The sequence below is a fragment of the Psychrobacillus sp. BL-248-WT-3 genome (assembly GCF_012843435.1).
Taxonomy (GTDB): Bacteria; Bacillota; Bacilli; order Bacillales_A; family Planococcaceae; genus Psychrobacillus.
In genome coordinates, this window is sequence record NZ_JABAFC010000011.1 from 1 (window position 1) to 57,671 (window position 57,671).

48 protein-coding genes, 1 other RNA gene and 1 pseudogene (1 of these 50 running past the window's edge) are annotated in these 57,671 nt (G+C 37.2%); 13 read left to right on the top strand and 37 right to left on the bottom strand.

Annotated elements, in window-relative coordinates; translation table 11 throughout:
- Positions 1–208: 208 nt before the first annotated feature.
- On the bottom strand, positions 209–1,690 hold the full coding sequence (gene gltD, locus HF876_RS07880; protein ID WP_169359521.1) for a glutamate synthase small subunit: 1,482 nt from the start codon (positions 1,688–1,690) through the stop codon (positions 209–211).
- A gap of 70 nt (positions 1,691–1,760) precedes the next feature.
- Positions 1,761–6,290, bottom strand: a complete 4,530-nt coding sequence (gene gltB, locus HF876_RS07885; RefSeq protein WP_169359522.1) for a glutamate synthase large subunit — start codon at positions 6,288–6,290, stop codon at positions 1,761–1,763.
- 120 nt (positions 6,291–6,410) lie between these two features.
- On the opposite strand from gltB, the gene gltC reads away from it, so the two are divergent.
- Together gltC and lepB are read left to right on the top strand one after the other, a co-directional pair.
- A complete protein-coding gene (gltC, locus tag HF876_RS07890) occupies positions 6,411–7,313 on the top strand; it encodes a glutamate biosynthesis transcriptional regulator GltC (protein ID WP_169359523.1) in 903 nt (300 codons plus the stop codon).
- A 76-nt stretch (positions 7,314–7,389) separates the two neighbouring features.
- Positions 7,390–7,956: a signal peptidase I gene (lepB, locus tag HF876_RS07895; protein ID WP_169359524.1), complete on the top strand. Its 567-nt coding sequence runs from the start codon at positions 7,390–7,392 to the stop codon at positions 7,954–7,956.
- Between the two features lie 401 nt (positions 7,957–8,357).
- Here lepB and HF876_RS07900 read toward each other — a convergent pair whose 3' ends face one another.
- Positions 8,358–9,146 carry a DeoR/GlpR family DNA-binding transcription regulator gene (locus HF876_RS07900; protein WP_169359525.1) on the bottom strand — a complete coding sequence of 263 codons (789 nt, stop codon included), beginning with the start codon at positions 9,144–9,146 and terminating at the stop codon, positions 8,358–8,360.
- 195 nt (positions 9,147–9,341) lie between these two features.
- Here HF876_RS07900 and ilvA point away from each other — a divergent pair, with 195 nt between their 5' ends.
- From ilvA to ytzI, 3 genes are all read left to right on the top strand, one after another.
- Positions 9,342–10,604, top strand: a complete 1,263-nt coding sequence (ilvA, locus tag HF876_RS07905; protein ID WP_169359526.1) for a threonine ammonia-lyase IlvA — start codon at positions 9,342–9,344, stop codon at positions 10,602–10,604.
- A gap of 163 nt (positions 10,605–10,767) precedes the next feature.
- Entirely contained in the window at positions 10,768–12,258 is a 1,491-nt protein-coding gene (locus HF876_RS07910) for a catalase (protein WP_169359527.1), read from the top strand.
- A gap of 155 nt (positions 12,259–12,413) precedes the next feature.
- The gene (ytzI, locus tag HF876_RS07915) at positions 12,414–12,566 is read left to right on the top strand and encodes a YtzI protein (protein WP_169359528.1); all 153 of its coding nucleotides are present in this window, start codon (positions 12,414–12,416) and stop codon (positions 12,564–12,566) included.
- A 22-nt stretch (positions 12,567–12,588) separates the two neighbouring features.
- Here ytzI and rlmN read toward each other — a convergent pair whose 3' ends face one another.
- Positions 12,589–13,659 carry a dual-specificity RNA methyltransferase RlmN gene (gene rlmN / locus HF876_RS07920; RefSeq protein WP_169359529.1) on the bottom strand — a complete coding sequence of 357 codons (1,071 nt, stop codon included), beginning with the start codon at positions 13,657–13,659 and terminating at the stop codon, positions 12,589–12,591.
- A 246-nt stretch (positions 13,660–13,905) separates the two neighbouring features.
- Here rlmN and HF876_RS07925 point away from each other — a divergent pair, with 246 nt between their 5' ends.
- Positions 13,906–14,247, top strand: a complete 342-nt coding sequence (locus HF876_RS07925; RefSeq protein ID WP_169359530.1) for a hypothetical protein — start codon at positions 13,906–13,908, stop codon at positions 14,245–14,247.
- A 370-nt stretch (positions 14,248–14,617) separates the two neighbouring features.
- Here HF876_RS07925 and HF876_RS19250 read toward each other — a convergent pair whose 3' ends face one another.
- Both HF876_RS19250 and HF876_RS07935 read right to left on the bottom strand, forming a co-directional pair.
- Positions 14,618–15,433 carry a rhodanese-like domain-containing protein gene (locus HF876_RS19250; RefSeq protein ID WP_169359531.1) on the bottom strand — a complete coding sequence of 272 codons (816 nt, stop codon included), beginning with the start codon at positions 15,431–15,433 and terminating at the stop codon, positions 14,618–14,620.
- The gene (locus HF876_RS07935; protein ID WP_169359532.1) at positions 15,433–19,041 is read right to left on the bottom strand and encodes a dynamin family protein; all 3,609 of its coding nucleotides are present in this window, start codon (positions 19,039–19,041) and stop codon (positions 15,433–15,435) included. The genes HF876_RS19250 and HF876_RS07935 overlap by 1 nt, the downstream gene beginning before the upstream one ends.
- 334 nt (positions 19,042–19,375) lie before the next feature.
- Between HF876_RS07935 and HF876_RS07940 the strand changes: the two genes are divergently transcribed.
- The 4 genes from HF876_RS07940 to HF876_RS07955 all read left to right on the top strand — a co-directional run bounded on the left by HF876_RS07940 (position 19,376) and on the right by HF876_RS07955 (position 22,641).
- Positions 19,376–19,834 carry a chemotaxis protein CheX gene (locus HF876_RS07940; protein WP_169359533.1) on the top strand — a complete coding sequence of 153 codons (459 nt, stop codon included), beginning with the start codon at positions 19,376–19,378 and terminating at the stop codon, positions 19,832–19,834.
- A 518-nt stretch (positions 19,835–20,352) separates the two neighbouring features.
- Positions 20,353–20,475 (top strand): cytochrome c oxidase subunit 2A, encoded by a 123-nt coding sequence (locus HF876_RS07945; protein WP_169359534.1) that lies wholly within the window; start codon positions 20,353–20,355, stop codon positions 20,473–20,475.
- Between the two features lie 20 nt (positions 20,476–20,495).
- Entirely contained in the window at positions 20,496–20,972 is a 477-nt protein-coding gene (locus tag HF876_RS07950) for a cupredoxin domain-containing protein (protein ID WP_169359535.1), read from the top strand.
- A gap of 1 nt (position 20,973) precedes the next feature.
- Positions 20,974–22,641, top strand: coding sequence for a b(o/a)3-type cytochrome-c oxidase subunit 1 (locus HF876_RS07955; RefSeq protein WP_169359536.1), 1,668 nt, complete (start codon positions 20,974–20,976; stop codon positions 22,639–22,641).
- A gap of 261 nt (positions 22,642–22,902) precedes the next feature.
- Here the strand turns inward: HF876_RS07955 and HF876_RS07960 are convergent, their stop codons facing one another.
- From HF876_RS07960 to HF876_RS08010, 11 genes are all read right to left on the bottom strand, one after another.
- Positions 22,903–23,643 (bottom strand): CsxC family protein, encoded by a 741-nt coding sequence (locus HF876_RS07960; protein WP_169359537.1) that lies wholly within the window; start codon positions 23,641–23,643, stop codon positions 22,903–22,905.
- 413 nt (positions 23,644–24,056) lie between these two features.
- Positions 24,057–25,928, bottom strand: coding sequence for a DUF7852 domain-containing protein (locus tag HF876_RS07965; RefSeq protein ID WP_169359538.1), 1,872 nt, complete (start codon positions 25,926–25,928; stop codon positions 24,057–24,059).
- Positions 25,929–26,111: 183 nt separating this feature from the next.
- Positions 26,112–28,013: an ATP-dependent DNA helicase gene (locus tag HF876_RS07970; protein WP_169359539.1), complete on the bottom strand. Its 1,902-nt coding sequence runs from the start codon at positions 28,011–28,013 to the stop codon at positions 26,112–26,114.
- 57 nt (positions 28,014–28,070) lie between these two features.
- Complete coding sequence (locus HF876_RS07975) at positions 28,071–29,198, bottom strand: THUMP domain-containing class I SAM-dependent RNA methyltransferase (protein WP_169359540.1); 1,128 nt, start codon at positions 29,196–29,198, stop codon at positions 28,071–28,073.
- Positions 29,198–30,922 (bottom strand): putative bifunctional diguanylate cyclase/phosphodiesterase, encoded by a 1,725-nt coding sequence (locus HF876_RS07980; RefSeq protein ID WP_346764050.1) that lies wholly within the window; start codon positions 30,920–30,922, stop codon positions 29,198–29,200. The genes HF876_RS07975 and HF876_RS07980 overlap by 1 nt, the downstream gene beginning before the upstream one ends.
- Before the next feature lie 219 nt (positions 30,923–31,141).
- Positions 31,142–31,525: RNase P RNA component class B (gene rnpB, locus HF876_RS07985), an RNA gene on the bottom strand.
- A gap of 65 nt (positions 31,526–31,590) precedes the next feature.
- The gene (gene gpsB / locus HF876_RS07990) at positions 31,591–31,887 is read right to left on the bottom strand and encodes a cell division regulator GpsB (protein ID WP_169359541.1); all 297 of its coding nucleotides are present in this window, start codon (positions 31,885–31,887) and stop codon (positions 31,591–31,593) included.
- A gap of 79 nt (positions 31,888–31,966) precedes the next feature.
- Positions 31,967–33,241 (bottom strand): ribonuclease H-like domain-containing protein, encoded by a 1,275-nt coding sequence (locus HF876_RS07995; RefSeq protein WP_169359542.1) that lies wholly within the window; start codon positions 33,239–33,241, stop codon positions 31,967–31,969.
- Entirely contained in the window at positions 33,231–35,510 is a 2,280-nt protein-coding gene (locus tag HF876_RS08000) for a DEAD/DEAH box helicase (RefSeq protein ID WP_169359543.1), read from the bottom strand. Before HF876_RS08000 ends, HF876_RS07995 begins: the two co-directional genes overlap by 11 nt.
- A gap of 1 nt (position 35,511) precedes the next feature.
- Positions 35,512–35,871 (bottom strand): YppE family protein, encoded by a 360-nt coding sequence (locus HF876_RS08005; protein ID WP_240949699.1) that lies wholly within the window; start codon positions 35,869–35,871, stop codon positions 35,512–35,514.
- Positions 35,872–35,946: 75 nt separating this feature from the next.
- Positions 35,947–36,102 (bottom strand): hypothetical protein, encoded by a 156-nt coding sequence (locus HF876_RS08010; protein WP_169359545.1) that lies wholly within the window; start codon positions 36,100–36,102, stop codon positions 35,947–35,949.
- 583 nt (positions 36,103–36,685) lie between these two features.
- Between HF876_RS08010 and recU the strand changes: the two genes are divergently transcribed.
- Both recU and HF876_RS08020 read left to right on the top strand, forming a co-directional pair.
- Entirely contained in the window at positions 36,686–37,285 is a 600-nt protein-coding gene (gene recU / locus HF876_RS08015) for a Holliday junction resolvase RecU (protein WP_169359546.1), read from the top strand.
- Positions 37,286–37,306: 21 nt separating this feature from the next.
- Positions 37,307–39,961 (top strand): PBP1A family penicillin-binding protein, encoded by a 2,655-nt coding sequence (locus HF876_RS08020; protein ID WP_169359547.1) that lies wholly within the window; start codon positions 37,307–37,309, stop codon positions 39,959–39,961.
- 281 nt (positions 39,962–40,242) lie between these two features.
- Here the strand turns inward: HF876_RS08020 and HF876_RS18870 are convergent.
- The 17 genes and pseudogenes from HF876_RS18870 to HF876_RS08100 form a co-directional block, all read right to left on the bottom strand.
- Positions 40,243–40,475: pseudogene (locus HF876_RS18870) on the bottom strand (IS5/IS1182 family transposase); the annotation flags it as partial.
- 375 nt (positions 40,476–40,850) lie between these two features.
- On the bottom strand, positions 40,851–41,159 hold the full coding sequence (locus tag HF876_RS08025) for a YpoC family protein (RefSeq protein ID WP_169359548.1): 309 nt from the start codon (positions 41,157–41,159) through the stop codon (positions 40,851–40,853).
- Positions 41,146–41,802: an endonuclease III gene (gene nth, locus HF876_RS08030; RefSeq protein WP_169359601.1), complete on the bottom strand. Its 657-nt coding sequence runs from the start codon at positions 41,800–41,802 to the stop codon at positions 41,146–41,148. Before nth ends, HF876_RS08025 begins: the two co-directional genes overlap by 14 nt.
- Before the next feature lie 9 nt (positions 41,803–41,811).
- On the bottom strand, positions 41,812–42,522 hold the full coding sequence (locus HF876_RS08035) for a DnaD domain-containing protein (RefSeq protein ID WP_169359549.1): 711 nt from the start codon (positions 42,520–42,522) through the stop codon (positions 41,812–41,814).
- 72 nt (positions 42,523–42,594) lie between these two features.
- Entirely contained in the window at positions 42,595–43,890 is a 1,296-nt protein-coding gene (asnS, locus tag HF876_RS08040; protein WP_169359550.1) for an asparagine--tRNA ligase, read from the bottom strand.
- 28 nt (positions 43,891–43,918) lie between these two features.
- The gene (locus tag HF876_RS08045) at positions 43,919–44,407 is read right to left on the bottom strand and encodes a cell wall elongation regulator TseB-like domain-containing protein (protein WP_169359551.1); all 489 of its coding nucleotides are present in this window, start codon (positions 44,405–44,407) and stop codon (positions 43,919–43,921) included.
- 2 nt (positions 44,408–44,409) lie between these two features.
- On the bottom strand, positions 44,410–44,580 hold the full coding sequence (locus HF876_RS08050) for a YpmA family protein (RefSeq protein WP_144536843.1): 171 nt from the start codon (positions 44,578–44,580) through the stop codon (positions 44,410–44,412).
- A gap of 28 nt (positions 44,581–44,608) precedes the next feature.
- Entirely contained in the window at positions 44,609–47,362 is a 2,754-nt protein-coding gene (dinG, locus tag HF876_RS08055) for an ATP-dependent DNA helicase DinG (protein ID WP_169359552.1), read from the bottom strand.
- Positions 47,363–47,685: 323 nt separating this feature from the next.
- Positions 47,686–48,069 (bottom strand): aspartate 1-decarboxylase, encoded by a 384-nt coding sequence (panD, locus tag HF876_RS08060; RefSeq protein ID WP_169359553.1) that lies wholly within the window; start codon positions 48,067–48,069, stop codon positions 47,686–47,688.
- A 2-nt stretch (positions 48,070–48,071) separates the two neighbouring features.
- A complete protein-coding gene (gene panC / locus HF876_RS08065; protein WP_169359554.1) occupies positions 48,072–48,920 on the bottom strand; it encodes a pantoate--beta-alanine ligase in 849 nt (282 codons plus the stop codon).
- Positions 48,898–49,758: a 3-methyl-2-oxobutanoate hydroxymethyltransferase gene (gene panB / locus HF876_RS08070; RefSeq protein WP_169359555.1), complete on the bottom strand. Its 861-nt coding sequence runs from the start codon at positions 49,756–49,758 to the stop codon at positions 48,898–48,900. Before panB ends, panC begins: the two co-directional genes overlap by 23 nt.
- Before the next feature lie 264 nt (positions 49,759–50,022).
- The gene (locus HF876_RS08075) at positions 50,023–51,009 is read right to left on the bottom strand and encodes a biotin--[acetyl-CoA-carboxylase] ligase (protein ID WP_169359556.1); all 987 of its coding nucleotides are present in this window, start codon (positions 51,007–51,009) and stop codon (positions 50,023–50,025) included.
- Positions 50,993–52,174, bottom strand: a complete 1,182-nt coding sequence (locus tag HF876_RS08080) for a CCA tRNA nucleotidyltransferase (RefSeq protein WP_169359557.1) — start codon at positions 52,172–52,174, stop codon at positions 50,993–50,995. Before HF876_RS08080 ends, HF876_RS08075 begins: the two co-directional genes overlap by 17 nt.
- Positions 52,175–53,305, bottom strand: coding sequence for an N-acetyl-alpha-D-glucosaminyl L-malate synthase BshA (bshA, locus tag HF876_RS08085; RefSeq protein WP_169359558.1), 1,131 nt, complete (start codon positions 53,303–53,305; stop codon positions 52,175–52,177).
- An 18-nt stretch (positions 53,306–53,323) separates the two neighbouring features.
- On the bottom strand, positions 53,324–53,731 hold the full coding sequence (gene mgsA, locus HF876_RS08090) for a methylglyoxal synthase (RefSeq protein ID WP_169359559.1): 408 nt from the start codon (positions 53,729–53,731) through the stop codon (positions 53,324–53,326).
- Positions 53,732–53,743: 12 nt separating this feature from the next.
- Positions 53,744–54,520, bottom strand: coding sequence for a 4-hydroxy-tetrahydrodipicolinate reductase (gene dapB / locus HF876_RS08095; RefSeq protein WP_169359560.1), 777 nt, complete (start codon positions 54,518–54,520; stop codon positions 53,744–53,746).
- A 2-nt stretch (positions 54,521–54,522) separates the two neighbouring features.
- Positions 54,523–54,855 (bottom strand): nucleotide pyrophosphohydrolase, encoded by a 333-nt coding sequence (locus HF876_RS08100; RefSeq protein WP_169359561.1) that lies wholly within the window; start codon positions 54,853–54,855, stop codon positions 54,523–54,525.
- 102 nt (positions 54,856–54,957) lie between these two features.
- Between HF876_RS08100 and HF876_RS08105 the strand changes: the two genes are divergently transcribed.
- Positions 54,958–55,827 (top strand): YitT family protein, encoded by an 870-nt coding sequence (locus tag HF876_RS08105; RefSeq protein ID WP_169359562.1) that lies wholly within the window; start codon positions 54,958–54,960, stop codon positions 55,825–55,827.
- A gap of 563 nt (positions 55,828–56,390) precedes the next feature.
- Here HF876_RS08105 and HF876_RS19140 read toward each other — a convergent pair.
- The 3 genes from HF876_RS19140 to lhaT form a co-directional block, all read right to left on the bottom strand.
- Entirely contained in the window at positions 56,391–56,519 is a 129-nt protein-coding gene (locus tag HF876_RS19140) for a hypothetical protein (protein WP_277347094.1), read from the bottom strand.
- A gap of 91 nt (positions 56,520–56,610) precedes the next feature.
- Positions 56,611–57,285 carry a zinc metallopeptidase gene (locus tag HF876_RS08110; protein ID WP_169359602.1) on the bottom strand — a complete coding sequence of 225 codons (675 nt, stop codon included), beginning with the start codon at positions 57,283–57,285 and terminating at the stop codon, positions 56,611–56,613.
- Positions 57,286–57,347: 62 nt separating this feature from the next.
- Positions 57,348–57,671, bottom strand: the 3' portion of a protein-coding gene (gene lhaT, locus HF876_RS08115; protein ID WP_169359563.1) for a lipoprotein heptaprenylglyceryl N-acetyltransferase LhaT. Its footprint extends 264 nt past the window's final position; the window shows 324 of its 588 coding nt (coding positions 265–588); the start codon falls outside the window, past its right edge — the gene reads right to left on this strand; its stop codon occupies positions 57,348–57,350.

A 57,671-nucleotide genomic window follows, 5' to 3' on the forward strand; every position in this document is an offset into this window, starting at 1 on the left:
AGTGTTCATTTGGAAAGTATCACTTAAGTAATTTCCAATTCATTTCTTTTTTTCGCTTGACATATTACCACTGGGCTCTTCTATCTCTTACTTTTTATTATGCCATCAGTTGACAGAAAATAAAAGAAAAACTTTAGTATGCTAATACGATAGCACAATAGAATAAAGAAAAAACGAGAGATCTATCAAGTAGTCTCTCGCCCAATAATTAGTTTACAAACGATTTATTTATAACGAAATCATTTACTCTTTTAGCAACCTCTTGCCCTTCTTTAATCGCCCAGACAATCAAGCTTTGACCCTTCCTAGCGTCTCCTGCTGCAAATACACCTTTCACATTCGTTGTATAATCTTTAGCCGAGGCAACGATACGTTTGTTTAACACCTTTACACCAAACTGGTCCGCCAAAGGAGTTTCTGGACCTTCAAAGCCTATCGCAACAAAAACAAATTGTGCAGGCCATACTTTCTCAGATCCTGGAACTTCTTTAAAAAAGTAGAAACCATCTTCCCCTAATATTTTTTCCATTTGAACGGTATGAAGCTCTTTCAGCTTGCCATCTTTATCTTTGATCATCTTTTTTGTTTGAATTAAGTACTCCCGTGGATCCTTGCCGTATTTTGCATTGGCTTCCTCATATGCATATTCCAATTTATAAATATTTGGGTCTGTAGGCCATTGGTTATCCGCTGCTCGCACTGCAGGTAGCTGTGGATGCTTACCGAATTGTACGACACTTCTACAATTTTGACGTATAGCTGTTGCCACACAGTCTGCTCCAGTGTCACCACCACCAATCACAATGACGTCCTTCCCCTTTGTATTAATAAACTGACCGTCTGCGAAGTTTGAATCTAATAAACTTTTGGTTGTGGAAGTCAAATAGTCCATCGCCATATAAACTCCATCTGCATCACTTCCATCCATGTGGAGGGCGCGCTGTTTCTGTGCACCAATACATAAGATAATTGCGTCGTATTGAAGCTTTAGCTCATCTGCAGTGATATCCTTACCGACCTCTGTGTTTAATACGAAGTCGATACCCTCCTGCTGAAGCAGGTGAACTCTTCTCTCAACTATTTCTTTTTCCAGCTTCATATTTGGAATGCCATACATGAGGAGACCTCCTGCACGATCAGCTCTTTCATACACAGTAACCGAGTGCCCTGCTTGATTTAAATTATCTGCACTTGCCAAACCTGCTGGACCGGAACCAATAATAGCTATTTTTTTACCAGTTCGAACAGAAGGAATTCGAGGTGTAATCCATCCATTTTCAAACCCTTTGTCTATAATTGTTCTTTCTATATTCTTGATAGAAACTGCTGGATCTGTAATAGCTAACGTACACGATCCCTCACAAGGGGCTGGACAAACACGTCCAGTAAACTCCGGAAAGTTATTAGTCATTAATAATCTCTCTAAAGCTTCCTGCCACTTCCCTCGATAAACTAAATCGTTCCATTCTGGTATTAGGTTATTAATTGGGCACCCGGCTGTCGCACCTCTTATCTCAATACCCATATGGCAAAATGGAGTTCCGCAATCCATGCATCTTGCACCTTGTTTACGAAGAGATTCATCCGAAAGTTTGGATGCATATTCCTCCCAGTTTTTTATACGCTTAAGAGGAGCTACTTCCTTGGCTTTTTCTCGTTTATATTCTATAAACCCAGTTGGTTTACCCATATTGAAACTCCTCCTTTCCTTAAATGGCTCTTATTTTTCTCCACAGAAGCAAATGTTTTATAGACTAATATCACTTCAGAAGCGTAGGTTTCTTTTCTACTTTTTTTGTAGATGTTGATAAGAATGCCTTCATCGCTGCCTCGTCTGTCGTCAGTCCTTCATTTTTAAATGTTGCAATTCTTTCTAGCATCTTTTTATAGTCGTTAGGTACAACCTTTACGAATTTGTGAACTGTATCTTCCCATTTGTCCAAGATATTCATAGCCTTTGTGCTTCTTGTATAATAATAATGATCCATGATTAGCTGCCTTACACTATGAATCTCTTCTTTAGACTGAAGGTTTTCAAAACCAATCATTTCCATATTACATTTAAACTTGAATCCTTCTATATCATCCACTAGCACGTAGGCAATACCACCAGACATACCAGCTCCAAAGTTTTTGCCTACGTCACCTAGAATAACTGCTCTACCACCTGTCATGTATTCACAGCCATGATCTCCGATTCCTTCAACGACAACATCAGCTCCACTATTTCTCACTGCAAAACGTTCTCCAGCACGACCGTTAATGAATACGGAACCATTAGTTGCTCCGTACAATGCAACGTTACCAGCTATAACATTTTGTTCTGCTGTTCCCGATAACGGAGAAGTAACTACAAGCTTCCCGCCTGAAATTCCTTTACCAAAATAGTCATTTACATCCCCGTTCACAAACATTGTCATTCCTTGTGGGATATATGCTCCAAAGCTTTGACCTGCCGCACCTTTAAAGCGTAGAGTAATCGAGTCATCAGGTAAGCCGCTTGCTCCGTATTTCTTAGAGATTTCACTCCCTATAATAGTACCTACAACCCGATCAGTATTAGCAATAGTGTAGTTTAAATCTACCTTCGTTTTATGAATGATAGCTTTTTCTACTTGTGGCAGTAACTCTCTGATATCAAATGACTTTTCAAGCTGATGGTCTTGAGCTTGTTTGCAAGTACGGTCCCCACTCACTTGATAAAGCAATACAGATAGATCTAATTGCTGCGCTTTCCAATGAGCCTTCGCTCGCTCGCTAACTTCTAATAGATCCGTTCTACCAACCAATTCATCTACAGTTCGAATACCAAGTAAAGCCATATACTCTCTTACTTCCTCTGCTACAAACTTCATGAAGTTTACAACATAGTCCGCAGACCCACTAAACTTATCTCGTAGCTCTGGATTTTGTGTTGCTATTCCAACTGGACAAGTATCCATATGGCAAGCACGCATCATGACACATCCAAGTACGATTAAAGGGGCAGTCGCAAAACCAAATTCCTCTGCTCCTAACAAGGCAGCCATAACGACATCCTTACCAGTCATGAGTTTGCCATCTGTTTCAAGTACTACTTTGTTTCGCAGCCCATTTAGCATTAATGTTTGATGAGCTTCCGCAAGGCCTAACTCCCAAGGTAGTCCTGTATGCTTAATACTTGTTTTCGGAGACGCTCCCGTTCCACCATCGTACCCACTTACTACAATTACATCCGCTGCACCTTTAGCAACACCCGCAGCAATTGTTCCTACGCCAGATTTTGCAACTAGCTTGACACTAATCCTAGCTGAGCGATTTGCATTTTTTAAGTCATGAATGAGTTGGGCCATATCCTCGATGGAATAGATATCATGATGGGGAGGTGGAGATATTAAACCTACCCCTGTCGTCGAGCCTCTGACATCTGCTACCCATGGGTATACTTTATTGCCTGGAAGCTGACCGCCTTCACCTGGCTTTGCTCCTTGAGCCATTTTAATCTGAAGCTCATCGGCTTCAACCAAGTAGTGGCTGTTTACTCCAAAACGGCCGGAAGCAATTTGTTTAATAGAGCTGCGACGATTATCTCCATTGGTATCTAACACATATCGATTCGGATTTTCTCCGCCCTCTCCACTGTTACTTTTCCCTCCAAGACGATTCATCGCGATCGCTAGCGTTTCATGAGCTTCTTGGCTTAATGAACCAAATGACATCGCACCTGTCTTAAATCTCTTTACAATGGAATCCACTGATTCTACTTCATCTAGTGGAATCTTTTTCGACCCTTTTTTAAAAGTAAGAAGATTTCTTAAAAAGCCGATTCTCTCTTCATTTGCCATTTCTGCATACTGACGATAAAGTCCATAGTCTCCTCGTCGCGTTGCCCATTGAAGGGTATGAATTGTTTTAGGATTAAACGCATGGTGCTCTCCTGTACTTCTCCATTGGAAATCACTGCCCGAATCTAAAGCATCGACAGTAGATTCTACTGCTAAAAGATGTCTTCGAATCGCTTCTTCGCGAATCGTTTCCAGGCCGATTCCACCAAGCTGAGAAATTGTGCCTGTGAAATAGTTTTCAATGACATCATGGCCAATACCTATCGCTTCAAATATTTGTGCTCCACGATAGCTTTGTACTGTGGATATTCCCATTTTAGACATTACCTTAACGACGCCTTCTGCTACACCTTTGCTATACTTAGCAACTGCATCGTCATAGGTACTTTCTAAATGGCCATCATGGATTGCCTCCGCTATAGTTGCATATGCAAGATAAGGATTAATCGCGTCCACCCCATATCCGATGAGAGCAGCAAACTGATGGACCTCTCTTGCTTCCCCGGATTCAACGATTATACTCACCTTCGTACGGTTTCCTGTTCGGAGCAAGTGCTGATGCAGGTTACTGGCTGCCAACAGAACAGGTATAGTCGGTTGTGACACATTTAATGATCTATCTGACAAAATGATAAGCGATACGTTCTTATCTATTAGCTCATCTGCTTCTTTAGAGATCCTCTCTAAATCTTTTTCCAAATCTTCAAACATATTAATATATATAGTGCCACTTCGGAAACTTTCATCCTTCAAATCCTTTATGGATTGAAGCTGTCCATTCGTTAAAACAGGTGTTTCCAAATAGATTCGACGAGCATTGAGCTCTCCAGGGTTAAGTAAGTCACCTTCTGCACCAAGCAACGTCATCGTCGAGGTAACAATATGTTCCCGGATAGAATCGATTGGTGGATTAGTTACTTGCGCAAATAACTGTTTAAAATAATTGAAAAGAGATTGCGGTCTATCGGATAGAACAGCTAACGGAGTATCGTTCCCCATTGAACCAATAGGGTCTTTTCCTTCTATAGCAATTGGCAGAATGTATTTGTGTATATCCTCATACGTATAACCAAATGCCTTTTGACGGAACAATAGGTCCTCTACATTTTCCTGTATATCTTCCTCAGCTATTACCTTGTATTGATGATCATTTAACCACTGCTGATATGGTTGTGCTCTTGCCATCTCAGATTTAATTTCCTCGTCTGAAATAATTCTTTGTTGCTCCAAATCAATTAACAGCATTCTTCCTGGGCTTAAACGTTCCTTATAAAGAATATTTTCTTCCTCAATATCAACTACTCCAACCTCGGAAGAAAAAATAATATAGTCATCTTTTGTGACATAATAACGTGCCGGCCGTAAACCATTGCGGTCTAAAATAGCCCCAATTTGCTTTCCATTTGTAAATGAAATAGCTGTTGGACCATCCCACGGTTCCATTAAAGAGCTGTGGTAAGCATAAAATGCTTTTTTCTCTTGTGAAATGTGTGGATTCTCTGTCCACGGCTCTGGGATAAGCATCATCGCCGTATGCGCTGGAGACCTGCCAGCTAAAACAAAAAATTCAAATGCATTATCGAGCATAGATGAATCACTTCCATTAGGATCAATGACAGGAAGTAGCTTTTCTAAATCATCACCAAAGGCATCCGAAACGAATTGTTGCTCACGGGCCTTCATCCAGTTGACATTACCTCGAAGCGTATTTATCTCCCCGTTATGAACGATGTAGCGATTTGGATGAGCACGCTCCCAGCTAGGGAATGTGTTTGTACTATAACGAGAATGTACTAAAGAAAATGCAGAAGTAAAAAGTTCATCTTGTAAATCTACATAAAACTCGTCTACTTCTTTAGGAGTTAACATTCCTTTAAAAACGATTGTCTGACTAGAAAGACTTGGACAGTAGAATTTTTTTGCTTCCTGCTGGGCCCAATGCTCCACTAGTTTTCTGATGACATAGAGCTTACGCTCGAACGCTAGCGAGTCTTGAAAGTCTTTAGCCTTGATGAATACTTGTCGCACTACAGGTGCAGTTTCACTAGCGGATTCACTTAACTTACTCTTATCAGTAGGAACTGTCCTCCAACCGATTAGCTCTTGCCCTTCAGAAATAATCGTCTCATTTATTTTTAGTTCTATCGCCTGTCTTTCCTCATCATCCTGAGTAAAAAACAACATTCCTACTCCATATTGTCCTTTTTCTGGAAGGTCCCATTGACTGCAAACAACCCGAAAAAAAACATCAGGTATTTGCACCATGAGTCCTGCTCCATCTCCAGTTTGGCCATCACTGCCTTTTCCTGCACGATGGTCTAACCGGCATAACATTTCTAAGCCTTTTTTTACTATATCGTGTGTTGGTAAGCCTTTTATATTAGCATATAAACCTATCCCACAGGCGTCATGCTCTAATTCAGGATTATACATGCCCTGCGCTCCAGGTAATTGGTGAAATGTCATGCAATCGACCTCCATTTTCCAAAAAAGTGTGTTAGGAACATTGTATGTTTTCAAAATAATATAAACAATATATAATTTGGATATAAACAATCTACTTTTGAGATAGGTTAGGAGAAAACTATGGAAATCAGGCAATTAAGGTACTTTAAAGAAGTAGCCGAAAGAGAACATATTTCGGATGCAGCTATTCATTTACACGTCGCACAGTCTGCAGTTAGTAGACAAATCGCTAATCTAGAAAGTGAACTGGGTGTGGAATTATTCGAACGTATTGGGCGAAATGTAAAATTAACGCCAATAGGTAAGATTTTTTTAGAGCATTGCCTGTCTGCACTACAAGCAATCGATTTTGCCAAAAAACAAATTGATGAGTATCTAGATCCAGAAAAAGGAACTATTAAAATCGGTTTCCCAACTAGTTTGGCTGGCCATTTACTCCCCACGGTTATTTCTGCCTTTAAAAAGGAGCATCCTAACGTAGCATTTCAATTGAGACAAGGCTCTTATAATCATTTAATCGAGGCAGTCAAAAAACGAGATATTAATATCGCTTTTTTAGGTCCACTTCCTCCAAAGGATAATACTATTAATACCACCATTTTGTTTTCGGAAAACTTTTCTGTACTAGTACCTACGAACCATCGTTTTGCAAAAAGAGAAAATATTCCCTTAATTGACATGAGAGAAGAAGACTTTGTTCTATTTCCAAAAGGATATATATTGCATAAACTTGTTTATGATGCTTGTCATTCCGTAGGGTTTACGCCTAAAAGTTCATCTGTTGGAGAAGATATGGTTGCCATAAAAGGTCTAGTTGCTGCCGGTGTAGGAATCACGATACTACCAGACAGTACTTTCTATGACTCTATCCCTAGATTTACAACTAAGGTTCCTCTCATATCTCCACCACTCCAAAGGACAGTAGGTATGATTAGTCCGGTGACGAGGGATTTGTCTCCATCAGAAAAGGTATTCCACGACTTTACCATACAGTTCTTCAAGCTATTGAATCAATATCAGTAAGGCCATTTAATAGGCCATTATTGCTATATTGTGGTAAAATAAATGGAAGAGAATGTAGAAATGTGAGGTAGGAAATTTGAAAACAAAGAATGAAAAAAACGAATTGCGGGAATGGGTCGGAGCAATTGGAGTTGCTGTTTTGCTTGCCTTTGGAATACGCTTCTTTTTGTTTATACCTATAGAAGTGGAAGGTGCTTCTATGCTTCCTACCTTTGAAAATGGAGATAAGGTGATGGTCAATAAAATCGGTCCTAAATTTAATGACTACGAGCGATTTGATATTATTGTTTTTAAGGTTAATAAGGAAACTAATTACATCAAGCGAGTTATAGGTTTACCAGGCGACCATATTACCTATAAAGATGATGAGCTTTTAATAAATGGAAAAAAATATGATGAGCCTTATTTAGATGAATTGAAAAAGGAATTAATTGATCATGGCACGCTAACCCAGGACTTTACCCTTGAAGAATACTTAGGTGAATTAGTAGTACCGGAGGGTTCGTTATTTGTACTTGGAGACAATAGACGCTTTAGTAATGACAGCCGAGAGCCTAGTGTTGGGTTCATATCTATGGATATAGTACTCGGTACCGTGAACATGACGTATTATCCCTTAAATAACTTCGGTTTTATTAAGTAGTATAGGCTGCGTTAGAATAAACTAGTAGTTCTTTAATTTTTAATTTTGTTAGCAAAAGACTAGTACCCATTCAGATTAATTAAGTGATATAATATTCCATTCTTAAGACTATCCCTTCTTATTAGTAGAGATCCACAAATCCATTATAAATATTAAAAGCTTCGAAATTTACATTTGTAAAATTTCGAAGCTTTTTTTGTATTTAGTTCTTATTGAGAAAGGCAGCCTCTACATGGTGTATTTGTTGTTCTCTGTCTATTTAAAACTGTATACAATCTTTACATTATATTAAGAACATTTTCAAACTATTGTAGGATAACATTAATATTATTTTTATATTTTCTATCTATTACAGGTCTAGTATATTACAGGTGCCAGGCACCTGTAATATACCAAAATAATCATTGATCTTTAATAATGTCTCTTTCCTTCGTCTCCCCCTTTAATAACGTAGATTTCCTTTGAAAAATGTCTTCTTCCTCTTTGGAAATAGTGCTATCTGTGATAATACCTGTAATTGAGTCAAAATCAGCTATTTTGGAAAAGGCTTTTTTGCCAAATTTATGAGCATCAACGATTAAGTAGACAGCCTCACTGATGTGAAGCATCGCTCTTTTTATGGACGCTTTCTCAAAGCTTGCAGATGTTACACCGTGAACAGCATCTACTGCATCAGCGCTAAGAAATAAAATATCTACAAACATATTTTCCAACATATTTTCTGCAAAAGACCCTACTATAACACCGTCTTCAGTCTGTACCTTACCACCAAGTAGAATTACTTCTAATTTTGAATTAGTTAATTCTGTAGCGATTTTTATATCATTCGTAACTATCGTTAGATTGCAACGTACTTTTAAAATTTTAGCAATCTCTAATGTAGTAGTACCAGAATCTAAAAGAACACTCATTCCGTCTTGTACTAATGTAACAGCAATTTTGGCGATTTCTTTTTTCCTCAGATCTGTTTCCGAAAGATTTTGTTCAAATAATTGCTCTCTTCCGATAACCTGCGGGAGTGCCGCTCCACCATGAGTTCTAATTAATTTTTTGTTTTTTTCTAGTTCGTCTAGGTCTCTCCTTATAGTCATTGCAGAAACATCTAAAAGATCTACAAGCTCTAGTATTTCAACCTTACCCTTAATAGAAAGCTCATCCATTATTATCTTTTTTCTGTTATCAGGAAGCAAATTTATCTCCTCCATATAGCATATTGTTAGCTTTGAACATATTATGTTCTAAATTAACAGAAAAATCAAAAATCTTTGAGCGTAATTAACAATGATCGAAATATTACATTGTTTTGAATTATCAAAAATATATTAGGGGTTTACTGCTGTAGTGTGTTAAAATATACGAATAATTAAAATTAGGAGGGTCATCTAATGCAACTGGCGGAGACAAAATTACTTCAAATTGAAGATGTGTTAAGAGCGCATCAATTTTTAAAAGAGGTTGTGTTACATACACCTTTACAAAAAAACGACTATCTGTCGGAGAAATACGAGGCTAATATATATTTTAAACGTGAAGATCTTCAACATGTTCGCTCATTTAAACTAAGAGGAGCTTACTATAAAATAAAAACTATTGAAGAGGCTGCCTGTAAAAAAGGAGTGGTCTGTGCAAGTGCAGGAAATCATGCCCAAGGAGTGGCTTATGCCTGTGCCCATTTAGGAATATCCGCAAAAATATTTATGCCATTGACTACTCCGAGTCAAAAAATTGAACAGGTAAGAATGTTTGGACGTGAGTTTGTCGAAATTATTCTAGCTGGTGATACTTTTGATGATTCAGCTAGCAGTGCCGTTGCCTACGCAAATGAGAATGATCGACTCTTTATCCACCCTTTTGACGATTTAGATATCATTGCAGGTCAAGGTACAGTCGCAGTTGAAATTATGAATGATATTGATGAAAAGCTAGATTATGTTTTTAGTAGCATTGGTGGAGGTGGTCTAGTGTCAGGCGTTTCTTCCTATATAAAGAATCTATCTCCTAGCACACAAATTATTGGTGTAGAGCCTGCTGGAGCAGCAAGTATGAAGGCAGCAATAGCAAACAGCGGGCCAATCGTACTTGAAACGATAGATAAATTTGTAGATGGGGCAGCGGTTAAGTGCGTCGGAAAGCTAACGCATCAAGTGGTAGCCAAATACGTGGATGATATTACACTTGTTCCAGAAGGAAAGGTATGTACTACCATTTTAGACCTGTACAATAAACACGCTATTATCGCAGAGCCTGCTGGAGCATTATCAGTAGCAGCGCTTGACTCTTATAAGGAACAAATTAAAGGAAAATCTGTAGTTTGTATTATTAGTGGTGGTAACAATGATATTGGAAGAATGCAAGAAATTAAAGAAAAGTCATTGATTCATGAAGGTCTACTCTACTACTTTATCGTGAGCTTCCCACAAAGAGCTGGAGCTTTACGACAATTCCTAGATAAAGTACTCGGTCCGAATGATGACATTACAACCTTTGAATATACGAAAAAAAACAATAAAGAAAGCGGACCTGCATTAGTAGGTATTGAATTGAAAACTAGTAATGATTATTCAGGACTCTTAATGAGAATGAATGAAAATGGATTTTCTTATAAGGAAGTGAATAAAGATAGCACGCTTTTTGAGTTATTAATATAGAAGAATAGCTTTATATCAACATTTATATTAGTTTAATGGCGCCAAAAATTGTTCACAAACTATGTACAGATAAAAATTATTATAATCTAATTCTAGCATTATCACTTTCCCTTTGATATAATAATTCTTGTATTATAAAGATTCTAATCTAGGGGGAAATTAAATGTCTGAAAATCAAAACAACAAAATGACAACTGCAGCTGGAGCACCAGTAGTAGATAACCAAAACTCACAATCAGCTGGTCGAAGAGGTCCTCTTCTACTTCAAGACGTTTGGTTATTAGAGAAACTAGCACACTTTGATAGAGAAGTAATTCCAGAGCGTCGTATGCATGCGAAAGGCTCAGGTGCTTACGGTAAATTTACTGTAACTCATGATATTACTCAATATACTTGCGCTAGTCTATTCTCAGAAATCGGAAAAGAAACAGAAATGTTCGTACGTTTCTCAACTGTTGCTGGAGAACGTGGTGCAGCGGATGCTGAGCGTGATATTCGTGGATTTGCAATGCGTTTCTATACAGAACAAGGTAACTGGGATTTAGTTGGGAACAACACACCAGTATTCTTCTTCCGTGATCCACTAAAATTCCCAGATTTAAACCATGCCATTAAGCGTGACCCACGCACAAATATGCGTAGCGCTAATAGCAACTGGGATTTCTGGACTTCTCTTCCGGAAGCACTTCACCAAATTACTATCGTAATGAGTGAGCGTGGATTACCAAAATCCTACCGTACGATGGACGGGTTTGGAAGCCATACATTCTCAATGATCAACGCGGAAGGCCAACGTGTTTGGGTTAAATTCCACATGAAATCAGTGCAAGGAATTGAAAACCTTACTGACCAAGAAGCTGTTGACATCGTAGGTGTAGACCGCGAAAGTCACCAACGTGACCTAATGGAAGCAATTGATGCAGGTAACTTCCCTAAATGGAAAATGTATATCCAAGTAATGACGGAAGAACAAGCTAACAATATGCCTTACAATCCATTTGATTTAACAAAAGTTTGGTATAAAAAAGATTTCCCACTAATTCCAGTTGGAGAATTCGAATTAAACCGCAACCCAGATAACTATTTTGCAGAAGTAGAGCAAGCTGCATTTACACCAGCTAACGTAGTACCTGGTATCAGCTTCTCTCCAGATAGAATGCTACAAGGTCGCCTATTCTCTTATGGAGATGCAGCACGTTACCGTTTAGGTGTTAACCATCATCAAATTCCAGTTAACCAACCTAAATGCCCATTCCACTCTTACCACCGCGATGGTGCTATGCGTGTAGATGGCAATAAAGGAAGCACCATGACTTACGAGCCAAACAGCTATGGTCAATGGAAAGATCAACCTCAATATAAAGAACCTGCTTTATCTCTTGATGGGGCAGCAACTCAATGGGATTTCCGTGAAGATGACGACAACTACTTTGAGCAACCAGGTAAATTGTTCAATCTTATGAACCCTGAGCAACAGCAAGTCCTTTTTGAAAATACTGCTCGTAATATGAATGGCGTAGAAGATTTCATTAAAATCCGTCACATCATTCACTGCTACAAAGCAGACCCTGCTTATGGTCAAGGCGTTGCTGCGGCAATGGAACTTCCATGGGAAAGAATTGAAGAAGTTATGAACGTAACTGCAACTGTATAAGTTTAGTAAGGCTATCCTCTTGAAGAGGATAGCCTTTTTATGAGCTTCCATATCTCGCTTTTCCTATATAAGTTGCCACTTTTTAGACTCAGATTGACTAAAGCCATTTGTGCTATGATGTAACTATAATGCGTGAATTAGGAGGATATCTTTTTATGGGTACTGTCATAATAATAAGTATTATTATATTCGTCATAGTTCTAGCTTTAACGATTTTCACTATTAACAAGGGCTATGCTTATAAGCATACGATTGATGAACATCCTGACAAAATGGATAAGAAACAAAAAACGCATCCGCCTGAATGAGGCAGATGCGTTTTCTAATATATTATTTTGTTCCCGCTTTTTCTTTTTTAATTTGTTTACTACGTAATTGACCACAGGCTGCATCGATATCAGTACCCTGTTCCATACGTACTCCACAGTTTATTCCTTTATTCTTTAATGTTTGGAAGAAAGCACTAATGGATTTTTCAGTACTACGTTGGTACTGTCCATGCTCATCTACCGGATTATAAGGAATTAGGTTAACATATGAAAGATGACGCTTATTTTCCAATAGCTTAGCCAACTGCTGAGCTTCTTCCACATGATCATTAACGTCTTTAAGTAGGATATACTCAAATGTAATACGACGGTTTGTTTTTTCTAAATAATAGTCAACAGCAGCCATTACTTTCTCAATTGGGAAGGCTTTATTGATAACCATGATTTGAGAACGAAGCTCGTCATTTGGAGCATGTAAAGAAACAGCAAGATTTACTTGAATATTTTCATTAGCAAAGTCAATAATTTTCTTAGCTAGCCCACTTGTAGAAACAGTGATATGACGTGCACCAATTGCAAGTCCTTTTTGATCATTAACTGTTCTTAAGAAGTTCATAAGGTTTTTGTAGTTGTCAAATGGCTCGCCAATACCCATTACTACGATATGACTTACACGTTCGTCTTTTTGAAGCTGATCTAAATGCTCTTGAACCTTCATAATTTGTCCAACTATCTCTCCAGCATCTAAGTCACGACTCTTCTTTAAAAGACCACTTGCACAAAAGCTACAGCCGATATTACAGCCAACTTGAGTTGTTACACATACGGACAGACCGTATTTAAAACGCATTAATACTGTTTCGATTAAATTTCCATCTTGCATTTCAAAAAGGAATTTAATCGTTCCATCTGCAGACTCCTGTTTTACACTTTCTTTTAGCGTTTGGATAACGAAATTTTCTTCTAAAAGATCCAAACAGTCTTTGTTTACATTTTTCATTTCCGCAAAGCTTTGTACTCGTTTAATATATAACCAATCCCATACTTGTTCCGCACGGAATTTCTTTTGACCATGTTCCATTAACCATTCTATTAATTGGTCTCTAGTTAGACCATAAATTGATTTTTTCATTATTTAGCCCCTCTTTTCTTACACATACAATTCGCCTATTATACACCAAATTCTCTTGCACGACAATTAATTATAAAGGAAAAATATTTAAAAAGATATCATTTAGTCTTTCCAATACTAACTTAAATACACTGGAAATTAAAGATATTAGTCCTATTTCCTTTTACTGACGATAATATCATTCATTGAAAGGAATTATGATGAATAAGCTAATAGAACGTGTATAAAAGATTGGAGATATCGATTATGAAGTTTATGAAAAGAAAAAGAGCATTTTTCCATCCTGGTAAAGCATTTTTAAAAGTAATTGTATTCATTACTTGTTTTGCAGCATTTCTACCTACAGGGATTACCAATACGCAGATGAATGATACTTTTTTAGGGAATACAATTAATACTTTTCAACACTCGATTGATAATCTCATGGTTGTCTCATATGAGGTTAATGATACGATCATAGATGAAAATACGGGTCAAGCTGAATATTCCGTGATTACTGCTTATACTCTATTTGGTATTCCATATGCTGAAGTAATTGCTACTGAAGAAAGCAGCTATATTAATAAGAAGTATCTTTTTGTACGTTAAGAAAAGCGCAAGCGCCTATGTCTGCCCCGACAGGCAAATGAAGAAAAGCGAGGAGGCAGTTCCTCAGCCACCGGAGCTTTTATCCATTTGACCCCGAGGGGCAAGGCGATGAAGCTAGACATCAATTTACCCACAGGTTCAGAATTTCATAATTTCCTAAACATTAAAAAAACCGTGAAATCGGCAACTTGATTTCACGGTTTTTTAAGACATTTCTCCATTTTAGTTGTTAGCAGACCCCTCAGAAAGCGTCCGCTGTATCGGAAAACAACTCTAGGTGATTAGAATAGAATCCTCGGAATCTTACCAGGTAGTAAAATTTTTAAGGTTTATAATTGGCAGCCTAGCCTCATATTTATTTTTATATTAGTTATATAGATGTTTCTATTTCGTTCTCGCGAATCCAGTCACTATAGCTACCAACATATAATTTAACATCTTCATATCCTGCTTCTTTTAAGGTTGCATATAATGGAGCTGCAGTTACCCCACTTCCGCAGTACGCGATAACTGGCTTCTTTTTGTTCGTTAGCTCACTTAGCTTTGCAGTTAATGAATCTTTGTCTAAAAAAGTACTACCCTGCTTTAATTGTTCCCAGTCAAAGTTAATTGCTGTGGGGATATGACCCGCTATCGGATCAATTGGCTCTATCTCGCCTCTGAATCGAGCAGCTGCACGTGCATCGATTAACTGACCTTTCTTGTTCCCTTTTACAACCTCACGGACATCGTCCATATTTAACAATATATTATCATTCCAACTTGGAACTACTCTCGTCTTGTCATAATAGGTTACATTTTTAGAAATGGGAAGAGCTTTCTTTATTTCTTCAAAACCTTGACGTAAAACTTTAACATTCTTAAAGCCTGCCCACTCTAGTAAAAAATATGCTCTTAAAGAAAAAGGTACTGCTCCTTGATCGTATATAACTATTTGGTCATCCAATGATAGTCCTGCGCTCTGTACGAGTTCTGTCATTTTCTCTTTCGAAATCATTGGATGTCTACCTTGAACATCCTCCATGTTAGAAAGATCTTTTTCTAAGTCCCAGTAAACCGCACCTTCTACATGCCCATCTTGAAACAAATCAAATCCAGCCTTAGAATCAGCCAGGTTAAAGCGTGTATCGATAAACCTTGTAGTATTAACATCAATCTCAGATAGTTCGATAAAAACCTTTGTCACTAAGCATTACCTCCACCCTGAATTTTTTGATAAATATCTTTCCAGCGGTTCAACGTCTCTTCTTGCTCCAACAGTTTTCGCTCAGCAGCAAGCTGTTGTAATGATTCATTCAACCATTTTATACGAGCTCGCTCTATTTCTTGATCAGCATAATGGATTAGCCATTCAACTAATCTTTGTTTCTCTTGTTCGATATAGGCTGTTGCTTCTACTTTTGTTTCCTCAGACAAAGTATCCCTTAACTTTTCTTTTTCATTCTTCTCGAAAAAGGACTTAGCATTTTTAAAATATGATTTTACGTGACTATATTTATCTTTGTCTTGGAAAGGCCCTACAAACTCTAATAATTCATAGTCCTCACTTTCATGAGGGCTAAACGTTAAGCTTCCATTCCAATCCTTTAAGATTCTCATTTCTTCCTTGTCCAGCTGGGTTATTTGTCTCTGGATAAATTGAAGAACTCGGAAGTTGGTTACACGTAACTCCTGCTCCAAATCAAACCGGATCATTTGAAGAATATCTTTTAGAGCGATGTCTAAAGCAACAGAAGCATTGTGATTAGAAAACAGGGAAGGATTATAAGCTTCCTTGAAAAATTCATTAAAGCGATAATACACACGTTGTAAAACATAAAAAAGTAGCGATTCTAACTCTTGCGTTGTATCCTTTGTTAAGGATATAGCGTTGTACTGTGTATATCGTTCTCTTATTTTTGCTTCTTGATTAGTAAGCTCCGTCAGTCTTTCTTCTTTTCGAGCTAGATTAGCCTCGGTTTGTTGAATGAGAGATAACAATTTATTTTTCTGGCGATTCGATTCCTCTTCTAAAGCAATGACAGCAATTTGCTTAAGATCCTGCTCTAAGAATTGATGGAATGATTTTTCAAACTGCTCCATTCCTTTATGTAGCTGCTTCTTATTTTCTTTTTCTTGCAAAGCTTGAAGACTAGAGACACCAAACACTCGAGGGAAACGAATACCAAAACGCTGTAGCTCGTCCTTAACATATTGTTTTACTAAATCTGCCTCTTCCTCATTGCTTGCAAGGTCAATTGCATTTACTACAAAGAACATCTTGTCTAGCTCAAAAGAGTCCTTCACACGGCCAAGCTGGATTAGGAATTCTCTATCTGCTTTAGCAAAAGCATGGTTAAAGTACGTCACAAATAATACTGCATCTGCGTTTCTAATGTAGTCGAAAGCGACTCCTGTGTGTCTAGCATTTATGGAGTCTGCTCCCGGAGTATCAACTAAAGTTACTCCTAATCTTGTTAACTCACAATCAAAATAGAAATCAATAAAATCTACGAAGCAGCTTTTAGATTCCTGTGCGACAAAAAGAGAAAATTCCTTTTCATCTACATTTAAAACTTCTCCCAGCTTGTCCTTTACAGCAGGGTATCCGATATAAAATGCGTTAATAAAGGATTTATGAACTTCCTCAGTAGAGTTCTCTTTTACTGCAGCTGGAGCTTTTTCGAAGGCTTCTTCTAAAGAAGTAATAGTTATTCCTAACTGTTCAAAGGCATACTTAACATCCTCTAAAAGCTGTTCTTGCGTCTTCAAGCTAACATCAGCCGTATTATGCAAGTGAGTATCTGTTACGGGATGTATTTTATTTATGGTTGCCGTAGTAGGGTTTGGTGATACAGGCAACACATTAGCTCCCATCAGTGCATTAGAAAAACTTGATTTTCCGGCACTAAAAGCTCCAAAAAGCGCAATAGTGAATTGTTGGTTTTCTACCCGCATTGCTTTCTTCTTAATAATGGAAGCAGCTTCCTGAAAGTCAGGGAGCTCTTTTAAAATCTCTCCAATTTTATTTGCACGGTGAATAATTTCATCAAATGCTAATATTGGAGCTTCCTCAGATCTCTCCTCTTCAGTAGCGACAGCATTAACTGCCTCTTCTTCCTCTTCAGTTGTCTCTACATATTCCACAATAGAACGTTCGAACAATTGACGTTCTTCGTTCCACTCACTTAAAAGATCGACACTATCCTTTCGAATTTGAAGAGTAGGAGCTATTAATAACTTGCTAAGGTCCTCTACCCTTTTCTCTATTTCTGTCACTTTTAAAATAGCTTCTTGTTTTTCTCTTAAAGTATCCGTTTTCTTATTAAACTGCTCGTCTTCAGTAGAAGAATTCTCTTCAATATATTGAATATTTTCTTCTTTCCAAGCTTCCGTTTCTTTTACAAAGTATCGGCTAACTGCATCGTTTACACGATTTGCATAATTTAATATCGCGTCACCAGTTGTACTAGCCCCATTATGGATCGTATCTACGATAATTTCGGATGGCAAGGAAAATGACATATTATTTATTTCACTTGTCTTACTGTCATTTAATAAACCAACATCTTTTAGCATCCGCTTCATTAAGTTTTTAATATGTGCCGTAATATGAGTGGAAACAATTGTCTCTAGTAGCTCAATTGTCTCTGTTAACCTATTATTTCTTTCTTGTTCCGTCTTTTTCTTACTCGATAAGAAGCCAACTTTGAAGTTATCCTGCCTGCTTTCCGCATAACTCTTTAGCTTCTCCCGAATTTCATACGTCATTATCGAGGCATTGCTTAAGATTTCTTTTCTGTTAGATTCAAATACCTTTTTCCAAGCGTCGCTTTCTTGAAGCTTTTTTTGTTTCTCAGAGACTTCAAACTGTTCCAAGATTTCTTCGACATTAATCCAATCTTCCTCGGTTAATAAATAACTTAGCTCATGCTGTAAACCTTTTTTTTCCTCTTCTAAAAATGCCAGATGCTCATCTTTTAGTTTATCTAATGTAGCTGTAGCTGAAAGTAAAAAAAGTTCTTCTTTATGAAGGATTGAATCATTTACAATTTGTTTTACTTGCTCAAAGTCATTATGTAGCATCTCTCTGTTTTTTAAAGAGGTATAGTAAATATCCTTTGGAACAACATTCCAAGCGGTAAAAGCAGATGACACAGATTCTTTATAAGCAGTAAAAGACAACTCTTCTTCTCGGTGCTTATCAATCTGGTTAACGATTAAGTATATGTTTTCATTGTAATGCAGCAATTGTTTCGTAAATTGAAAGTTCAATTCAGACTGTACATGGTTATAGTCCATCACATAAAATACGATGTCTGCGAGATGGAGCGCCGACTCTGTTGACACTCGGTGAGCGTCATCTGTAGAATCAACACCAGGCGTATCCATAACGGTAATACCTTTTGGAAGCCCAGATGTTTTATGTCCAATTTCTATTTGAGAAACCTTACTACCATCCTTTGAATATTTTTTTACATGCTGTATATCATATTCTCCTGAGAATTTAACAGGAGACTGATCCACAAAGTGGACAATCGCATAATTTTCATCTGCTTTATTTACCGTTACAATATTAGCCGACGTAGGTATGGGACTAGTCGGTAGCAGTTGTTCATTTACGAGTGCATTGATCATACTAGATTTACCTGCTGAGAAGTGACCAGCAAAAGCAATGGTAAATGTTTGTTTTTCTAATTTATCTGCAAATAGCTTTGACTTGGCATATCTTTCATTATCCTTGTTTTGCTTAAAGATAGCTGCAAGCAAAGCGTTTTTCTGTTTAATATTCTGTAGTTCTTCTAATTGATCCATTTGAAATTTTTCCCCTTTTTATCTAATAAACAATATGTATATCATATCAGAAAATATAAAAAAAGATGACTTTATTGTCATAAAGTCATCACATAAATAATTCTTATTTTGAATGAGGTGTTATTGAACTTAATACATGCTTTGTAACTACGCTATAAATAACAACTGTTGAGCCAATTAAAATATATAACATGACTATCTCCCTCTCAACTGAACTTGATATTCATTCTCATTTAAATGATAACATAACAATTCACAAATGACTATAAAATATATTCTTTTTGACTACATATTATGCTAAAATTGATTCAACTTTACTACTTGGAGGAAAAAGATGACTCTTTCTAGGAACATACAAACTATATTGAATGGGACGATTCAATCTATAAAAGCAGTCATCCCTTTAAACCTTAGTTATACCCCACCTACTCTCTTGTCTCAACCATATGAGGTAGTGGAAATGGCTGTACTGATCGGTATTGTAGGCGATATGAAAGCAAGAATTATAATAGATGCATCTTCTCATTATTTTTCTTCTGTTGGTGCATCTATGTTTGGTATGCCTTTAGAGGGAGAAATGCTTGAATCTTTTACAGGCGAACTAGGAAACATGATTGCAGGTAATTTATGTACGGTTGTTGCACAACAAGGATTAGAAATAGATATAACCCCTCCTACTGTAATTGTAGGACAAAGTAAGTTATATGGTTTCCAACAGGCTTTCTTTCTACCCGTAGAAGTTACTGACATAGGTCCGATGGCTATCATCTTAACGATTGATGAGGATGAATAGTGCTATACATAATTTTTATATTTTTATAAACAAAGAGGATGGTACAAAATCATCCCTATAAGTTAAAAGTCCTAGAATTTTACAAATAGTAAAATTTTTAGGGCTTTTTTCATTGCATCATAGCAGTTGTTCTCGCTAAAGCGAGTAGAGACTGGTGAGACAGATAAGACATCACAACCACGCGCGTAAGCGATGGGTGGTGGCTTATCGCTCACCCCAAGGAAAGCGCCGTCTGGCGCTATGGAATTTGCTTTGCATCATAAAATCAACCCTACTCTTTAACAAAGCCAACATAAAAGTGCATTGATCCTCTATACACTTCAATTACCCCGATAAAAAATAACGTAAATCATAACTTTTATCATATTCCCTATTTGTTTTTCTGTTACTTTCAAATTATTTCACAGTATCTTCACATATAACCTTTGTATGTGTGATAAATATCACATCAACTTTGTTTTTTTAAATTTATGATGTACCTATAGAAAAAGAAGGAAAGTTTTGGAGGTGTAAGACAGATGTCCAAAAAACAAAATAAAGAACCAGAACTAAAAGGGACGCTTATATCAGTTAGCGTTGTCGGTATATTTATTTTAGTCACTTGGTTTTTCGCATTCTATTTATTTATTGACAGATTTTAAACTAATGGAGGTTAAAGGTTATGCATATTCACAAGTATGAAAAATGGTGGATAACATTTGGTGTTAGTTCACTAGTTTTATTTTTAATAATAGTTGGTTTTAGCGCCTTCCACTATGGTTCACATCCACCAAGTGCAAAAGTATATATTGATCATGAGCGAGTAGACGAGATTGCTCCATTCAATAACCCAGGAGTTCACAAAGTAGAAGGTAAAGAATGGGATTATGAGATAGTAGTAGTTGCATCCGCATTCTTCTATAACCCACAAGAATTTGAAGTTCCACTAGGTTCTACGGTTAAATTTATAGCTACAACGAAAGACGTTATACATGGCTTTCAGATAGTAGATACAAATATTAATATGATGCTTGAACCAGGTTACGTTTCAGAATATGTAACAACTGTAGATAAAGCTGGAGAGTATTTAGTTTTATGTAACGAATATTGCGGTGTAGGACACACGTCTATGACATCGAAGTTAAAGGTGGTTGAGTAACATGGCAACAATAACAGAAAAAGCCCAAAGCTTTGTGAAAGTTGACCGTCGTGATGGCAAGCTTGCAATGGCTCATATTCATGTAGCTTTTATTGCACTATTAATTGGAGGACTTTGCGGACTCTTACAAACCCTTGTACGTTCTGGGCAATTCACCCTTCCTTGGGGTATAGGTTACTATCAATTATTAACTGTTCATGGTGTTTTATTAGGACTTATTTTAACTACTTACTTTATATTTGGTTTTCAAATTGCTGCTGTTAGCCGTACTTCCGGCACATTAACAGATAAACAGAGAACACTAGGTTGGATTGGTTTTTGGACAATGACAACCGGGACTACTGCTGCTGCAGTAATGGTTTTATTAAACGAAGCATCTGTGTTGTATACTTTTTATGCACCACTTCAAGCGCATTGGATTTTTTATGTTGGGATGGCATTAGTTGTAGTAGGCTCATGGATTGGCGGAGCTGGCCTGATCATGAAATATATGGAATGGCGTAAAGCAAATCCAAAGCAACCTAGCCCATTATTAACTTTTATGGTTATTGTAAATTTAACTATGTGGATTATTTGTTCACTTGGTGTAGCAGTCGAGGTAGTATTCCAATTAATCCCATGGTCTTTAGGCTGGGTAGATAAAATCGATGTTTTACTCTCTCGTACACTTTTCTGGTATTTCGGTCACCCATTAGTATACTTCTGGTTATTGCCAGCTTATATGGTATGGTATGTGATCATCCCGAAAATTATTGGAGGTAAAATTTATTCGGACGCACTAGCAAGATTATCCTTTATGCTGTTCTTAATCTTCTCTATCCCAGTTGGATTCCATCATCAATTGACAGAGCCAGGTATTGATTCATTTTGGAAGTACTTGCAAGTTGTTTTAACAATGATGGTAGTTATACCTTCCCTTCTGACTGCTTTCTCTATGTTTGCTTCATTTGAGATTCGTGGAAGACAGCTTGGAGGAAAAGGCGTATTTGGATGGTTTAAAAAGCTACCTTGGAAGGATGCGCGATTCCTAGTACCATTTATCGGAATGGCTGCCTTCATCCCTGCTGGGGCTGGTGGTATTATCAATGCATCTAACCAAATGAACCAAGTAGTACATAATACTATCTGGGTTACAGGTCATTTCCATCTTACTTTAGCAACAACTGTCGTTTTAACATTCTTTGGAGCAGCCTATTGGTTAATCCCTCACCTTACTGGTAGAGTGTTGACTAAACAAATGAATAAGCTAGCTATTATACAAGGTATTGTTTGGGCAGTAGGTATGTCCATCATGTCTGGGGCAATGCATATTGCTGGATTATTGGGAGCCCCCCGCCGATCAGATTTCTCAACCTATGGTGAATCTGCCCAGGCAGCCGAGTGGGTTCCGTACCAAATCGCACAAGCAGTTGGCGGTACAATTTTATTCATCGGTATCATCTTAGTCTTATATATAGTAGCTCAATTAGTATGGTTTGCTCCTAAAGGTGATACAGAATTTCCAATTGGAGAAGTATCCGAAAATGCAGAAAAAACACCGATGGCACTCGAAAACTGGAAAATATGGTTAACGATTTGTATTTTCTTAATTTTATTTGCTTATACGGTTCCGGTGTTTGATATGATTCAAAATGCTCCTCCAGGTTCAAAAGGTTATAAATTCTGGTAACTATCATTCTTTTAAATATATACGATGGAAGAGAGACTATTCATATAAACAGTCTCTCTTTTTGTTTTTATAATCTTGCACTTGTTGATCATCTCGTCGTTTACAAACTTTAGTAGTTTCTATGTATGGACAAGGCGTTAGAGGGACTACCCGTAAAAGCCAAATTTCTGACTTTTAGAGCACTCCCTTTTAAAAATGTATTTATCATTATACATATTTAAGCACACGCCCACCCAAATAGGGGTTTGCCTATTTAAATTTTTACCCCTCTGACCGTACTCTTACTTGTCTAATTTGTAGTACTTTTAAAGTTAGATCTACTACCATTTTCTCTGTAAGCGTATCAAAAGTATCGCGCATATCCACTAAGCACGGAGAGTAGTCAAGCTCGAAAAACTCAGCTCTCACCAATTCACAATAAGGCTGCTCATTATAGAAAGTACTGTTCTCAAAGAAATACTTATCTAAACGAGGCATTTCACTGTTTTTCGGATTAATGAAACGGGATTGACTTTCAGAAGACTTAGTAATGATAGGGTATAGAATAAAATCAGACCCATTTAGGTCAGCAAAGCCTGTGAAAGGTACGGAAGCAATACGATCGTAAATTACACCGTTACAATCATCAGTTGCGTATTCGATGTCCTTTCTAATAAATCCTTCAACAAATAATTTAGCTCTAGTAACTCTGCGAGAGCCATCGCAAGAATCCATCGGATCAAACCTTACCGGTACAAGCTTACATTGTGTTAAGAATACATCCTTGTGTACTCTTTTGATTTCGCTTGCAGGTGGATCTAATGATATATCCGCTTCTACTACTATTTGAATTGTAGTTTCCGCTAATACAGCTGGCACCTTAATAATCGGGTAAAAATTATCGGGTACTACGCAAGGATCAACAGGATCATCCTGTAATTGTGGTAGAGACCTTGCATTATCTACCGGACATGGGTAAACATTGGACAAATCGCCATTGTTTAAACCGTTCTCTTCATTCATTTAAAATTTCCTCCATTCATTTTTTGCGAAATTAATTCATTTCTGTTTTAAGTTATGTAAAATCACCGATGGATGTATAAGCAATAGACACAGAAACGTAAATTATGTCGATATTATTTATCTATTTCACTGTTTAAATAACTCTTTTGTGTAATATAGCTTAGAGATTTCCTCTAACTATTCACAACCACTAATTTAAATTTTACTAGCTCTATGGAATTCATGATCACCATTCTCTTAAAGGAGCTAGGAACCGTGTATAGCATTGATCCCACTGGACTCGTCGCCTACTGCTTAAAAGATTTATATAAATAATGAGCAATTAAATAAGCCATCACCAACGAACTCATTCGTTAGAGATGGCTACATTAAAAAAGGTACTTGCACTAACAAAATTACTGTACAAGTGGAGTTTATTTTTTTGTAGATGGATAATACACTTTCTGAACTTGTAAAAGCTGCAAAACTAATTCAATTACAGCATTTTGTTGCACTTTAGGCGATTCAGACGGTAAATCTTTTTTCCTTAGCTTTTCCTCGCTTTCCGACAACACGGTATATTCAATTCTTTGTATAATAGTCCCTTCTATTAACAGCTTTCCTCTCGTTGCCTGTTGGACACCTTCTTCGTTGGATTGCTCGAAAGAGGAAGGTATGAATTTACAAGAAGCCAATTGAATATCCTTTGATAGTTCTTTAATATTAACTACTCTTTCTTCTAAATCTAAGGCTCTTTTTAAGCTTATTTCAACATCATACTCCCCTATAATTACAGGTACTTTAATATGCACCGCTAACGGGAGCTTATTTTCCTTTTGCCCTGAATTATGTCTAACTTTAACTTGGGACTTATATAGGTTATTTTCTGCTACAGATAGTTTTTGTGAGTCATTGTTATGAGCAGAAAAGAGAATTTCATGCACTTTATAACCTAACAGATGGCAATAGAGTTCTTCTTGAAAAAAGTACATACTATCAAAAAATACTGTATCTAAAAGTGGAAAATGATCGTTGTTTGTAGGTAAAAAATTATACCCTTCCTGCTTTGCACTACCATAAAGTGCAGGGTTCATAAAATCTTCAATATCTACGTAGGTAGAAAACGGAATATATATGGTTTTTGTTTTTATATTAGAAGTGGGTCCCTTTACTCTATAAATTACTTCCTCTAAATTTTGAGAATCTTCTTCTGCAACTAAGTTAGTGAGTAATATTTCCTCTTCCTCTATAAGAGATTCTTTTACTATAGTAGGTATGTTTTCCTCTTGATGATGAGTATTATCTGGTAAAGTGTTGAAGTCATCACTTTCACCCGCTTCTTTACTAGCAATAATTTTTTTCAGACTACTAATCATTTCAGACAAATACGTGTCTCGAAGACTTTCTTCCATAAATCTTATATTATCTTCATTTTTAATTTCTAATTCTTTAGTTATGGAATCTAATGGATCTATTTCATGAGCAATTTCTATGGAAGAATAATCTACATCATTTCCTAAAACTAACATTTCCTCTTTACTGTCGTAGGAAGGTATTGTAGGCATGTTTGTTTCTTCTATAGATTCCCCTTGTTTTGAATCTTCTTGTAGGGAAGGGATCTCGATTGCTTGCGCCTCAATAAAGAAGGAAGAATCCTGGAGCGGTGTTTGTTCTGTGGCATTCCATTCTGTTGGTTCTTCTTCTGACTCAATGTAAGCCATCACTTCTAATTCATGATTATAATCTGCATTTTCATACTCTAATACAGGATTTATTTTACGTCTCGGTTTTGGCAAATAAGCCCTAATATATTTTAGTTGATTAGGCTGTTTAATATTCTTTTTATTATTTGATAGCAGATAGTATGGCTTAAGTGAATTTTTTTCTTCCCTTAAAAAATTGAATAAACTATTTTCCTTTGTATTTTCTTGAGGGCCATTTATCATAATGTTATCTTCAGATGGTACTGTGGCTATAAATCGTCTGCGCCGTTTTCTTTTGAAAGTACGTCTGTTTACTTTTTTAATATCAGACGCATATACTTCTTCTATCTCAGTTAAGCTATCATCTTCAAATACTTCTTCATCACTTTTCACTTCAGCCGATTCAAATAGTTGTGAAACTGAAAAACATATACATTTCTTTTGATTGTTATTAATTTCAACGAACGCACCATAATCAAACCATGGAACAGTCAATTTTCCCTCTGAATTGTTATAGTGAAAGTCACTAGCAATATTAAATGTAACAGCCTCTTCTTTCGTAAAGACAACTCCATCCTCTATATTTGGTATGATTAACCCCACCTTTCTCTTATTACTTGAGACGTTTGCCCTGTATTATTTATATTATTCAGTTAGAAGGAATTCGTTCAAAAAAAAACCTTTTACTTCAAAGTTCGTCATATGATTTCACAAATTCCTTATAAATAAGAAGGAATTCGAGTAATTTAATGGCGATTCTATAAAGTAAAAGGTTAAATTTTAGTATTATTCATTTGAAATGGTTGTAGGTAAAATACGTGCAAAACGATCTTCTATTAACGCTTCTGAATCATTTAGAAGAAGGTGTATTTCACCGTGATCCTCAGACGTACGGATAAGACGTCCTATTCCCTGTTGAAGTCGAAGAAGCATAAACGGTAATTCTACTTCTTCAAAGGGATTGTTAGAAAACGAACGTTTTGCATCGAATAATGGATCTACTGGTGGGAATGGCAGATCATAGATAATTACTCGAGTTAAAGCTTCTTTAGGCAAGTCTAAGCCTTCCCACAAATGATAAGAACAAAGGGTAGAGAATTCTCCATTTTGAAATTCCTTCACAATTGTTGAAAGCTCACGATCCCCTTCAAAAGCAATGTCCTTAGCTTGAGTCGATGCTCTAAAATGATCCATCGCAGCTTTAGACTTAAACAAAATGAGTGTTTGACTAGTAGATTCCAATATCTTATCGGTTTCATGAACTTTTTCTACTTGACTAACATGATGAGCTGTTACTTTCATAACCTCATCATAGTCGAATGGTGATGGTACAGAAAATGATTGATACTTCTCAATTCCTAAAGAATCTGCCAAATAAGTAAAATCTTTTTCTATGGATAAGGTTGCAGAAGAAAAAATGACAGGCAGTTTAGTACTAAATAGCTTTTCATTTAAAATATCCGTTACTAGCCTTGGCATAATAATAAGTGTTTCATAGCCATCGATTATTTCTAGCCATTCAACGCCATCACCTTTTTCTGTAAACAGCCTTAGCGAGAATGAATACTGCTCTAAAAATTCTTCTACCATTCTTAGCTCATATTCTGGAATCGTAAACAGTTCCGATTCAAATACAAATTCCTCAAGCAAGTCGTCTGTAATTTTAATCGCCTGCTTACATAGCTGCATTAGTTGAGGTGATTTATCAATTTTCATACGTTCGGTTTCCTCAGTAACACTACCAACTCTTAAAACACTAAAAATCTTCTCATGTGTATTTTGAAGTATTTCCATAAGATTTAACGTTTTTTCTCGGACACCGTCAACCATCACCCGTTCTAGTAAACGGATCAGTGTTTCACTCTGCACTTCATATGTAAGTGCTTTTTGAGCTGCAAATTCTAATAGATGTCCTTCATCCAGTACAATCATAGAGACTTCAGGTAAAAAAGGTAGCTGCCCTTCACGAATGCGAGAGTCTTTTGTCCAAAGATGCTCCATTAAAAAGTCATGTGAGCAGATGATTAAATCAGATGATTCCCGGTAATGTTGACGGTGAATAGTTTGCCCACATCGATTGCGCAAATCACAAACTGTACATTGTTGAGTAGGATGGAAGTTAACTTTTTGCCAATCTACATCCGAAACTCCAGGAAACTGGCTTCTTTCACCAAAAGGGAATATGCTTTGTAGAGAAGCAGAACCATAAACGAAATCAGGAACACCATCTTCAATTTCTTCTATGAAGAAGTCATTCTCTCCATTTTTTTGAGCCTCTTCTAGTCTTTTTAGACACAAATACTGATTGCGTGATTTAGCTAATCTCACATCTATTTTTATATCTAAATAATTTTGTAACTTAAAAATATCACCAGCCTCTTTTACTAGCTGCTCTATTAGTGTTTCATCAGCGCAGGCGATAAGTGCTGGTTTTCCAGTATATCTCGCATAAGAAATAGCAGGTAGCAGATAAGCTATCGTCTTTCCTGTACCTACTCCAGCCTCTGCAAACAAGACATTTTTCTCTTTTAAAGCTTTTTCAATTTGATAAGCCATGAAAATTTGCTCATCACGACATTCAAATCCTTTTTCGGGTAATTCATCGTATAAAACGTCTCCCATCCAGTCTCCTAATGATTCAAAGAAAGAACGGTCCTTAGATAATTTAAATGGTAAAGCTTGCTTCATTTTCTAACTCCCTTAAATATAATATAACAGCAAGGGAGAGCTTAATCTCCCCTACTGTTATGAACGTTTACCCCAAAACTGATAGTAATCTGTTCTTATAAACCCATTGAACAATTTACGTTTCTTCGTTGCTCTACGACCATACAGATTTTCAAAATTCTCCATGGAAGATAACATATAAACTGACCAAGAAGGATATTTTTCCATCATATGCCCTAAGTCACTAATAGCTTTCTCAATTTCTTCAATTTCACCTATACGCTCTCCGTACGGTGGATTACCAATCATTACGCCATCCATTAAGTCCGTAGAGAAGTCGCTTGCTTGCATTTGTTTAAAGCTGATTAAATCAGCAAAGCCTGATTCAAAAGAGTTCTGCTCTGCAATTTGAATCATTTTATGATCAATATCTGAACCAATTATTTCTAAAGGTTGGTCATAGTCGGCTAAATCTTCAGCTTCATTTCTTACATCATCCCAAATTTTTTGAGGCATCCAAGCCCAAGCCTCACTATGAAAATCACGGTTAAATCCTGGAGCAATATTTTGCCCAATCATGGCTGCTTCAATTGGAATTGTACCGGAACCACAAAAAGGATCAACAAAAGGTCTATTGGGACTCCATTTAGAGATTTTTACTAAAGCTGCTGCTAAGGTTTCTTTTAAAGGTGCTTCCCCTTGACCATGTCGGTAACCGCGCTTATGCAGTCCAGCTCCGCTAGTATCAATGGTAATAGTCGCTACATCCTTCAATATACTAATTTCTATCTTGTATGTAGCCCCGGACTCATCTAAAAACCCAATTCGTTTATAGGCTAGCTTTAATCTCTCTACAATCGCTTTTTTAACAATAGCCTGACAATCAGGAACACTAAATAATGTTGATTTGACTGATTTGCCTTGTACAGGAAAAGCAGCATCTACAGGGAGGAACTTCTCCCATTGAATCGCTTTAGTATTCTCAAACAGTTGATCAAAGGTTCTGGCAGGAAATTGAGCAGCTACAATCTTTACACGGTCTGCAACTCGTAGCCATGTATTAGCTCTTGCAATTGCTCTTTCATCTCCTTCAAAATATACCTTTCCGTTTTCAGTTGTTGTTTCATATCCTAGTGCTTTTACTTCTTCTGCAACGATTGCCTCTAGCCCCATTGCAGCAGTAGCTACTAATTTAAATGTTGTCATTATACCTTCCCTTCTTGCTTATGGATCTCCCATAACTCTAAGAAATCCATTAGCCCTTTACTTGGAACTGGCTTGCTATAATAGTATCCTTGGATAATATCGCAATTCATTTCCCTTAGAATTTCTACTTGTTCCTTAGTTTCTACACCTTCAGCTACAACCTTAATATTCAAACGATGTGACATTAAAATAATAGATTCCACTATTGCTTGTTTATCCTTTAAGGTAGTTATGTGCTGAATAAAGCTTCTATCAATTTTTAAATAGTTTATAGGAAATTGGTTTAAATAACTCAAGGACGAGTATCCTGTCCCAAAATCATCAATAGAAATTTTAAATCCATTACTTTTAAGCTTTATAAGCTTAGAGATAATATTATTCGAATCCTTCATAATAGTGCGCTCAGTTAATTCTAATTCAAGCTGCTGTGGACTACAATTATATTGCATTACCAAGTTGTTTATTCTTTCAATAAAATTATCTTGTTGAAAATGTATAGATGCAATATTAATGGATACTGAAATACTACTAATATCAAGTGTTCTCCATTCAAGGATATCTAAACATACTTTTTTAATAATTAACTCACTTAATGGGATGATTAGGCCAGTTTCTTCAGCAAGCGGGATAAACTCTGCTGGAGATACAGTACCTACCTGATCATTTTCCCACCTTACTAAAGCCTCTACTCCAATAATGGTTTTTGTTTCCAAGGAAACTTTAGGCTGGTAATGGACGGAGAAATCATTTGCTTGTATCGCCTTTCTCAGTTCAGCCTCCAATAACAGCAGCCTTTTCGAATCTCTCTTCAAATCTTCAAAGTAAAATGCATATTGATTACGGCCATTATGCTTAGCAAAGTACATTGCCTTATCTGCCTTGTGAATAAGTTCATCTATTTCTTGTCCGTCTTGAGGAAAAAAGCTGATCCCTATACTAGCGGTTAAATAAATTTCCAAATCATCTATTATAAATGGCTTGCTTAGCATTTTAATAATTTCAATAGCAATTTGGCCAGCATCTATATGTGATTTAATATGTGAAAGTGCAAGTAAGAACTCGTCTCCACCATACCTTGCCAAGATACTATCCTTTGGTGTTATATGCCTGACACGTTTCGTAAATTCAACTAGAATTCTATCTCCTATTTCATTTCCAAGTGATGCATTCACTTGCTTGAAACGATCTAAATCGATAAACAAAAGTGCACTGCAGCTATTTGGAGTCGATTTTTCAATCAACTGTAAAAACAATTCATTAAAAGAGAACCTGTTAGGTAAACCTGTGAGATAATCCGTTGAAGACAATGTCTTTATTTCTTTTTCTGCACTTTTTTTTATGGAAATATCAGAAAACACTCCAAAATAATGTGTAGTTTCGCCTAGTTCGTTTTGAATTCTAGTAATTTTTAAGTGCTCAGGGTATACTTCACTATTCTTCCTTCTGTTCCAAATTTCACCTTGCCAAGTTCCTTTTTTGTCTAACTCTTTCCACATGGACTCGTAAAATGATTTGTCCTGCTTTCCGGATTTTAATATGCTAGGAGTTTTATCTCTAACCTCCTCCAAGCTATATCCAGTAACCGCTTGAAAGGCAGCATTCACTAAAGTAATTTTTAAATGTTCATCCGTAATCATAATACCCTCAGTAGTGGAATTAAATACTTTCTCTACTAGCTCTTTTGGGTACAAAGAAAAGCTTTCGGGATGTTGCTCTTTTTTCACTTTCTATGACCTGCTTCCCCTCAGTACTCACTCGATGATAAAATACAATTCTATTAAAGCATTAATAACCGCCTTTAAGACATCAATCAAGCAATCTGAGATAAATAATAGTATAGGGTGAGGTTTTACTCTCTCTCATGATAAAATATGTAGTCAAGAAAAGAAAAGCTCTCCGTGATTGGAGAGCTTTTCGTATTATTAATTATAGCCACTCATAAACTCAATAAGCCATGTTTTGTTTCCACGGTACTCAAACGGTGAACTACCTCGTACGTATGTGGACGGCAATCATCTATCTACAGATTAATATCTGTTTTTCTATCCGTTCAATTCCTTCAAGAAAATGCCCCTACCATAATTTGGGTTTCTCACTCGTGGGGTTTACCTCGTTCCACCTGTATAGTTTCCTATCCAGCTTCGTCACTGTGGCACTTTCAGAGATTGTTAGCCATATCCGAAGACTTAGGCCTTCATCCCGCCGTCAGCCAAAAGGCTGCCTTAGTTTATTTTTTCACTAAGCACGAACACTACATTCATCGCAGAATTGTGTGAGCATGGACTTTCCTCTACAATGTCTAAGCATTGCAGCGATTGCCCGAATAAATAAGTGGTAATTACATTGTATATGATTTGACATGAAAACACAAATTTTCTTTTTTGATAAAATATTATTCGTACAATTTAGCTCCAAATACATGTTTTTCTAAATGAGATAATCTTTTTAGAATATCAAAATTAGTTGCACCTGCTGCTGGTTGTACGGGAGCAGATCTACGTGGTGCTTCCTCTAGCTCTTCTCTAAGTTGCTTGTTTTCTTGCTGCAGTTGAATGATTTTCTTTTCAAACGCTTCGTAGTCTTGAATAATATCGTCTAAAAACATATCTACTTCTTCTTGGTTATAGCCTCTAAGACCCGTTTTAAATTCTTTTTCTAATATATCAGAAGCTTTAAGTTTAAATTCCATGTAGCATCTTCCTTCCGTCTACAATTAGCTACTCGTATTATAGCATAATGGTGTCGAATAATGGAGTAATTTCGCGTGATTATGTGCGTTTTTTGTTAGGTTGTGCGCTTTCCCGGGAAATATCTATTTTTCTTTTTATTCTTATTTCCCGCTTAAGAAGCTCACCTTCAAAACCTTTAGGAGAATCCATCCTAGTCTTACTCCAATAATCTAAGCATTCCTGCGTTTTTTCTAATGCTTTTTGATAATCTTTCTTCTGATGTTCATAAAGCTTTGCAAGTTCCACCAAAACCTTTAGACGATATTTCCCGTCAATTTCCTTTAAAGCTATTTCGAATGCTTCTACACTTTCTTCTATTAGATTTTGTCTTTTTAAATGTAACCCAATATAAAAGTATGCGACGCTTGTTTCACTTTCTGAAAATTGGTCTACAACGAATTCAAACCATTTATTGCTCGCATCTTTTGATTTTAGGTCTTTAAACCATTTACCGATATTCGTGTAAGTGTTAGCAGTTTCTAGTGATTCTTCTTTTTTTAAAAGATCTATCGATAAAGTATAGAGAGTTGCAAGTGATAAGATATCCCATTCATTATGCTTTAAAATTCTCATAAGATTAGTAGGATCACCTTGTTTTACTGCATCAAAATAAATAATGGGTGCCAAGTGTCCTGGAAGATCATTTTTTCTTGTAAAGCCCAGTTTGCTCTCTTCTAGTTGCTTTAGTTTAAATCTCTCTAAATCACCTTTCCATATTCTTTTGGAGGAATGCATTAAATCAATTTGCTCATGTTCTTTTAATGGCGGAAGATTATTGCGATTCATCGTCCAGCGAGTATTTAACTGTGGAATATCGAAACTCTTACCATTATAAGTGATAATAGTTTGTGTATCTTTCCAAAATTCAGTAGCTAACAGAAACGCTGCTTCCTGCCCAGGCTCTACTAACACATATTGAGATAGCAAGTATCCACCGGGCGCTTTTTTTAATATACCATTTAAAAAAATGAGCACACCTGTCCCTTTTAACCCAGTTGTTTCTGTATCATAGAAGCAAAAAGGATTACCTGGTGAAACCGTAAGTGGATGATTTGGGTATCTCTCTTGCATGAAGGAAATTGCCTCCTCCAGCTTATCCAAACCAATAGTTCCATGTATATGCTTCTTACGATAAAATGTTTCTTTTAAAAAGAAAAAACCCTTCTCGTTTTTTATAAGCTTTAAACCAGCTTGTTTCCATTGTTCTGTATAAAAAGGAAGTGCAATTTCTGGCACTTCCTTTTTGGGCTGTTTCTCGGGAACATTCTTCTTCAGAAGTCCCTTCATCTCTAATAGTTTTTTCTCATATGACATAACGATCCACCTGTAGCATATGCAGTAATTTTATAACTTCTTTCTTTAAGTTATTTTCAGCATCTTGTGCTCCAATACAAGCTGGACACCCACCAGTACATGGACAGCTCGCAACTTGCTCTGTAACTTTTGGAACTAAGTCATTCCATAGGTCAAACATTCTCTCGGATAAACCAATACCGCCAGGATAGCTATCGTACATAAAGAAAGTAGGCTTCTCCACGTTTACTGATTTTACCTGTGGGACTACATGAATGTCCTTAGAATCACAATGAATAAATAATGGTATAAATGAATGCAAAGCATATGCTACACCCGTCATCGCATCTGAAAGCAAGGTTTCCGACCAGTCATTTGGCTTATCAAAGCTAAACCAAGTGGATGTAGTGTGAAGCTCTAAAGGCGGTAAATGTATTTTACCTGATCCAATATTATCGTGCGTATCAAACTTAATCTTTTTGAAGATGGTCGGCTGAGCAAGAACAATAATGTCTCCAAAACGTAGTGTTCCAATATCAGCTTCTTTTTCCTTATCCTCACTTAGCACCTTTAGCTCGATTGCAATATTAGCATCTGTAAAATAATCCACGTCCACTTCTTTAACAAATGCCTTTTTCTCTTCCCAATCTAATTTCTCTACTTGAAACTGTGTTCCTTGATGAAGGTATATAGCTTCCTCGTGAAGCAGGGTCATCGCACTATAAAGATCCATCTCTCCTATGACTCGAGTTTTAGTAGGTACTGACTGATCAATTATAATGACATTGTCTTGGGAGGCAGAACGAAGACTAACATTACTAGCAGGAAAGCTTTCGGACATCCAATGCCATTTATCTGCTGTTTTTAACAGAACCCCTTCACTTTCTAAGAACTCTAGCAATTCCTGAATTGAAAATTCACCATAATTGTCGCTAGTCGTAAAAGGAAGCTCAAAAGCGGCACATTTAAGATGATCCATCAAAATAATCATGTTATCAGGATGGATTCGAACCTCTTCCGGTGATTGTCCAAGAAAATAGTCTGGATGCTTAACTACGTATTGATCTAGGGCAGTAGATTGTGCCACATAAATTATGAGCGCTTCATCCTGCCTACGCCCAGCTCGTCCTGCCTGCTGCCATGCACTAGCTATATTGCCAGGGTATCCAGTCATAATGCATGCTTGGAGCTGGCCAATATCTACACCTAGTTCTAATGCATTCGTGCTTACTACAGTACGAATTACTCCATCCCGGAGTCCTTTTTCAATATCTCGTCGTTCAGAAGGTAAATAACCGCCTCTATAACCACGAATAGATTGGTCATTTATTTTTTTACTTACTAGAGCCTGCAAATAAGTCACTAGCATTTCTACTCTTACTCTGCTTTTAGCAAAAACAATCGTTTGAATTCCATTGACATATAACTCTTGTGCAAGGTCTCTCACTTCTAATACTGCACTACGTCTCACATTAAAAACGGGATGTACAATCGGAGGATTATAAAAAACAAAATGTTTTTTCCCAGCAGGTGCACCGTTCTCATTTATAAGTAAATGTGATTCGTTTGTTAAGTTCTCAGCAAGCTCCTTAGGATTTTTAATCGTGGCAGATGTACAAATAAACTGAGGGCTACTACCATAAAATTCACAGATTCTTTTTAATCTACGAATGACATGTGCAACATGGCTTCCAAATACACCTTTATATGTATGAATTTCATCTATAATAATATATTTAAGGTTTTCAAATAGTGAAACCCATTTTGTATGGTGCGGCAAAATGCCTGAGTGCAGCATATCTGGATTGGTCAGCACTATATGTCCTGATTTCCTAATCTTTTGGCGTATTCCCGGCTCGGTATCACCATCATAGGTATAACTTAAAATCTCCTCCCCGCTTTCCCGAATCAATTCATTTAAATCACTTTTCTGATCCTGTGCTAACGCTTTAGTCGGAAATAAGTAAATTGCTCGAGAGGTGGGATCTTCCATAATAGATTGCAATACGGGAAGATGATAACAAAGAGATTTTCCAGAGGCGGTGGGGGTAATTGCAGTAAACGATTTCCCTAAGGAAGCAGCATCGAAGGCTTGTCTTTGATGAATATAGAGTTGTTCCACCCCTCGCTTTTTTAAAGCATTTGTGATGGATGGATGCATGTGATGTGGAAAAGGAGCATATACGGCTTCTTTCTCCTCCACAGTATGGATATGCTCTATTTGTGGAAATCGATTATTATCAATTCTCCAATCATCTAATAGCTCAGCTATACTTTTGTTTTTTAGCATGTTACTCCCCGACCTCCTGTAACGCTTGAAGAATGGTTTCTAAAGTATATTTGGAAGAATGTACAGACTTTAAAAAACGTTTTTTACTAGTGGCTTTATAAAAGGACTGTACGACAAATTGTCTCATTGATTCAAGTAACGAATCAATTTGACTCGGATGTACATATTTGGGACGCTTCATTTGGATCCAAGGACGTACTAGTTGCTCCCATTCGTTCAGTAATTCATCTATATCATACGCATATGGCTTTACTTCTTCAAAAAAATCCGGTTCACGGTCTTCTTCACGAAAACGGTGAAACCTTTCTATACAACTATCACATTCAATTAGCAGCTGTTTATTTACGTTTGTTAATGACAAAGTAATCCCTCTCATTCTAGTAATAGTTTATCAAAAAGCATAGCATATTACCAGCTTCGAACGAACATACATTCCTTACAGATTACTTTCTAATTTTTCCATCTTCCCTAGCAAGCGAAAAGATGATTTACTAAAATCTTCTTCAAATTGATCCTGTTCTTCGTTTAAACGGTTCTCCAATAGATATTCCAAAAGCTCTAGTTGATCAATAAGACGTTCAATTTTATTCATGTTAACACTCTCCTTTTACTGTTTAGTTCCTTCCTTCCTGATAAATCCCTTCCTACTCGACAAAGGTTCTATACATAAGACAAAACTAGCGGCACATCGACAGTGGTTAAGATGAAAAGCTTTGTTAAATTTATAGGTTGATTTTGACTAACAATTCTTTGTTATAGTGACTTAATGAGTGTAAACATTATAAAAAGGACATTCAAATAAAAATCATAAATAGATGACGAAATTGGTGTTGGTGACAGTTTTTCAACTTTGCTGCTTATGCGAGTAAATTTTTAGCACTTATCGATACATTAAAGCTGTTCCCATTCATTGATTGGAGCACCAGACGGCGACTCCTACGGGATGAGTGAGACAGATAATACATCACAACCACACGCGATTGCTGTGGGTGGTGGCTTATCGCTCACTCCGAGGAAAGCGTCCGGCTGTGGATAAATCAATTCTACCCTCTGATTTAAGATTTCTTTGCATCATAAATCAACCCAACCCTTAACATAGCCAAATGAAACTAAATTGATTACTCGTTCGTCTAACTAACTTGTGATAAACTAATATCATAAAAGAGGTGATTGTCTTGGCTATCCAATACCCTAATGGGAAGGTATATACACCTACCAAGAAAACAAAAACCCCAAAGCAAAAGGATTATTCTTTCAGTAATAGGGGTAAGACGTTAGAAGATGAGATAAATGATGCCAATGAGTACTATCTAGCTCATGACATTGCTGTCATCTATAAAAAACCAATACCTATTCAGGTCGTTAAGGTAGACTACCCAAGTAGAAGCTCGGCGGTTATAAAAGAAGCTTATTACAGAACACCATCCACTACTGACTTTAACGGGGTATACAAAGGGAAATATATTGACTTTGAAGCAAAAGAAACGGAAAATAAGACTTCATTTCCTTTAAAAAACGTTCATCTTCATCAAGTAGAACATATGGGAAGAGTTGTTCAGCAACTCGGTATTAGCTTTCTATTGGTTCGTTTCTCTACAGCGGATCGATATTTTTATTTGTCTTACGAGCATTTAAAATTTTTTTGGGATAGAATGCTATCTGGAGGAAGAAAATCAATCACTCTCGGGGAGTTTGAGGAATATGGGATTGAAATAACTCCAAAATATGCACCAAGGGTCAATTATTTAAAGATAGTTAATGACTTGTATGTATAAAGGGAAAGTGAGGAGACGTTTATGAGTGAGCAAAAATCTACTCGTGGACAAAGAAGAAAACAACAACTTGAACAAAAGAAAAAACAAACAAAACCTGCAAAAACATGGCTAAAACGTATCATGATAGCAATTTTAGCTATTGGATTAGTAGGATTAATAACTGGTGGGTCCGTTTATGCATATTATGCAAGCACAGCACCAGATTTAGATGAGGAATTACTAAAAGACCCGATCAGTCCTAAACTATTAGACGCAAACGGTGAAGAGTTTGCAACCGTCGGAAGTGAAAGCCGAGAATATATATCCTATGAGGAAATTCCTCAACAAATGGAAGATGCCATTTTAGCAACAGAGGATGTTCGTTTCTACGATCACATGGGAGTAGATGTCTTACGTTTAGGTAAAGCCGTTTTAGCCAACCTGAAGGATGGATTTGGTGCACAGGGTGCAAGTACAATCACTCAACAGGTTGTCAAAAACTCTTTCTTTACAAATGAAAAAACGATAAAACGTAAAGCACAAGAAGCCCATTTAGCTCTACAATTAGAGCGTGAATATGAAAAAGAAGAAATTTTCGAGATGTACTTTAACAAGGTATTAATGTCAGGACGTATTTACGGCTTTGGAACTGCTTCTAAGTATTTCTATGGGAAAGAATTAAAGGATTTAGAGCTACATGAGATAGCAGTATTGGCTGGAATGCCTCAAAGCCCAAATAACTTTAATCCTTTTAAAAACCCAGAACGTGCTGAAAAACGAAGAAATACAGTCCTTTATTTAATGAATCTTCACGGAAAAATAACTGACGAGGAAATGAAAGCAGCCCAAGCTATTCCAGTTGCTGACTCCCTTTTACCAGAAGATCAAAGAGTTACAAACCAAGATTCTAAATACGATGCATTTATCGATATAGTATTAGAAGAACTTGAAGAAAATGGGGATGGAGATGCTATTTCCGAAGGTATAACTATCCATACGACACTTCAACCGAATGCACAAAAGCAAGTAGAAGCAACCTTGAACTCTGATATATTCCCAACCGAGGATATTCAATCCGGGGTTGCAGTAATTGATACTCAAACTGGAGCAGTTGTCGCTGCCGGTGGAGGAAGAAATTATGGAGCAGATCGAGGATATAATTATGCTGATGATATGAAAGAACGATCACCAGGATCGACGATCAAGCCTTTAATAGATTATGCTCCAGCAGTAGAATATTTAGGTTGGTCTCCTGCTCAAATCATTGAGGATAAAGAAATTAAATATACAGGCACAGATCAAGTAATACGTAACGCAGATAATAAATATCTAGGTGCTATGACAATGCGGGAAGCATTATATAAATCTCGTAATACTACTGCAGTTCAAACATTAAGAGAAGTAGGTACTAAGAACTCTAGAGAATTTATTAGTCGATTTGGAGTAGATATCGGCACAGTAAATGAAGCCTATGCAATTGGTGGTATTTCGAAGTTCATGTCCCCTATCCAACTAGCAGGAGCTTACGCTGCTTTTGGTAATGGCGGTACTCATACTGAACCATATGCCATTAACAAAATTGTATACAGAGATGGCAAAACAGAGAAAAATTACAAGCCTGAATCCAAGACAGTTATGAAGGATTCAACAGCATACATTATTACAGATGTTTTACGTGATGTTTTAACAAAAGGTACTGGTAAGGCTGCTGCAATTAGCGGATTAGATGTAGCAGGAAAATCTGGTACGTCCAACTTCAGTGGAGATAAAAAAGGTGTTCCAGATGTATGGTTTGCTGGGTACACAACTAACTATTCAGTAACCGTATGGTCAGGTTATCATGACAACTCACCCATCACAACAGCGGAGGAACGAAGCCTTCCCCAACGAATCTTTAAAGAGGTTATGGGTGGTATTTCCGAGGGACAGAAAACAGAAAGATTTAAAAAGCCTAATTCAGTTGTAGAAGTTACAGTTGAAAGAGGTTCTAATCCATTAAAATTAGCTAGTGAGTATACACCTGAAAATATGAAGCTAACAGAGTTATTTGTTAAAGGGACAGAGCCTAAACAAGTATCTGAGGAATATGACCAGCTAGAACTAAATGCCCCTTCTAACCTATCAGTGCAATATGATGAAATAACATCATCGGCAACGTTAGATTGGGACTTCGAAGGACCTGAAGGCGAAGATGATGTTAACGTTCAGTTTGAGGTAGCGGTCTCTATTGATAACGGTCCAAGCGAAATTTTACAAACAACAGATAAAACAGGGTTGATCGTTCAAGCTCTAATCCCTGGTAGTAAATATTTATTTACCGTTACAGCAATAGCTGAGGATGTTCGAAGTGAATCAGCTAGTGTAGAGTTAGTGCTCGAAGGTATCGAAGAAGAAGATCTCGAGTCTCCTGATTCGGAGGAAGAAAAACCAGAAGATACCGAGGGTGAGAATGAAAACCAACCTGGAAACAATGGTAACAATGGTAACAACGGTAATGGTAATAACGGTAACAATGGTAATAACGGTAACGGTAATGGTAATAATGGAAACGGTAATAATAATGGTAATGGTAACAACAACGGTAATAGTGGCGGTAATGGTGGTAATAATGATGGTGGTCAAGAAGATGGTGGCACCGATGGAGAAAATCCTGAGGAAACCCCTGAAGACGGCACAGAAACCGGATCTACACCTTAAACTATTCGATTATTACTTAAAATGATTAAAAGAAGAACGAGGAAATGGGATTATAACCCTTTCCTCGTTTTTTAATTATTTCTTGAATTTATAAAGTGATTTTTTATTGCTTACCTTAGTTTAAGTGTAACATTTCACAAACGAACTCGTTTCACGAAATACCAACCCTAGCCTTTAAAGAGGGCATTGAAATACTTACGTTTTTATAATAAATTTGTTTTGAAAATTAAAAAAGGGTGCTTTTTGTTCAAATTGAACAGAAAACATCCTTTTTCATTGCCTTATTCTTGCTCTCCTTCGTTAAGTAACTTTAGGATTCGCTTCAGGTTGACCGCAAATATGGTTGTGGCTCCTTGTATTTCCATGCCAAAAAGACCCGTGCTAATCGCTGTATCGTAGCCGTATCCACTCTTTATCCTTCTTTATAACACCCAACTCTGAAAGGGCATATTTTACATTTTTCCACATCAAAATTATATTTATCATTGTGCGCACCCCTGCATTTACTTTTCTTTAGTATAGCAATATTACCTGAGTACATTTTAAATAAATTCTATAGTGGATTGGAGTGCAGAGCGGTGACTCCTAGGGGATTAGCGGCCACGGCGAGCACCCGGACTGAGCGCAGCGAGGGAGAAGGCTTGCCGGGCCGCCCCCAGGAAAGCACGCTCGGAACGAAAAAGACACGGTCTCAGGAAATAGGAGCCTTTATTCATACTCTACCTCTAAGAGTTTAAAAGTACTTTTTCAGTGCACTCGCCTTTAACATAGCCATATTTTTTTATATTTAAACTGCCCTAATCTAAAAATGCCCCATATGGACTCCCTCTCTAAGTTAGTTTAGTATCTAACTTTTAGTAGGCAGTATATATGGGGCATCGTTGAATAATTAAGGTTTTCTTGATTCCATAATAAAGCGAAGAGCAAGCTTCTTTTCCGTTTCTTTAAATAATTCATCCAGCTGTCGAAACGCCGCAAAAGTTTTATAGTTCTGTTTTATAAAAGTAAAACGTTCCTGATAGTTTAATGGACAAGTGCCATCTGCAAGGTCGATTAACTCGTTTAACAGATCAATTCCTTTTTCCATTAAATCATTAGACCCGTTATTTCTTTTTTTATAATGAGCTTGTATCTCATCTCGAAGCTCTGACCACTTTGCAAAAAGTCCGACAAAGTCTTCTTTTTTAAGCTTGGACAACTTTACTCATCCTTTTTTTCCCCTCTCTGCACACAGGCAGTAACGGACATTGTGGGCAATTGGGATTTTGTGCCTTGCAATGGTAGCGGCCAAAAAATATAAGCTGGTGATGTGCCTTGGACCAGGATTCAATCGGAGTCTTTTTCATTAACGTTTCCTCGACCTGTAGGACAGAGTCCTTCCATCGACATAGTCCTAATCGCTTCGATACTCTTTCGACATGAGTATCGACGGCAATGGCAGGAATGTCAAAAGCAACTGAAACAACTACATTAGCAGTTTTGCGCCCTACTCCTGGAAAAGTAGTAAGTAGATCTCTGTCTTCCGGTACTTCGCCATTATAAAGCTCTATTAGTTGCTTACTAAGCGCTTGAATATTTTTTGCCTTATTACGATATAGGCCGATTGAACGTATGTCGTTTTGTAGCTCTTCGATTGAAACTGCTAAATAGTCTTCGGGCTTTTTATATTTTTGGAACAAATTTTTAGTTACTTTATTTACAAGCACGTCCGTGCATTGCGCTGATAAAAGTGTAGCTACTAATAATTCAAAAGGATTATCGTGGACTAACTCACAATGAGCATCCGGAAACATCCTTTCCATTTCCTCTAAACAAAAATGCCATTGGGCCTTTGTAAGCAACGTTTCCACCTACTCTCTTTCTTCTAACCAATTGTAAAAAGGAACTTTCGCCGTATCTAAGGATTGCTCCTTTGGTCTTTGCATTGGTATATGCTGTCTAAACTGAGCCGACTGATTTTCTGCAGCTTCTACTGTTTTTATATTTTTCTTTTTCCACTCGAATAATATGCGGTCTATATAGCGCAGGCTTAGCTTTTGAGATAAGACAGCCTCTTTCAAAGCTAGCCTTATTAAAGAGGCAGAATGCTTGTCCTGGTCAAACCACATTCCAATTGTTTCATATTCCATTGGAGATAACAATCTACCGAATTCAGCTTCAAATAATTTGTAAATTTCGCCTTCTTCGCCCTTCACTTCTTCGTCTTCTTTATTAAGGTTTTGTTGCTCTACGCAATCGACCAAAAGCTCCCATAAATGATTAAAATCATAGTATTCATAATGAACTCCATTTTCGTCCATATGCTGTTCAATTTGGATTAATCCCTTTTGGACAAGACGTTGTAAAATCGTCACTACTTTATGTTCGTTAAAATGTGTACGTTCCACTAAGTTTTGAGGGGTTGGAAAGTGGTTACCCGCTTCTCCAAAAGCGATAAGATGTAATAGCAGAATAGCTTCCTCGTCCTTGACATTAATGGCCTTGTAATGGCTAAAAAAAAGCTGGGAAATGGTTACATTTCCCTGCTCTGTCCAGATTCGGAGCCGATTTCGCTTTTGCATACTCGCACTCCCTTTCTTATATAATACGCTGTAAAAGTTTATTAACGTAAATGATCTTTCTTTCGATTCTTATTATGGATATAAACGGTTTAATAGTCTTGGGAATGGGATAGATTCACGTACGTGTTCTGCTCCACTTAACCAAGCTACTGTACGTTCTAATCCAAGCCCAAACCCTGAGTGAGGAACAGACCCTTGTTTACGTAGCTCTAAATACCATGCATAAGCCGATTCATCTAATTTATGCTCTGCAAGACGTTGTTTTAGTAAATCATAATCATGAATACGTTCTGATCCACCGATAATCTCACCATATCCTTCAGGAGCGATTAAGTCCGCACATAATACAACATCGTCTCTGTCTGGATGAGGTTGCATGTAGAATGGTTTAATGCCTATAGGATAATGCGTGATGAATACTGGCATATCATAGCTTTCTGCGATAGCTGTTTCATGCGGTGATCCGAAATCATCTCCCCATTCAATATCATCAAAGCCTTTCTCGTGTAAAAACTTAATTGCATCATCATACGTGATACGTGGGAATGGTGCTTGAATTTTTTCTAATTTAGAAGTGTCGCGTCCTAAACGTTCTAATTCTAATTGACAGTTTTTAAGAACAGATTGGACAATATATGCCACATATTGCTCTTGTACTTCTAGATTCTCATCGAATTCTACAAACGCCATCTCTGGCTCGATCATCCAAAATTCTATTAAGTGACGTCGTGTTTTAGATTTCTCTGCACGGAATGTTGGTCCAAAGGAGAATACTTTTCCTAATGCCATTGCTGCAGCTTCCATGTATAGTTGTCCAGATTGAGATAAATATGCATCCTCATCAAAATACTTTGTATGGAAAAGCTCTGAAGTTCCTTCAGGAGAAGATCCAGTTAAAATTGGTGGATCCATTTTTACAAATCCATTTTCATTAAAGAATTCATATGTAGCACGAATTATTTCATTACGAATTTTCATAATTGCGTGTTGTTTTCTAGAACGCAGCCATAAATGACGGTTGTCCATAAGAAATTCAGTTCCATGCTCTTTTGGTGTAATAGGATAATCAACCGCAGCGTGAATTACTTCGATTTCTTTTACTTGTAGCTCATATCCAAAAGATGAGCGTTCATCTTTAGTTACTTCTCCAGTGATATACATAGAAGTTTCTTGAGTTAACCCTTTTGCTGTTTGGAAAATTTCTTCTCCAACAACTTCCTTTACTACTACTCCTTGTACAAAGCCGGAGCCATCACGTAGCTGTAAAAAGGCAATCTTTCCGCTTGAGCGCTTGTTCGCAAGCCAAGCCCCAAGTTTTATTGTTTCTCCAACATGGTTGGCCATATCTTTAATCATAATTTTTTTCATGTTGTCCTCCATTAGTCATAAATAAATTTTACAAATTGGATATTCTCTTCCACCAGTCGCCGTTATCAAATAATAGATAAACGTAGTTTAGATTATCCTTTGAATTGACAAAGGTAATCTCCCATACAGGGCCAACCTCTTCCACACCTAGCTTAGCGTGGAGCACCTTACTTTCTTGCTCTCCATCCAAAACGATGGAGATGGCTTCTTCTTTTGATATACCCTCTTCAAAGCTTACCTCCATGATAGGCTCTTCATTTGCCTTCAGTGGGATAAAAAATGCTTTTTTGGAGCCATCTTTTGTGTTACCTATAATCGTCTGATAAGAGTCGGTACTATTATACACATAGGACTCATCAATTGTCTCCAATAAGTTATTCTTTAGTGTATAAGATTCTGCAGACGTTAAGGCTTCCTTAAATGGCTCCCGAGCCTGAGTATATATAAGAATGCTAAGGATTGCGGTTAGGCTAATTGTAAAAATAACGATAAATAATAGCCATCTTTTAAGTGCCATATTTAGGTCCTGTAAATGGTAAAGACTGCTTTTTCTTGGTCTTCTTTATCTAATGCCAATCCAAACATTAAATCCTTTTCCTTCAAAGAACGGTTCAATGCATCTACTATTTTGTATAGATCTGATTGGTATTGTACGGTGACTGTGGAGATGACTTCGATTTTGTTTTCCATATTTCTACCCGCTTTCTAATACTCATCCTTAATTAGTATACCAATTTTCTAGCTCTAAGACTATATTTTCTAGTGATACTTTCTTTACAGGTATGTTAGGAATCGCCTGTAAAAAATCAGCCCCATACGACTTAGTCTCAATTCTTCTATCTAATACGATAAATACTCCCTTATCAGCGGAGGAACGAATTAAACGACCAAATCCTTGTCTAAATCTTAGAACTGCTTCTGGTAAAGAGTAGGATGAAAATGGGTTAAGCCCGTTTCTGCTCATTAATTCTGCACGTTTTTTAAATAATGGGTCATCTGGTGATGAAAAAGGTAAACGCACCATGATTACGACAGACAGTGCCTCCCCTGGCACATCTACGCCCTCCCAAAAGCTATTGGTGCCGAAAAGTACAGATTTCGAGAAGCGTTGAAAGGATTTTAATAGACGCATTCTACTGCCAGTTGTAATCCCTTGGGCAAACAGCATATAATCTTCGAGCAGGTTAGTCTCTTGAATTAACTCAACCGTTTTTCGAAGCATATCTTGTGAGGTGAATAATACAAAGCATCTTCCGCCAGTTACTAGCACTGTCTGAACAATTGCTTCTGCCACTGACTCAATATAGTCAGATTGTGAAACTTGCTGAATATCCGGCATATCTTCAATAATTAAGAGCTCTGCCCCATTATAAAAATTAGATTCTACTTTAAATTGATGAATCGGCACACTCGAACTAAGCCCTAGCTGTGAAGTGATAAAGTATTTGTTAGATGGTACGGTCAAAGTCCCCGACGTCCAAATAATACCTCCACTATCTCTTAACGGAGCCATTGCTTCTTTTATATCCTCTTGATAATCTAATGGTCTTTTGATGATAGTAAGGCTCCCTGGCACACTTCTATTATCTAGTTCGAGCCATTTTGCTTCTTCTTCACCATGCTGAAGAAATATTTCATCCCACTCACTTACTTTAATCTCTAGCTCCCGTAGCCAATATTCCCACTCATTTACGATAACTATTAATTGAGGGTCCAATAGGTTTTTCTTGGACGAGCCAACATATGGCTTTGTGGAATATATAAACGTCTGCAGATTTTTAGCTACTTTGATAAAATATGATTTATCTAGTTCTAACTCTTCCATCGTATTCGTACGTTTCGTACTTTTAGATTTATGAGGGAAGCTTTGTATAGAAGAAATGATGTGAGACATAGCGAGATCAAACGACTCTACAACATTTACAAAAAGCTTCTCTATGCGGAGTCGTACGGATAAAGAGACGTTTATAAGCGACAGTTTGTAAAGTAGATGATCGGTATCTAACGTTCCAAATTGACCTAAAATATACTTCCAATTAGTATAGGAAAAAATACGTTCTTTTCGAGAAATACTAGCATGGATCATTTGATGTGCTTCATCAATGATAGTTGCACAGCCATTCTCTAAAAGTTTAACTTCTCTATCCTTGTCTGCTATGATCATGGAATGATTCGTCACAAGTATATCGCAATCCTTACTCCGAAGAAGTGCTCTCTCATAAAAGTCAATTCCTTTTACGTCGTTTATCATCTTCTCAGAGGTTCTTCTTATTTTATCAACAAAGAGTAAACCCCCTCCAGAGACATTAAGCTCAGAAAGATCACCCTCCTCTGTCATAGTAAGCCAAACTAAAATCTGCATGATAGTGAAGGTTTCATCATATGACTCGTCATCTTGCTGAAGATGCTCCCAAAAACGATAAAGGTCAATATAGTGGTTAATCCCTTTTAGTTTAGCTACTCGAAGATTTATATTCAAAATGTCATGAAGCTTCGGTATTTCCTCATTTATTAGTTGATCAATAAGATGAGTAGTGTAGGTACTAATAATAATTGGCTTTCCTTGCTCTATTCCATAAATAGCAGCAGGGATTAAATACCCTAATGTTTTACCTATCCCAGTCTCGGCCTCACATACTATTTCTCTAGATTCGGACAGCGCTAGGTGAATTCTATCCATAAGCTCAAATTGGCCAGTTCTTTCCTCCAGCTTTAAACTTCCTTGTTGGAATAACTGCTTCTTTTCGTCGAAAGAGCTTGGGTAAACTAGCTCACTTTGCGTTGGAAGAGGCTCATCTCTTTCATATTGTAAAGGGATCCCTCGATATTCTAAATAATCCTTTGAGTCATACATTTTTCTTTTCATCGTCAGCACTTCAAAAAATATAAGAGCTAGATTGGATTTTAATTGAAAGGATCTCTTATGTAAAAGTTCTATTGTTTTCATTGGCAGCGTTTGTAGCTGATCAAAACATTTCAGCAGTAAATAAGCTGTAGCCTTCGCATCGTCATCTGCTCGGTGGGCAGATTCAAGCTCTATATGTAGCTCATTTGCTATATCCTGAAGTTTATAACTATAAATATTAGGAAACATCAGCTTTGCAAATTCCACTGTATCAATCGATTTACAAACTAATTTAGGTAATCCTACACGTTTTAGCTCCTGCTGAAGAAACGTTAAGTCAAAGTTCGTATTATGAGCAACAAAAATATGATCTTGCAACATTTCCAACACTTTTGGGGCAATCTCTTCAAATCTAGGAGCATCCTTGACATCTTCTTCCTTGATGTTAGTTAGATCCTGAATAAATAGAGGAATTTGTTTTTGCGGATTTACAAACGTATTAAAGGAGCCCGTTATTTTATTATTTTCTATAAAAACAATTGCAAGCTGAATAATTCGGTCACCATTGGCAGATGAATGGCCTGTTGTTTCAATATCGACAACTGCATATTTATGATTTTCCAACACACTTCATCTCACCATCATTAAAATTAAAAGCATTCTAACAAGCGCTCGAGCACTGCTTTTTAAAAATTGTACCACATTACTTTATTAGAAACGAAATATATGTAGGACTTAAAAAAAATTAAAATTATTATCCCTACTTCTTTCATTCTCAAATAAACAATTCAAATCCTATTTAGACGAAAAAATGTGCAGATCTAGCTTGTTAGAGAGAAAGTTGCAATAGCAATAAAAAACAAAGCCCCGGAAATTTTACGATTGGTAAAATTTCCGGGGACTTTTGAAATCCAGGGGCTTTTTTCTCCAGCCACCTCCATGTGCAATTATTACATGACTGTTGCTTCTGGCTCGTAGTTGATAATTTGGTTAATCGTATTATCTGAGTTCATAATTCCTACTGTTGGACGATGGTTTTTTGCTTCTTCATTCATTACGTATGCATAAGACAAGATAATTACTATATCTCCACGTTGAACAAGGCGTGCTGCAGCTCCATTTACACAAATTACACCGCTTCCACGTTCTCCTGCGATAATATATGTTTCAAAGCGTGCCCCATTATTGTTATTGACAATATGAACCTTTTCATTTGGCAGCATTCCTACTGCATCCAAGATATTTTGGTCAATTGTAATACTGCCTACATAGTTTAAATCCGCCTCAGTGACTACTGCTCGGTGAATTTTACTGTTTAACATCATTCTTAACATTATTACTGCACTTCCTTCATATTAACTATTATATTATCAATTAATCTTGCTTTTTCAAAAAATACGGCAGCTGCAAATAAGACTTCTTCTGTGTACTCGTTTACAGGTTGTAGTGTTGGATAAGCCAAAGCCTCCAGGTAATCTATTTTACCAGATGTGTTTTCAATTATATATTGTTTAGCTTCAGCAATAGCCTTTTGTACATCCCCCGTGCGATGCACGTTCTCTTTTGCCAGCGTAAGCGCCTTGTAAATATGAGGGGCAACTTCACGTTCTTGCGCGCTAAGAAATACATTTCGCGAACTTTTAGCCAATCCATCTTCTTCACGTATAGTTGGAACAGCAACTATTTCTAGCGGGAAATTGTATGCTTCAACAAACAGCTTAATAATCGCAAGCTGCTGAGCGTCCTTTTGTCCAAAATATGCCTTTGTAGGTTGAACTAAATGAAATAGCTTAGATACTACTTTCAGTACACCATCGAAGTGACCTGGACGTGTGGAACCACATAGCTTGGTAGAAATATCACCGGCATGTATCGTAATCCCACTTTCAAAAGGATACATTTCATCAGGCGTTGGAACAAATAATAAATCTACTCCAGATTCTACAGCAATCTTTGTATCTCGTTCAATATCTCTTGGATATCTATCTAAATCTTCATTTGGTCCAAACTGTGCTGGATTTACAAAGATACTAGCAACTACGAACTCGTTTTCTGCTCGAGCTTTAGTAAGTAGTGCTTGGTGGCCTTCGTGTAGATACCCCATCGTTGGTACAAAACCAATAGAGTGTTGTTTATGTTTTGCAATAATTGCTTTAAGTTCATCAATCTTTTGTACTGTTTGCATGGCTAGGGTTACCTCCGTATAGTTGGTTTAGTTGATCATCCTTCATGGTGAAAGAATGCTCTGTAGCAGGGAATGCACCATTTTTAACTTCTTCTACATACTTCTTAATACCGCTTAAAATAGGTTCCCCCACATTTGCATATTCTTTTACGAACTTCGGTATATGATGAGATCCATACTTAACCAAGTCATGGAATACTAATACTTGGCCGTCCGCAGTCGAACCAGCTCCTATTCCTATCGTTGGTACCATGAGAGCACTCGATATTTGCTCTGTTAGCTGATAAGGGATACACTCCAACACGACAGCACAAGCTCCCGCCTGCTCACATTTTTTGGCATCTTCAATTAGTTTTTGCGCAGCTTCCGCAGTTTTCCCTTGCACTTTATATCCACCCAGAACTCCTGCAGATTGAGGTAACAATCCTAAATGAGCGACTACCGGTATACCAGCAAATGTCAGCTTTTCAATTACAGGTATAATTGCTCCTGCTCCCTCTAGCTTTACAGCCTGTGCACCCGTCTCCTGCATTAAACGAACTGCGTTAGAGAGCGACTGATCGATATTTCCGTGATATGTTCCAAATGGCATATCCACAACTAAAAATGTATTCGGTGCTCCTCTTCTAGCAGCTTTACCATGATGAATCATATCATTCATCGTAACTGATACCGTAGAATCGTACCCTAGCACTACCATCCCAACTGAATCCCCTACTAAAATCATATCGACATTAGCTTCTTCAGCAAATTTGGCTGTTGGGAAGTCATAAGCTGTGATCATAGAAATTTTTTCTTCATTACTTTTCATTTTCAAAAAATCACTCGTTGTTTTCATCCATTTCCCTCCTTATAAAATTATTACCTCGGTCTAGCACATAAGCTTACCTTTGGTAAAATAGAAGAGAAAACCAAATATAAAGCCCTTCAATCCTTTACTTGGACAGAAGGGCAGAAAATTTAAATTCATCGGTTTTCTCCGTCCCTGTCATTCATAGATCAAGGCAGACTATTTAATTTAAAAAAGTAACTTACCGGTGTAGTTCTAAAAAGATACTACCCTTCGCATACAGAATAACAGAATTAGACGAAAACGTCCAAATTAAATTTTGAGTAAATCAATATCAGCCGAATAAATACCTTTTATTTCTCCATTATCTAATTGAAGCTGCAAAGCTCCATCATTAGTAATGCCAATAGCCTGTCCCTCAATTGTATCCCTAAGAGTAGTAGCTCTAATCCTATTGCCAATAGTACAGTTATAGCTCTCCCAAATGAGTTTAATAGGTTCAAAACCTAGAGTGATGTACATATCACTATATTTTTCTAGATAAAATAGAACTTTGGCAGCTAGGAGAGCTCTGTCTACATGTTCTCCAGTTTCCAACTTTAAAGAAGTGGCAATAGATTCCAAAGGTCCTTCAAAGGATTCTGATGTCTGATTTACATTGATACCCATTCCAATAATAATAGCTTGTACACGGTCCATATCTGACTGAAGCTCGGTAAGGATGCCAGTCACTTTCTTCCCATTAATGAGCAGATCATTAGGCCATTTAATGCTTGGCACACAGGTTGTAGTATCTTCTATTGCTCTGGCGATTGCTACAGCAGCTACTAGCGTAAACTGTGCAGCAAATTGAGGACTAATATTAGGTCGGAGTATGAGACTCATCCAGATCCCCTTTCCAACTGAAGATTCCCAAGAACGGTCTAGTCTACCACGACCTGCAGTCTGCTCCTCTGATACTACTAACGTTCCATGAGCGACACCCTCTCTCGCTTTGTTTGTAGCAATCGTCTGAGTAGAATCACAAACCGGATAATATATAATATTTTTACCTAGTTCTTTTGTTTCGAGATGAAGTGAAATACGTTCACTAGCTAAAGTATCCGGCATCTGTTTAAGAATATAGCCCTTTTTCTTTATAGCTTCAATTTCGTAGCCTTCTTCTCCAAGTCCTTTAAGATACTTCCATACCATCGTTCTAGAAATCTCTAGTTCTTCTGCGAGTGCTTGACCAGAAATTGGGTCTCCCTTTGCAGCCTGGAGTCTAGAAATAATTCTTTCTTTAATTGATATACTCACGAAAAAACCATTCCTTTATCTGTGCTCTGTCGTTTTTTAGTTCTTCGTTCAAAATCATTATCGTTAACTTATCTAAAGCTTCTTTAATCCAAGGGCCTCTTTTTTCCTGCTTCCATTCCATTAAATCATTCCCACTAACTACTACATCTCGCTTAGACGAAATAGCTAACTTCTTTTTTTCTTCTCTCAAGAGCTCTGGGGTATATGAATGCTCGATATTAAATAGGACCCTTCCATAGCTCGCTGCTGCAATCAATACTTCATCCGAAAACTGAAACAGCTCCACAGAATCCCAGCTCCCATTATTCAAAGATTCCACAGCACGGAGCACTTCCTTGACGTGTTTTTTTTCTGAATTGGAGCATTTAAAGGCAGAAAGTAGCTCAGTATGGTTAGAATCTTTATTCATTAATATGAAAAATGCCCATCCATTTGCTTTCATCCCAAAGCTATTAAAATCTCTCCATTTAGAGATTGAATCTACCCAATTTCCTACAAAATGTCTCGATAGCCCTGTAGAAACAAACAGTTCCATTCCTTTTGAGGGGTAATTACTAACCCAAATTTTCTCTAGCTCTACTTTTACTCTCTCTATAGAGATATGACTGATTAAAGGATGCAGCTCTTTGATGGCAGCTTGTGTCGAGCTATCTAAGGTGAAATTTAATTGTGCTGAAAAACGTATAGCTCGTAGCATCCTAAGGGCATCCTCGGAAAACCGTTCCTTTGGATTCCCTACTGCCTTGATCGTACCTTTTTCTAAATCGGAACTTCCTCCGAAGAAGTCGATTAACTTATCTTCTTTAGTTAAAGCCATCGAGTTAATCGTGAAGTCCCGTCTCTTTAAATCTTCCTTAAGCGTGTGAACAAATTTAACTTCGTCCGGTCTTCTATGGTCACTATACGTAGTCTCCGATCGAAAGGTTGTAACTTCAATTGGTTCTGATAAAACAACAAGAACAGTTCCATGTTCAATTCCCACATCAATAGTATGTTCAAATAATTCTTTTACTTGTTGTGGTAAAGCATTAGTTGTTATGTCTACATCGTTAGCTTGAACACCTCTCACGAAGTCTCTTACTGCTCCACCAACCACGTATGCTTCGAAGCCAGCATTTTCAAGTACGGAGATTACTTTATAAGCATCTGGCCATCGATTTTCCATTTATTTTTTCGCCACTCTTTCATACATCTCTTCATATTGATCTACTATTTGCGAGGAGCTAAAACGTTCCTTTACAATTTGGACTGCCCTTTTCTTTAACTGGTTATGTAAATGAGGATCCTTCAATATTTTCAGACCATATTCGGCAACACTGTCTATATCTCCAAGAGGTACCAAATATCCATTTTCACCAGGTATTATTACTTCAGGTATACCACCGACGGCAGTTCCAATACATGGAACCTCACAAGCCATTGCCTCCAGTAATACTAAACCAAATGACTCTTTTTCAGATAACAGTAGCATCAGATCTGAAATAGAATATAGCTCTGAAACATTTTCTTGTTTTCCAAGAAAGAGAACGTCTTTCTCAATTGGCTTACCCTTCACATATTCCATTACTGGATGCTTTTCTGGACCATCCCCTACTAATAGGAGTTTTGCTGGGACTTCTTTATGCATTAATTCGAAGCTTTTTACAACATCCGGAACGTGCTTGACTTTCCTAAAATTGGATACATGGATGACAACCTTTTCATTCTCTTTAATGCCTAATAATTCTTTTAGGTTGTTTGCATCCTTTTTGTGATACTCTCTTTCATCCACAAAATTATATATCGTCTCAATATCTTTTTTGGTCGTAATTAGCTCTCTAGTTTGTTTCACTAACGATGTAGAGACGGCTGTAACGACATCCGACTTTTCAATTCCATACTGAATGGCTCCCGTCAACGATGAATCATAACCTAGAACTGTAATGTCTGTCCCATGCAAAGTTGTAACAATTCCAATATCAGAATTAGCCATATCCTTAGCAAGGATTGCGCAAACCGCATGTGGTATTGCATAGTGGACATGGAGAACATCTAAGCCCTCATCTTGAATTACTTCAGCCATTTTATTAGCCAAAGCAATATCATAAGGGGCATACTGGAATACAGAGTAACTATTTACCTCCACCTGGTGGAACGTAATAGTTGGATAAATTTTGTTTAAGCGAAAGGGAACACTAGATGTGATGAAATGGATCTCATGCCCTTTTTCAGCAAGCATTTTTCCTAGCTCAGTAGCTATAACTCCGGAACCACCAACAGTAGGATAGCAAGTGATACCTATTTTTAGTTTACGCATGTATATGTCCTCTTTTCTTTATCTACCCCGACGTTCTTCTAGAAGACGCCAGTCTAGAAACCCCTCTTCGATTCCTTTAAGGAGAATTTCCGCAGTACCCATATTAGTTGCCAATGGGATTTGATAAACGTCACAAAGACGGATCAAAGCAGTAACATCCGGCTCGTGAGGCTGCGCTGTAAGGGGATCACGAAAGAAAATAACCATATCCATTTCATTATTAGCGATAGCAGAACCAATTTGTTGGTCTCCGCCTAGTGGACCTGATTTATACCTAAAAACAGAGAGACCGACCTCATTTATAATCCGTGTACCTGTTGTACCAGTAGCAAATAACTCATGCTCTTCAAGAATAGGCTTATATGCTGTTACAAATTGTATTAAATCCTCTTTTTTCTTATCGTGAGCCACCAATGCGATTCTCATCACGTTTTCCTCCTATAAAATAATCTCTTCTAATCCATATATTAATTTATTTTGACACATTACTTCTTTAATAGACAATACCACACCAGACATAAAAGAGCCTCTATTGAATGAGTCATGTCTCAATGTTAATAGTTGACCGTCTCCACCTAATAACACCTGTTGGTGAGCGATTAAGCCTGGCAAACGAACACTATGAATTCTCATGCCTTCAAAATTCGCCCCTCTTGCTCCAGGAAGGATTTCTTCCTCCTGTGGATGTCCTTGCGTTGCCTCTGTTCTAGTGTTTTGTATCATTTGAGCAGTTTTAATAGCAGTGCCCGAAGGTGCATCTATTTTTTCGTCATGATGCATTTCAATAATTTCTACGTCCGGTAAATACTTTGCGGCAGTTTGAGCAAATTTCATCATTAATACTGCACCGATAGAAAAGTTAGGTGCAATGATACAGCCAATTTGTTTTTCTTCCACTAAATTCCTTATACTATCAAGTTGTGCATCAGAAAATCCAGTCGTTCCAACTACAGGTCTTACACCATATTCTAATGCTGTTATTGTATGGTCATATACAGCAGACGGAACTGTCAAATCAACTAAAACATCTGGAGCAGTTTCTTCAATTAATTCAGTTAGGGATGTAAAGATAGGTATATTATCTCCTAGAGTTTCTTCCTGTTTTTTAGAATCTAGTAGTCCAACCAATAAAAATTCTGCATTTTTAATAACAGTACTAACTGCTTCTCTTCCCATTTTACCTCTTGGTCCTGCTATAGCTACTTTAATCACCATAGTTAGTCCTCCTTTTTAGTCCAGCGATCTTTATCTCGAGTGTTATATTTATGTAAAACTTTTTGTAAGGCACCTTCTAAATCTATGCCCTCAGAGTTAGCCAGACAGATCAACACAAAGAAGAAGTCTCCCATTTCATCAGCTAATTCTTTTTGTACTTCCGTATGCTTCTTTTTCTTAGTACCATACTTATGTTGTACCTCTCTCGAAAGCTCACCTAGCTCCTCTGTTAATCTTGCTAGAAGCTCCATAGGAGGAAAATAACCTTCTTTAAATTGGTTTATGTATGTATCAACTTCTTGTTGAAGCATATTTAATGATTTTGTTTCTTTCATTAATCTCACTCTCCTTCATTCATCGTAATAAAAATATAAGGGTGTTGTCAAAAGCAAAAAAATAATATAGATTTAGTATGGACTATAAAATGAGGTGGTACAATGGGGATTGGTTTAAAATTAAAGAATATATTAATGATTATTTTAGGTTCTGCAATATTTAGTTTCGGCTTTGTACACTTTAATATGCAAAACGAACTAGGGGAAGGCGGCTTTTCCGGAATAACATTAATTTTGTACTTTGTCTTTCATTTAGATGTATCTGTAATGAATTTAGTATTAAATATACCTATGTTTATTTTAGGTTGGAAGCTTTTAGGTAGGAGAGTGTTCTATTATACATTAATCGGAACCTTTTCTGTTTCCGTATTCCTGAAAATTTCCCAAATCTACGAAATTCAGCTAGGAATTAATGATGATTTATTTTTAGCCTCTCTTTTTGCTGGTGTGTTTATAGGTGTTGGTTTAGGTATTATCTTCCGAGCTGGCGGAACGACTGGTGGCGTTGACATTATTGCTAGACTAGCCCAAAAGTATCTTGGTTGGAGTATGGGTAAAACCATGTTTATGTTTGATGCCGTGGTTATCATGGTTTCTTGGTTAACCTTCTTAGATATTCGTTCTATGATGTATACGCTTGTAGCAGTATTTGTAGGCGCACGTGTAATTGACTTTGTTCAAGAAGGTGCATATGCTGCTCGTGGAGCATTTATAATTTCTGACCATCAAGATGCTATTGCAAATAGGATTACAAATGAAATGGATCGCGGGGTTACCGTCTTAAAAGGATACGGACATTATACGAAAAAAGATCGTGAAGTATTGTATTGTGTCATTTCTAAAAATGAAATTATCCGTTTAAAAACGATTATATCTTCTGTTGATCCGCATGCCTTTGTTTCGGTAACAGAAATGAACGATGTCATGGGCGAAGGCTTTACGTTAGATGAACAAAAAAAACCGTTGCTTTAAATTATGAAAGAGCATGCTCACACTTTTACAGTGTAAGCATGCTCTTTTGTTAAGAATTGTTGTTATTCATTAGGCTATGTTAAAGGGTAGGGTTGATTTATAATCCAAAGAAATCTTAGATCAGAGAGTAGAATTGATTTCCGCCCCAGCCGGACGCTTTCCGTGGGGTGAGCGATAAGCCATCACCCGTCGCTAACGCGCGCGGTTGTGATGTCTTATCTGTCTCACTCATCCCACTGGAGTCGCCGTCTGTCGCTCCAATCAATAAATGGGAACAGCTTTAGCATTGATAAAGAACTAATAAATTTACTCGCATAAACAAAGCTAAAAAACTGTCACCAACCCCATTTTCATCATCTATTTATGTTCATAATAGCCATTTGAAAGTTCAATTGTTTATGTTTACAGTCACTATAAAAAAGAATTGTTAGTCAAAATCAACCAAAAACTTTAACAAAGCTATACATTAAAAGAGACTATCTCAACAAGCTAAGATAGTCTCCTTTGTTTTATAAAATTCTGAAGCTATGGATAAATTGAGTTTATCGCCTTGCCCCTCGGGGTCAAATGGTAAAAAGCTCCGGTGGCTGAGGAACTGCCTCCTCGCTTTTCTCCATTTGCCTGTCGGGGCAGACATAGGCGCTTGCGCTTTTCTTGTTGTCTAGCTTCAGCGCCTTGCCCCTCGGGGTCAAATGGTAAAAAGCTCCGGTGGCCGAGGAACTGCCTCCTCGCTTTTCTCCATTTGCCTGTCGGGGCAGACATAGGCGCTTGCGCTTTTCTTGTTTATTCGCTTCTTGACATTCCTGTATAGATTAATACTAAACGTAATAATTCTAATACGGCAACTGCTGCTGCTGCAACGTATGTTAATGCTGCTGCACTTAATACTTTTTTAGCGTGACGCTCTTCTTCGTTTCTAATTACTCCTAATGAAACCATTTGGTTCATAGCACGACTAGAAGCATTAAACTCTACAGGAAGTGTAACGATTTGGAATACAACCCCCATAGCAAGAAGAATGATACCTAATAACAGCATATTAGTAGAAGTAGCAAAGATACCAATCATGATAAATACCCATGATGCATTGGAAGAAATATTAGCTACTGGAACTAATTTGTGTCGTAATGTTAAAAAAGAGTAAGCCTCTTTATGTTGAATCGCATGACCAACTTCATGGGCAGCTATTGCAGCTCCAGCCACAGAAGCCTCATGGAAGTTATGACTAGATAAAGCAACTATTTTCGTCATTGGGTTATAATGATCACTTAAAAACCCGCTACTTTCCACTACTTTTACTTCATATAAACCATTCTCATCTAATATTCGTCTAGCTACTTCTGCACCAGTCATTCCTGAAGTAGAGCGGACTTTGGAATATTTCTTATAGGTACTTTTTACTTTCATCTGTGCGTATAGTGGTAACAACAAAATTATCGCAAAATAAACGATATACATTCCCAACAGAAATTCCCCCTCTCGATATCTAATTAATATTTTATATGCTATTTACCTTGCAATCAACTGATACGATTTGTCCTTTTCTGATATACGACATACGATAAGAGAATACACGCAATCGATAACCAGAAGGTAAAATAGCCTATATTACTAGCGTACTCACTTAGGCTTCTATACGTAGGCATTTGACCAAATACATAGTCTATCACATCATTGTGGAGCGTCCAAATGGCTGCGATCACAATATGGACAAATTTAAATCGGTAAAAAGGAATATATAGAATAGCTTGAAGTGCCATAGCAAAATGTGAGCCTACTAGCATCCAGCCCATCCAGCCTATATCTCCAGTTTCTACTAACGTCCATAAATTCATAACAACAGC

Bases quoted from the DNA above. Each gene is read 5' to 3' on its own strand.
- gltD (WP_169359521.1), bottom strand. From the start codon at position 1,690: ATGGGTAAACCAACTGGGTTTATAGAATATAAACGAGAAAAAGCCAAG.
- gltB (WP_169359522.1), bottom strand. From the start codon at position 6,290: ATGACATTTCACCAATTACCTGGAGCGCAGGGCATGTATAATCCTGAA.
- gltC (WP_169359523.1), top strand. From the start codon at position 6,411: ATGGAAATCAGGCAATTAAGGTACTTTAAAGAAGTAGCCGAAAGAGAA.
- ilvA (WP_169359526.1), top strand. From the start codon at position 9,342: ATGCAACTGGCGGAGACAAAATTACTTCAAATTGAAGATGTGTTAAGA.
- HF876_RS07910 (WP_169359527.1), top strand. From the start codon at position 10,768: ATGTCTGAAAATCAAAACAACAAAATGACAACTGCAGCTGGAGCACCA.
- ytzI (WP_169359528.1), top strand. From the start codon at position 12,414: ATGGGTACTGTCATAATAATAAGTATTATTATATTCGTCATAGTTCTA.
- rlmN (WP_169359529.1), bottom strand. From the start codon at position 13,659: ATGAAAAAATCAATTTATGGTCTAACTAGAGACCAATTAATAGAATGG.
- HF876_RS07925 (WP_169359530.1), top strand. From the start codon at position 13,906: ATGAAGTTTATGAAAAGAAAAAGAGCATTTTTCCATCCTGGTAAAGCA.
- HF876_RS07935 (WP_169359532.1), bottom strand. From the start codon at position 19,041: ATGGATCAATTAGAAGAACTACAGAATATTAAACAGAAAAACGCTTTG.
- HF876_RS07940 (WP_169359533.1), top strand. From the start codon at position 19,376: ATGACTCTTTCTAGGAACATACAAACTATATTGAATGGGACGATTCAA.
- HF876_RS07945 (WP_169359534.1), top strand. From the start codon at position 20,353: ATGTCCAAAAAACAAAATAAAGAACCAGAACTAAAAGGGACGCTTATA.
- HF876_RS07950 (WP_169359535.1), top strand. From the start codon at position 20,496: ATGCATATTCACAAGTATGAAAAATGGTGGATAACATTTGGTGTTAGT.
- HF876_RS07955 (WP_169359536.1), top strand. From the start codon at position 20,974: ATGGCAACAATAACAGAAAAAGCCCAAAGCTTTGTGAAAGTTGACCGT.
- HF876_RS07960 (WP_169359537.1), bottom strand. From the start codon at position 23,643: ATGAATGAAGAGAACGGTTTAAACAATGGCGATTTGTCCAATGTTTAC.
- HF876_RS07970 (WP_169359539.1), bottom strand. From the start codon at position 28,013: ATGAAGCAAGCTTTACCATTTAAATTATCTAAGGACCGTTCTTTCTTT.
- HF876_RS07975 (WP_169359540.1), bottom strand. From the start codon at position 29,198: ATGACAACATTTAAATTAGTAGCTACTGCTGCAATGGGGCTAGAGGCA.
- gpsB (WP_169359541.1), bottom strand. From the start codon at position 31,887: ATGGAATTTAAACTTAAAGCTTCTGATATATTAGAAAAAGAATTTAAA.
- HF876_RS07995 (WP_169359542.1), bottom strand. From the start codon at position 33,241: ATGTCATATGAGAAAAAACTATTAGAGATGAAGGGACTTCTGAAGAAG.
- HF876_RS08000 (WP_169359543.1), bottom strand. From the start codon at position 35,510: ATGCTAAAAAACAAAAGTATAGCTGAGCTATTAGATGATTGGAGAATT.
- HF876_RS08010 (WP_169359545.1), bottom strand. From the start codon at position 36,102: ATGAATAAAATTGAACGTCTTATTGATCAACTAGAGCTTTTGGAATAT.
- HF876_RS08020 (WP_169359547.1), top strand. From the start codon at position 37,307: ATGAGTGAGCAAAAATCTACTCGTGGACAAAGAAGAAAACAACAACTT.
- HF876_RS08035 (WP_169359549.1), bottom strand. From the start codon at position 42,522: ATGCAAAAGCGAAATCGGCTCCGAATCTGGACAGAGCAGGGAAATGTA.
- asnS (WP_169359550.1), bottom strand. From the start codon at position 43,890: ATGAAAAAAATTATGATTAAAGATATGGCCAACCATGTTGGAGAAACA.
- HF876_RS08045 (WP_169359551.1), bottom strand. From the start codon at position 44,407: ATGGCACTTAAAAGATGGCTATTATTTATCGTTATTTTTACAATTAGC.
- HF876_RS08050 (WP_144536843.1), bottom strand. From the start codon at position 44,580: ATGGAAAACAAAATCGAAGTCATCTCCACAGTCACCGTACAATACCAA.
- panD (WP_169359553.1), bottom strand. From the start codon at position 48,069: ATGTTAAGAATGATGTTAAACAGTAAAATTCACCGAGCAGTAGTCACT.
- panC (WP_169359554.1), bottom strand. From the start codon at position 48,920: ATGCAAACAGTACAAAAGATTGATGAACTTAAAGCAATTATTGCAAAA.
- panB (WP_169359555.1), bottom strand. From the start codon at position 49,758: ATGAAAACAACGAGTGATTTTTTGAAAATGAAAAGTAATGAAGAAAAA.
- HF876_RS08080 (WP_169359557.1), bottom strand. From the start codon at position 52,174: ATGGAAAATCGATGGCCAGATGCTTATAAAGTAATCTCCGTACTTGAA.
- bshA (WP_169359558.1), bottom strand. From the start codon at position 53,305: ATGCGTAAACTAAAAATAGGTATCACTTGCTATCCTACTGTTGGTGGT.
- mgsA (WP_169359559.1), bottom strand. From the start codon at position 53,731: ATGAGAATCGCATTGGTGGCTCACGATAAGAAAAAAGAGGATTTAATA.
- dapB (WP_169359560.1), bottom strand. From the start codon at position 54,520: ATGGTGATTAAAGTAGCTATAGCAGGACCAAGAGGTAAAATGGGAAGA.
- HF876_RS08100 (WP_169359561.1), bottom strand. From the start codon at position 54,855: ATGAAAGAAACAAAATCATTAAATATGCTTCAACAAGAAGTTGATACA.
- HF876_RS08105 (WP_169359562.1), top strand. From the start codon at position 54,958: ATGGGGATTGGTTTAAAATTAAAGAATATATTAATGATTATTTTAGGT.
- HF876_RS08110 (WP_169359602.1), bottom strand. From the start codon at position 57,285: ATGTATATCGTTTATTTTGCGATAATTTTGTTGTTACCACTATACGCA.